We start from the raw sequence: 57,671 nt of genomic DNA, 5'->3' as shown, positions 1-57,671 counted from the left end.
TTTGGTTGATATGTTCTAGCGTGAATGAGCCCCCTCGCCCCCCGGAGTCTCCACCCATGCCCCTCGTTCGCGTCGACATCAAACAAAACACCGACCCCACCTTCGCCAAACGCATCGGTGAGCAGATCTATTGCGCCCTGCGCAGTTGTATCGATGTGCCGGAGCACGACAACTTCCAGATCCTCACCGAGCACGATAGCCAGCACTTCGTCTACGACCCGCAGTATCTGGGAATCCAGCGCAGCGATGACGTGGTGTTCATTCAGATCACCATCAGCGAAGGGCGCTCGGTAGAGAAAAAACAGTTGCTGTTCAAAACCATCGCCGAAAGCCTGCACACCCAACTGGCGGTGCGCCTGGAGGACGTCTTCATCAATCTGGTGGAGGTGAAAAAAGAGAACTGGTCATTCGGTAACGGCATTGCGCAATACGTCACTTGAGCGGGTAATTGACAGCCTGGCATCGGTGCCAGCATGATCGGCCCCATGAACCTTCGCGCGCTGCAACTCACCCGCACCACCACGACCGCCACCGGCGGGTCGTGGTGTTTGTGCGTGAGGTAAGCCCAGCGCAGCAAACCCAAGGCCCCGCCAGCAATGGACGGGGCCTTGTTGTTTCTCCCGTCCGTGCGGCATCTGCAGCACTCAAGGAGAAGCACCATGCCCGCAGCACTGTTGATCATCGATATGCAGGTCGGCCTGTTCCATGGCCCGGAAAAGGCCTGCGACGGCGAACGGATCCTCGCCAACATTCAACGCCTGATCGCACAGGCCCGGCAACAACAGGTACCGATCTTCGCAGTACGCCACACCGGCCCGGAAGGTTCACCGATTGCCGCTGGCAGCCCGTTCTGGCAATTGCTGCCAGCGCTTGAACTGGACGCTGAAATCGACACCCTGTTCAACAAATCCCGCCCCAATGCTTTCCACGGCACCGAACTGGCACACCAGCTCAAATCCAGAAAAATCGAGAATCTCTACATCGTCGGCATGAAGACTCAGTTCTGCATCGACAGCACTTGTCGCGCAGCTGTCGACCTGGGTTTCAAAGCGTTGCTGGTGGCCGACGCCCACACCTGCATGGACACTCCCGCACTGTCGGCTCAGGCGATCATCGAGCACCATAACGCGACCCTCGGCGGTGCCTTCGCAAGACTGATCGACAGCGCCGATATCAGCTTCTGACGAAGCGCCCATGCATGCCCCGCTTGAGCTCCTACACTGGCTGAAGCGGCGCCGCGACGAGCCTTGCCAAACCGCTCTGGAATCAGCACTCTGACACGACTTTCGCGACCGACACGCCATTGATCACAGGAGCCGCGCAATGCCCGCCACCGTTCTGGTACTGGTTGAAACCATCAATGATTATCTGCCGATTCTCGAGCATCAGGGCTTTCACCTGATCCTCGCACCGACGCCGGCCGAACGGGCACAAGCCATCGCCAGCCACGGCAGCCGTATCGATGCGGTGCTGACCCGCGGCCCGCTGGGCCTGACCGCCGACGAAATCGCCGCCCTGCCCGCGCTGAAAATCATTACCGTCATCGGCGCCGGCTACGAACAGGTCGACCTGCAAGCCGCCAGCGATCGCGGGATCATCGTGACCAACGGCGCCGGGGTCAATGCCTCGTCAGTGGCCGACCATGCGATGGCCATGTTGTTGGCATTGGTGCGCGATATTCCACGCTGTGACGCGGCGGTACGCCGTGGCGAATGGCCAAAGATCATGCGCCCTTCGCTGGCCGGCAAACGCTTGGGCATTCTCGGCCTCGGCGCGGTGGGCATGGCGATTGCCAAACGGGCGAACCTCGGTTTCGATATGCAGATCAGCTATCACAGCCGCCAGTTGCGCACTGATGTGCCCTACGCGTTCTGCTCGACACCGACCGATCTGGCACGGGCCTCAGACTTTCTGATCGTCGCCACGCCCGGCGGCATCGGTACACAGCATCTGGTCACGCGCGCGGTGCTCGATGCGCTCGGGCCGAAAGGTTTTATCGTCAATATTGCGCGCGCCAGTGTGATCGCGACGGCAGATCTGATCACGGCGCTGGAACAACGGCGCATTGCCGGCGCCGCACTGGACGTGTTCGACCACGAACCGCAAGTGCCCGATGCCCTGAAGACGCTGAGCAACGTGCTGCTCACCCCGCACGTTGCCGGTCTGTCACCGGAAGCGACTCAAGGCACGGTCGAGTTGGTGGGGAAAAATCTCGTGGCGTTTTTCTCCGGGCAACCGGTGCTGACGCCCATCGCGTTGCCGCCCAAACGCAACAACCAGCGCGTGCACTAAAGCACGCCGAGCAACGTCCACAACCGTCGCGACTCGGCATCGGCCGAGATCAACTCACCGAGCAATTCACTCAACGGCTTGTTACCCCACTCGACCCCGCGCCGGATCAGGTACGGCACCGGGCTGTGCGGTTCGGTGCGGGCCAGGTATTCGGCGATCAGCAATAACTGCCGATAGGCTTCTTCACGGCTGGCCGGTTCGCGAAACACCTGCGCGACCGGCGCCGGTTGCTCAGCCGGCGCCACGGCGACAGCGGCTTCGACCACGGGCGCAGGCGGCGCCGGTTGTTGTGGGTGCATGGCAATGAACTCCTGAACCAGTGTCAGCAGCGCTTGAAGGGTGTCCTGCAATGGCCGCAATCCCGGGCCCTGATCGCCCAGATAGGCCTCGCTCCAGCGGTCGAGTCGTTGCAGGTGTTGCAGGCTCAACAGCAGATTGCCTTGGTTGCGCAGCCAGAATGCCAACGGCGTGGCGCGGATCTGATCGTTGAGTTTCTTCTGTTCGTTGCGCGCGGTTTCCGCCGAGGTCTTGGCGTTCTTGCTGTCGTTGGCCTGCACCTGTTGAATCTGCAGGCGGCGCCAGACTTCCAGCGTATAAGCCTCGAAATCACTGTTGCGCGTGCCGAACAGCGGCACCCGCGTGAGCAATATTTCACTGTAGCGCCGCACCAGCCATTCCAGTGGAATCACCCGCCATGACTGATCGCCCTCCTCGGCTTGCGGGTGCAAGTGCTCGGGAAAGCGCTCACACAAACCGGCAATCAGCGCCAGACTGCCGGGCAAGCCATCCAGCGCCTGCAAGTGCAACCAGGCCTCGCCGAGCCAGGCACTGAGCATCAAGTCCTTGCTGCGCTCCAGCAGTAACGTGGTGGTGAGTTTCTCCACGTCCGGCCAGTTCGCCCGCTTCAGCGTCGACTGCCAGACCCCGGTCGGCAGGCTCGCATCGTCTTCGCGGCGCAGGTCGCGCAATTGGTCGAACTCGCGCTCATAACGCAGATCGACGCCACACGGCGCGTCCGCGCTGATGGGCTCGAGCAATTGATCAATCAGATCTGCTAACGGGATCGATGGCAGGCTCACAGATTCTCCTTCGGCGATTCAATGGCGGCCGTGGCAGCGGTGGACTGAAACGGTGAGCGCGGCGCGCGAGTCGGCAACGGGGTAATCGACAGCGGCAACTTCGAGCCCTGGCTCATCAGCGACACGCGCACGAACATCCGCGTGAATTCGCTGGTGACGCTGTCGGTCGCTGCGGTGACCGGCAAACGCAAGGTCAGCGGAAAATCGGTGTAATCCATGCTCGGCTGGCGCTGCACCGAGAAATGCGCGCGCATCATCCGCAGCAATGACCACGGCCCGCCGTACTCCCAACCGGCTTCGAGATCGCGCACCACCAGGTTCGGTTGCTGCGGATCATTGACCGGGCGTTCCTTGCCATTGCGCGCCCAGCGCAAGGTCAGCCGTATTGGCTGACCGACCATCCAGCGCAGGTTCGGTTGCTCGGCTGCCGGGTAGTTGATTTGTTGATTGCCGGCGAGCAAGCCCCAGGCAATCACTTGATCGGCGCCTTTCTCGTCATCGCGATCGGTGCGCCAGCGCACGTCCAGCTCGACGCCGAGGATGCCACTCTTGTCGCGCACGAACAGTGGCGTCAGCCATGTGCTGGCCTGCTTCAAGCGGTTGAGGAAATCCGCCGCGGCCAAGCGTTCCGGGGTCTGGTTTGTGGCGAGGCCGGCCTGCGCGACCGGCAGTTTTTTGTCGATCAGTTGTAGAAAATATTCAACCCGCGCCGGATCGGCATCCTGCATCTGCACGCCGTTGGCGAACGGAAAGCGATCCGCCAGATATTGATTGAAGTAGTTGGCCAGCTCATTCCACGCCGCTGCCGCCTGCTGCACTTGCAGCATCTGGCAACGCTGCGTGGCCTCCTGCTGCAACTCGATCGCGCGCATCGCCAAGGTGCCACGGCCGCCAGCGACGTTGGCGGTCTGCAACATTTGCAGGCAGGAATTGACGTCCATTTCGACGAAGTCGCGGCTGACCAATTGCTCGATCTGTGCCGGTGAACTGGCCGGGTTGGCCTCCTTGTATTTGCGCAACTCGTCGTTAAGCGCGCTGAACTGCGTCACGCGTTCGTAATCCAGTGCCGAAAGATTGGCTTGCTGCGTCGTCAACCACTGCAAGGAGGACGTGCGCCGTTCCGTGATGCCGAGCATGGTGTTGAACTGCTGCTTGAGGCTCAGTTTCAGGTCCTGCACGTCGCTGGCGCCGAACAATTGCAGACCGAGGTTTTTCCCGCCGTCCCACTGGCTTATTTCAGCACGGCCGCCGAACAGCGGTTGTGCGGTGATCTCATCCAGCCCGCCGGTAATCTGCGCCATGGCGCGGCGGTTGAGCGCTGTTTGCAGGCGCGTGGCGAGGTCCGCGCGGTGTACCTCGACAAAAGCTTTTTGCAGGGCCATGGCTTGCTCGGCCTGTACGTTGAACACGGCGTAAGGCTGCGCCTGGTCATTGTGATCCTTGAGGCTTAACCACATCGCCTGGGCGGCCGCGCGCTCGGCGGTTTTCAGCAGTGCCACGCGATAGTCGGGCGGAATCCGTGGCAGCTCTTCAGCGATGTAGCTGTTGTAGTCGGCGAAATACTTCAACGATTCATTGAGGTCATCACCGTCCACCGTCTGACCTTGCATATTGATGTTGTCTTCGCTAGCCCGCAGGGCGACCGACACGAAGTCATGTTTGAACAGCGCCTGTATCGCGTTATCCAGCTTGACCACTTGCTCCTGCAAGGCCAGTTGCCCGCTGACCTGCTGCACCAGCAAGTTGTCCCGCGAACCGATCTGGGCGATCCATTGATCGCGAAAACTCTGCTGCAGCCGGGACGCTTGTGTATCGAGATCTTGTTGGACCTGCGTGCCCAGCAACGTACTCTTGCCCACCTTGCCGAGAAAGTCGCGATAACCCGGCACCAGTTCCTGGCCCTTGCCACGGCCCCATGTCGAATTGGTCAGGGCAATCGCCGCTTGCAGATCGTCGACCAGTGCTGTCAGGTCTTCGAGCTCCCGCAGGCTGTTGCCATTGCCCGATTGCAGTTGATCCAGGTGCAGTTTGAGATAGCCAGCCTTGCTGACAAAGTTGTCGGCGAGAAAATACTGATCCAGCCAGCGCTGCATCAATCCGGAAAAGTTGCTCACGATCAGCGGGCGGTCGACACTCAGATCAAGCGCCGGCAAGTTGCCGTCCTGCCCCGCGACGAGCAGTCGATTGTAAAACGCCGCGTAAGGCAAAGTGCCCGTGTTGAGGTTCAGCGACAGCGCGTTGTTGCCCAGTTGCACCAAGTCGTCCAGCGGTGCGCGCGGGTTGTTTTGCAGCTGATTGAACCACTGGTTCTGTTGCTCCAGACGCAATGCGCGCTCCACCAGATCATTCGCCTTCAGGTAGTTCTGCCACTGCGCCGGGTCATCACTTTCGACACTGCTGCGCCGATCAGTGCTGCGGATCGTCTTGAGCTGCGCCAGTTCGGCGCTCAGCAGGTCGTGCAACGGCACCACCATATGGCGCTCAGTGGACTGCAACACTTGCTGCTCCAGTTGATTGTCAAGCGAGGAAAACCACGACGTCGGGAACACCAGCGAGACATAGTTCCAGTGCGGGGCACGTTCCAGTACTCGCCAGAAGGTCTGCACGTTGCGCCGGGTCGAGTCGAGCCGCTGCGCCTCATCACTGATTGCCACGTAGCCCTTCTGCGCGCCCTGCATCTGCCGCGCCAGTTCATGGGCATCCTTGACCGACGCGTGCCAGACCCACAGCATCGCCACTGCCCAGACCACCCCCACGACCAGCGCGACGCCGGCGGTAAGACGTTGCCAACGCTGACGCAGACGCAACAGGCGCGGCACGCCGTGTGCCAGACCCCGCTCGCCGACCAGCCGCTGGCGCCACAACTGCCGGGCAAACGCGCTGCGCTGCAGGCCGCTGTCGTCCACGGAAAACCCGTCTTGCGCGTCTTCCCCGGCGACATTGGCAGTGAAATACACACCGCGAAAACACGGTGCTTCGCCTTGAGCATTGCCTTGAAACACCGGCTCCAGCACGTTCTGCAAACCGCGCCGCAACGTCTCCAGACGATCCGGCAAGGCATACAGATCGGCACTCAACTGCCCGGACAATGTGCCAATTTCGATCACCGCTTCAGCCACTGCCCGGTGCAGACGATCCACCGCCTGATCGCTCCACTGGCCTTGCCAGAGGGCATCGCGCGGATAGGGCGATGACCAGCCTAGCGTGGCTTCGCGGGCCTCTTGCGGCAAGGCGCTGATCAGATCCTGAAAGCCCGGCAATTCTTCAAGTCCGCTGACCACCACATACACCGGGACGCTGAGCCCAAAGCGTTGCAGCAGGTCGATGAAGCGCCGGCGCGCGGCGACGCCCAACTGAGTCGCCTGTTCAAGATTGCTCAGGCGATTGACCGGCACGGTCCAGATCACCGCGTCCAGCGGCCGTTTGCTGCGCAGCCGCAGGATCAATCCCAGCAACCGCCACCAACTGCCGCGTTGCAAATGCATGCCGTCGTCCGGCAGAAACAGCGCTTGCGGCACGACCAGCACCGCGCCCTCGGGGTCCGACCACCAACGCCCGAACCACGCCGGTCTGTCGGTCGGTTGCAGGCGCCATTCCGTGACCAGTTGCGTGCCCTGGACTTCGTCGCCGAGCATCAGCAGCCAAGGCAACTGATAGCGACCGAGATTGCCCTGGTCGCGCTCCATGTGGCGCACGGAGGCATAGAAGCTGCGGATCGCCGCGCCACTCTGGGTGCGTAACCACCACACGGCCACAGCGATGATTGCCAGCAATAACAGCAGGGCAACGACCCACGCAACGATCGTCAGCGCGCTCATGAGTCTTGCTCCGGCGCACTCAATACGTCGCTGCTTTGCAGTACCGGCGCCAGCTCCTGGCCGATGTCCCGCCATAACCAATGCCCGAGCGCGGTCAGCAACAGCAACATTGCCAGAATACCCAGCGCCAGCCGAAAGCCATCCGGCAACGCCGTGCGCACCGGCAATTGCAGCGGCGTGGCCAGCGAGGGCTGCACCAGACGCTGGCTGACATCGGCGTAACTGGCCTCTTCCTGCCAGGCGAAATTGAACAGTGCCAACCGCCACTTGGCCAATTGCGCCTGACTGTGCTCGCCGCGCAAACGCCCGTGAAAACCAAGAATCAGGCACTGCAAATACACGTTGGCCAGATCGCGGGTGGTCGGTTGTTGCTCATCGAGCAGGGTTTGAATCGCCGCCGGCACTTGCTCACCAGCCTGACGACTGGAATACAGACGCGACTCCAGCGGCTTGCCCTGCCACGCTGCTTGCCCGGGCCACGGGGTAAACAGCAGGGTTTCATCGACCAGGGCGACGAACGCATAGACCAGCGCCTTGACCTGATCGGTCGCCGAATCACCGACCCGCGAATACGCCGTGCGCCACAATCGCTGCGACGCCTGGGTCGACAGTTCGACCACGGTCTCGACCAGCGCCGCTTCGTCCTCGCTTTCCTTGGGCAACTGCACCCAATCCTGCTGCCATTGTTGCCACGTCTGGCGGAACGCGCTGCTCAACGGTGCGTCCTGCAACCCAAGGCCTGCGGCACTTCCTTGCGACATACGGCGTTCCTTGTGTGATCAGGCACTTTCGCTGTTCTGGGCGACAAACAGCACCACTTGCCACGGGCTGCTGGTGAGCTTGGCGGCCGGCGCGGCAATCATCAGCGGCAGTTGCGCATCGAACCACGTCCCCTCGGCAGTCACCACAAACAGCCGCGTGTCCTCGCCGACGCTGTAGGCCACTTGCTCGCTGCGGCTCATGGCCTGATGGCTCAAGCCGCTCATGCGCTGCCGACTGAGCAAGGCGATATGCGGCGCCGAGGCGATGATCGCGCTGCGTAACCAGTCGATGGCCGCTTGTTCGCTGGCACCGTTGGGCATGCGCAGGCCGATGACCAGGCGCTGGCTCGGTTGTTCGTCCGGCAACTGAATCGAAAAGCTCTGCTCACCGCGTTCGAACGGCAGACTGCGGTAGCCGGCGCGAATCAGTTCGAGGGTGGTTTCCAGCCATTGCAGGACGGCGTCATAACCGCGCTGCAACTCGACAAAATCCAGCGGCGCGAACGCTGGTACACCGGCCAGCGGATCGAGCGCCGACCACGCACCGGCAAGTCCGAGCAAGTGCACATAGAGGGGTTGTGGCTGGGCGATGCGGCTGTTGAGCAAGCCCTCGACTTCCGGCAGGCGCAGCCACAGCGCGGTCAACTGGCGGCGAATTTCCAGTGCATCGTCCTGATTGCCGGCCTGTTGCGCCTGGCGCAAACGGCCACCGAGAAACAAACACTTCTCCCGCGCCCGTGCGCAGACTCCGGCAATCCGTCGACCCAATGGCGACTCTGGCAACAGGATTGGCGTCGGTGGCGTGTAGGCCAGCGGCAGAAAACCGCCGCCCTCCTTGCGAATCTTCAACAGTGGCAGGCAAATGGAATCGGCTTTGTTCAGTTGCGTGCACAACCGTGGGTTGGGCCGCCACACCGTGATCGATTCAGGGAATTCGCCGCTGGTGAGGTCTGGCAGCGCCTCGCCGACCACCGACTGCAAACGGCCCTTGAGCGGCAGCAGTTGCCCGGCGCGCCACATCGGACTGATCGCCAGGAACACGGTGACGGTGGCATCGTCGGTGGCATTGATCGCCGCGCTGACATCCAGCTCCAGTGCCGGGCCGATGCCGGCCTGCAGGTCCACCGGCAAACCGTCGGGCATCGTCCCTTGCAATGACAGCACCCGGATCACGCCGGCACTCAGCGCCGAGGGGTCGAACTCCATATTGCTGACGCCCCAGAACCACGGGTTGCACGCTTGCGCCAGATGCGCGCCGAGTGCTTCGGCCCGTAGCCCTTGCAACTGAAAATGCTGCGGCAGCAATTGCATGCCTTCGTGCCAGCAAACCGCGTCAGGTAGCAGACTCATACGACTCCCTTCGACCAAGCCGCGATCCGGCGGCAGCGGTGATATTTCAGTGCTCGGTGGGGTTGACCAGACTCATCTCGCGACTGTCGAATTTCAGCCACGCTTCGCTCTGATCATCGAGGCGCAATCGGTGCGCTCCGGGAGTGTTATAGCTGGCGAAGACTAAAAGTCCAGCGGCCTTCTTGCCTCCCAACGGGAAGGGTTGGCGGTCGATGAATTGCCCCGGCACCAGCTCCAGTCCCCACACGCTCATCAACTGACGATAGTCGCGCTGATACTGCTCGCGTCCGGCAAACCACTGGCTGGCACTGATGCCCGACAGTTGCTTGAGCAGATCGGGGTCGGCGACGGCAATGAAATCTACGGCGATCGGCGTGTCGTCATTGGCTTTGGGCGCGACATCGAGGGTCAGGCTGTCGAGGTCCACCTTCGGCCCGAAGAAGGAACAACCGGCCAGGAGCGCAAACACAATCGCTACAAAAAAACGTCCGCACAAAATGAATTTTCCTTTTCCCGAACCTGTCCAAAAATGTTTTTGCTTGCATTTTTATAGACCTGTTCTAGCGTCTTGGGTAGTTCGGTTCCTACAGCCGAATCAAGAAGGTTTGTCAAAGGAACGACAGGTCATCTGCTCCCCTTTCTAACCTACGGTCCAGTAAGGGAAAGCGATGAACGGGCCTCCCCGATGCATTGCGCCCGCCCATCGCATCGGAGTCCGCCGTCATGGCAGAAAGTACTCAGCACAAGCTCGACCGGGTGCGTCCGCCCCGTGTACAAATCACCTACGACGTCGAAATCGGCAATGCCATCGAGAAAAAAGAATTGCCACTGGTGGTCGGGATCCTCGCCGACCTCTCGGGCAAGCCGCTCGAACCATTGGCAAAACTGACTGAGCGGCGTTTCACCGAAATCGACCGCGACAATTTCAACGAGGTGCTCGCCTCGATCGCCCCACGCGCCACGCTGCAGGTCAACAACACCCTCAGCGGCGGCGACAGCAAGCTCAACATCGAACTCAATTTCAAGCACATCGACGACTTCGACCCGGTCAAGGTGGTGGAGCAAGTCACGCCGCTGCGGCGCCTGTTCGAGGCCCGCCAACGCCTGCGCGATCTGCTGACCAAACTCGACGGCAACGATGACCTGGACAAGCTGTTGCGCGATGTCATCGCCAACACCGAAGGCCTGCAGGAAATCAAATCGGCCTGCCCGGACACCGCTACCCCGGCAGCTGATGCCGAGGCGCCGGCCGAACCGCAAGCCTGATCGTCCACTTAATCGAGGGGAGAATTCGCCATGCCCGCTTCAGCTCAGAAACAAGCCAGCGACAGTACGACCGAGACACTTTCCCTGCTCGACCAGATCATTCTCGACGGCCGCATGGCCCACGATGACAGTCAGCAGGATTACGCCCGCGACATGCTCGCGGAATTCGCCACCCAGGTGCTCGACGAAGGCATGGCCATCGACAAGGACACCGTGGCGATGATCAACGACCGCATCAGCCAGATCGATGAACTGATCAGCGCCCAACTCAACGAGGTGCTGCACCACCCCGACCTGCAAAAACTCGAAGCCTCGTGGCGTGGTCTGCACATGCTGGTGCAGAACACCGAAACCAGCACCCGACTGAAACTGCGCCTGCTCAACGTCACGCAGAAAGAGCTGCAGAACGATCTGGAGAAAGCCGTCGAATTCGACCAGAGCGCGCTGTTCAAGAAAATCTACGAAGAGGAATACGGCACCTTCGGTGGTCACCCGTTCAGCCTGTTGGTCGGTGACTACACCTTCGGCCGTCACCCGCAGGACATTGGCTTGCTGGAAAAACTCTCGAACGTTGCCGCCGCTGCGCACGCGCCGTTCATTGCCGCCGCCAGCCCACGCCTGTTCGACATGAACAGCTTCACCGAGCTGGCCGTGCCGCGTGATTTGTCCAAGGTCTTCGAGAGCCAGGAACTGATCAAGTGGCGCTCGTTCCGCGAGAGTGAAGATTCGCGCTATGTGTCACTGGTGCTGCCGCATTTCCTTCTGCGCCTGCCCTATGGCCCGGACACTGCGCCGGTGGAAGGCATCAACTACGTCGAAGACGTCAACGGCACTGACCACAGCAAATACCTGTGGGGCAACGCGGCGTGGGCGCTGTCGCAACGCATCACCGAAGCGTTCGCCAAATACGGCTGGTGCGCGGCGATTCGTGGCGCTGAAGGCGGTGGCGCGGTCGAAGGTCTGCCAGCGCATACCTTCCGCACCAGTTCCGGCGACCTGTCGCTGAAATGCCCGACCGAAGTGGCAATCACCGACCGCCGCGAGAAGGAACTCAACGACCTCGGTTTCATCGCCCTGTGCCACAAGAAGAACAGCGACGTCGCGGTGTTCTTCGGCGGCCAGACCACCAACAAATCCAAGGTCTACAACACCAACGAAGCCAACGCCAACGCGCGGATCTCGGCAATGTTGCCGTACGTGCTCGCCGCCTCGCGTTTCGCGCATTACCTGAAGGTGATCATGCGCGACAAGGTCGGCAGTTTCATGACCCGCGACAACGTGCAGACCTACCTCAACAACTGGATCGCCGACTACGTGCTGATCAACGACAACGCACCGCAGGAAATCAAGGCGCAATACCCATTGCGTGAAGCGCGAGTGGACGTCACCGAAGTCGCCGGCAAACCGGGCGCCTACCGGGCGACGGTGTTCCTGCGGCCGCACTTCCAGCTTGAGGAACTGACGGCATCGATCCGCCTGGTGGCGACATTGCCGCCACCGGTTGCCGCCTGACGAAAACAACTTTTTGAACCAGTGAAGAAGCCTGTGGCGAGGGAGCAAGCTCCCTCGCCACAGGTTCAGGGTTCAGTTGAACAATTCATTTATCTAGCGCGACACCTTTCAGGAGTTTCAAGCGATGGATGCAATCATTCTCGACCTCGGCGGCGATATCAAAGGCGACAGCCTGCTCGAAGGTTATGCGGACAAGATCGAAGTCATGTCCTACAGCCACAACGTGGCGATGCAAGTCACCAACGACGTCAGCAACTCGGAACGGACTTCCGGTAAACCGCACGTTGGCGAATTCACCCTGACCAAGTTCGTCGACACCTCGACACCGTCTCTCAACGAATACTGCTGCGCCGGCAAACCCATTCCGGAAGCCAAGATCACCATTGGGCGCAACGCCGCCGAAGGCAGTGGTCAGCTCTTGCCGTTCATCATCTACACGCTGACCAACGTGGTGATTTCCAACGTCAGCGTCAGCGGCGGCACCGGCGGCAAACCGGTGGAAACCCTGTCGCTGAACTTCACCAAGATCAAATGGGAGCTCACCGCGCAGAAAGACGACGGCACCAAGGAAGGCACGGCCGCCTCGACCTGGGACATGGCCGCCAACAAGCTTGTCAGCTAAGCCGGCGTCGCGGCCATGGCAGGCACCGGCATGCTCCCCCCGCTGTTCGAACGCCTCGCTTCGAGCGAGGCCGACGGCGTACGCGCGTTCGATCGGCAGGACTTGCTCGACTCGGTGCATGCCGAGCTCGGGCGCCTGTTCAACACCCGGCGTGGCCCACGCACACTGACCAACCCACCCAGCGTGATCGACTACGGCATCGCCGACTGGAGCGCTTTGCAACAACAGCGCAGCGATGACCGTCGTCGCCTGGCGCGCGATATTCGCGAAGCCATCACCCATTTCGAACCGCGCCTGAAACTCGGCGACGTTCAGGTCAATCCTCTGCCCGAACAACCACAACGCATGAGCATTCGTCTGCTCGGCGAACTGCGCAGTGGCCACCAGCACTTTCCGGTGGCGTTTGTCATCGAGCCCGGCGGCCAAGGGCTGGAGGTGCGCCATGAGCGACTCGATTGACGCGCAACTGCTTGACTATTACCAACGCGAACTGACCTGGCTACGGCATGCCGGCAGCCAGTTTGCCGAGCGCTATCCGAAAGTGGCGCGGCGTCTGGAGCTGTCACCCGGCGAATGTCCCGATCCGCATGTCGAGCGTTTGCTGGAAGGTTTTGCGTTACTCGCGGCGCGCCTGCAACGACGCCTGGACGATGACTACGCCGAGTTCAGCGATGCGCTGCTCGAACAGCTTTACCCGCTGGCCATGCGGCCGTTGCCCTCCTGCGCCATCGTCCAGTTCGAACCGGACCCGAGCAAAGGCAACCTCGACGCTGGCTATCCCCTGCCCCGCGACACGCCGTTATTCGTTACCACCGACAAGGGCCAGAGCATTCACTTTCGCACCACGGCCGCCGTGCAGCTGTGGCCGATCGAGGTGACTGAAGCGCTGTTGCTGGGCAGTGATGAAGCGCAAGCGCTGACCGGCGTTGCGCAGTCTCGCTCGGCCCTGCGCTTGAGCCTGCGTTGCCTGGGGGAAAGCCAATGGGCAAACCTGGGCATCGAGCAATTGCGCATTCACCTGGCCGCCTCGCCGGTCATCAATGCCTGCCTCTACGACTTGCTTGGCGCCCACGCAGTGCAAGTGCTGGCAGGCTCGCCCGGCAGCGTGCCGCTGGCACTCAAAGGTCTGCCACAGATTGTCGGTTTCAGTGATGACGAAGCGCTGCTGCCCGACGAAGACGGCGTGCACCCGGGCATGCGCCTGCTGGCCGAGTACTTCGCCTTCCCGGACAAATTTCACTTTTTCGATCTGCCCATGCGCGGCGTGAGCAGTGACAGCCAGACGCTGTACCTGTACATCGTCTTCGACCGCGCCCCGGGCAATCGTCTGCACTTGCAGGCCAGCGACATCACCCTCGGCTGCGCGCCAGTCATCAACCTGTTCCCACGGACCTCCGAGCCGCTGCGCCCGGACGGCACCCGCAGCGAGTACCGCTTGATCGCCGACAGCCACCGCGAAAACAGCGTCGAAATCCACAGCATTCGCGGCATGCGCGCCAGTTCCAGCGCCGGCGTGCAACGCCTGCCGGCCTATTACGGCAATCAGCACAGCGGCGGCGATCAGCAGCGCTACTGGCATGCACGGCGCGTCAGCGGGATGACGCCGAACCGGCTCGGCAGCGACTTGCTGGTAAGCGTGGTCGACACCCGTTTCGAGCCGCAGACCGATCTGCCCGATTACAGCCTGACCGCCGAACTGCTGTGCACCAATCGTCATCTGGCGCAGAGCCTGCCGGCGGGCACACCGTTGGGTTTCGAACGCCCCGGCCCGGTCGCCTGGGCACGCCTGCGCAACCCGCCAAGTGCGCAGAGTCTGCCGCGCCTGGACGGCGATTCGCGCTGGCGGCTGGTCTCGCAACTGACCCTCAATCATCTGTCGCTGGTCGAGGGCCCGCAGGCGCTGGATGCATTGAAAGAGATTTTGCAGCTGCACAATCTGCGCGATGAAGCCAGTGCTCTGCGGCAGATCGACGGCCTGCTGAGCCTCAGTTGCGAACGCGTCATCGGCCATGTCGGCGCCGATGCCTGGCGCGGTTGGCGCAACGGGCTTGAGGTGCAATTGCAGCTTGATCCGCAGCACTTTGTCGGCAGCAGCGCGGTGCTGTTTTCGGCGGTGCTGGCGCAGTTCTTCTCCTTGTACGCCACGGCTAATCGCTTTGTGCGCACGGTCTTGATGCAGTCCGACAAGGAGGTCAAGGCATGGCAACCCCAAGCCGGCATGCCCCTGTCGCTTTGACGTTGAGCCAACGCTTGCGCCGCGATCCACAGGCGTTCGAGTTGTTGCAGGCGCTGTTGCTGTTGGAACGTGAACAGCCGCAAGCCGAGTCGCTGGGCAGCGGCACCTCACCGCAGGCCGAAGCGCTGAAGTTGCGTGGCCCATTGACGCCGATGTTCGCCGCCAGCCAGATCGAGGCGCTGCACGAACAACCGGGCGAGCCACTGACGATCGACACACCGGTTTTCGGCCTCGGCGGGCCCGACGGTCCCCTGCCCTACGCCTATCAGGAATGGCTGCAGCAACGGGCACGGGCGAAAGATCACGCGCCGGCCGAGTTCCTCGACCTGTTCCAGCATCGCCTGCTCAGCCTGCTCTACAAGGTGATGCGCAAACACCGCATCGCCCTGGGTTTCGTGACACCCGGCGCGTCACCGGTGCAAGCGCAACTGCGGGCGTTGACCGGGTTGTTGCCCAAGGCACTGCAGGAGCGCCAGGCCGTGCCGGATTGTGCGGTGCTGGCCAGTACCGCGTTGTTTGCCGACGGTCGTCGTTCACTGGCCGGGTTCGCGGCGATCGTACGCGCGCAGTTTGCCGTGCCGGTCGCGTTGAGCGCCTATGAGGGCGCCTGGCGCGAGATTCCTCCGGCCAGTCGCAGCCTGATGAAACCCGGCGGGCGCAATTTGCAGCTCGGGCGCAGCGCCGTCGCGGGTAAGCGGGTCTGGGATGAACACGCCGGTATTCGGTTGACCCTGGGGCCATTGCCTTCGGCGCAGGCCGCCCGGTTTCTGCCCGATGGCGAAACACACCCGGCGCTGGCCAGCCTCGCCGCGCTGTATTTCGGCCCGGACCTGGACGTCAAACTGGTGCTGTTGGTGCGCGGTGCCGGACCGATGAAACTCGGCCGCCAGGCGCCGTCACTGCTGAGCTGGAACGGTGGCTTGCAACGTCAGGCCAGCCTCGCGGTGCAAAGCATCGAAACCCGTCTTCGTCAGCTGGAGATCACCTGAACATGGAACTGGCCAGCCTGATCGGACGCCTCAACCCGGACAACCGCCGCGCCCTCGAACGCGCCGCACAACGCTGCTTGCAACGCGGCCATCACTTTGTCGAGATCGAACATTTATTGCTGGAACTGCTGGATATCGAGGGCGGCGACTTTGCCTTTCTGCTGCCGCGTTTCGGGCTTGAACGTGATGCGCTGACCGCCGAGATCAACAAGGCGCTGGACCTGTTCAAGGCCGGCAGTACACGCACACCGGCGCTGTCTTCGCACACGCTGGGGCTGCTCGAAGACGCAGTGGTGCAGGCCAGTGTGTTGGGACTCGAGAGCATTCGTTCCGGGCTGCTGTTATTGGCGTTGATTGACCGCGATGAGCGTCGCAGCCTGCTGCTCAACAGTGCCTCGTCGCTGCTGCGGATTCCCAAAGAAGCCCTGCGGGCGAATTGGCTGGAGTGGACTGAGAAATCGCGTGAGCATGTCGGCCCGCGCTCTGCTGCGTCCTCTGGAAATCCCGCGCCACGCCAGGACTCGGTGCTGGATCAATACACCCAGGACCTGACCGCCGACGCCCACGCCGGGCGCATCGACCCCATCGTCGGTCGCGATGGCGAGATTCGCCAGTGCATCGACATTCTTTTGCGGCGGCGACAGAACAACCCGATTCTGGTGGGCGCACCCGGCGTCGGTAAAACGGCAGTGGTCGAAGGTCTGGCCCTGCGCATCGCCGCCGGGGACGTGCCGCCGTCGTTGCAGGAAGTCAGTCTGCGCGTGCTCGATCTCGGCCTGTTGCAGGCCGGCGCCGGGGTCAAAGGCGAATTCGAACAGCGCCTCAAAGGCGTGATCGACGCCGTGCGCAGCGCCGACAAACCGATCATCCTGTTCATCGACGAAGCCCACACGCTGATCGGCGCCGGCGGTGCCGAGGGCGGCAGCGATGCCGCCAACCTGCTGAAACCGGCGCTGGCCCGGGGCGAACTGCGCACCCTCGCCGCGACCACGTGGATGGAATATAAAAAGTACTTCGAGAAAGACCCGGCCCTCGCCCGCCGCTTTCAACTGGTGCAGGTGGAAGAGCCTGACGAGATCACCGCGGTGGAAATGCTCCGTGGCGTGGCCGCCAAACTTGAACAGCACCACGGCGTGCAAGTGCTCGACGCGGCGATCCATGAGGCGGTGAAACTCTCGCACCGTTACATCTCCGGTCGCCAATTGCCGGACAAGGCCATCAGTGTCCTTGACACTGCCTGCGCCCGCGTCGCCCTCGGTCAGCACGACGTGCCACCGCCGCTGGAAAGCCTGCGCCACCGGCAAAACAGCCTCAAGGATGAGGTCGAACGCCTGCGCCGCGAACAAGCCACCGGCCTCGATCACCGTGAGCGCATCACCCTGCTGGAAGATGAATCGAAAACCAATGTACAAGCCATCCACGATCTGCAAACCCGCTGGGGTGAAGAACGCGTGGCGGTGCGCGAACTGCTCGAAACTCGCCGTGAATTGCTCGAATTGAGCGAACGCGCCGACGGCGACAAACCCGATGAAGCCACCGACAGTCGCATCGATCATTTGGCTGGCGAACTGCTGCGCCTTGAGGCGGGACTCGACGCGATCCGCCAGGACGATCCCTTGGTGCCCGAACAGGTCGACGCGAAAACCGTTGCCGCCGTCATCGCCGGCTGGACCGGCATCCCGGTCGGCAAAATGCTCGCTGACGAAGCCCACGCCGTGCGCACCCTCGGCACGCGCATGGGCCAACGGGTGATGGGCCAGAGCACCGCGCTCAACACCATCGCCCAACGCTTGCAGGCTTATCGCGCCGGCCTTACCGATCCGCAAAAACCGGTCGGCGTGTTCCTGCTGGTCGGCCCTACGGGCGTCGGCAAAACCGAAACCGCGTATGCGCTGGCCGATGCGTTGTATGGCGGCGAGCGCAACCTGATCAGCATCAACCTCTCCGAATATCAGGAAGCCCACACCGTCAGCCAACTCAAAGGCGCCCCGCCCGGTTATGTCGGTTACGGCAGCGGTGGCGTGCTGACTGAAGCGGTGCGGCGCAAACCGTATTCGGTGGTGCTACTGGATGAAATCGAGAAGGCCCATCCGGATGTGCTGGAGGCGTTCTACAACGTCTTCGACAAAGGCTTGATGGAGGACGGCACCGGGCTGGTGGTGGACTTCAAGAACACCGTGATGTTGGCCACCAGCAATGTCGGCGCTGAACTGTTGCTCGATACGCCCGTTGCGCAACTCGGCTCGGATGGCTTCAACGAAGCGCTGCACACAGTCCTCCTGCAAGCCTTCCGCCCGGCGTTTCTGGCACGCATGACCGTGGTTGCCTATCGGCCGCTGGATGAAGTGACGCTGGAAGGGATAGTGCTCGCCAAGCTAGAGAAGTTGCGTGGCCGTTACAAGGCGGCAACCGGCAAGCAGTTCGAGTTCGATTCGGGAATTGTCAAAGCGGTGCTCGCCAAGTGCAGCGCGGCGGGTGCACGGGATGTCGAGAATGTGTTGATGACCCAGGTGACCGGGAAATTGGCTGAGTGGGTGTTGGAGTAGAGAAACGCTATGAGCAAGCGCAACAGCACTACAGGCGCAGGTTTTTATTGATGACAGAGAGAAGGCGACACGCGCATGGAGCTTAGCAATCAATACGATCTGGCCAAGATCTCAATTATTCTGGGCTCGCTCGCCAGCGGGCAAAACTGGGTCACCCATGCTTACGAGCAATCCAGGGCTTTTGATATCCAGGAAGTGCAGTGCGCGTTCTTCCAGGGCGAAGAACGACTTTTTATCGCGGCAAACCCGCGCGAGCATGCAGGCGTGCTCAATATGCTCAATCGATGTGGCGTCACCAATCTCAGCAGCCTGATGCAGCTCTTGTATAAAGCGCACAAGATTTTCAGTGCGCCGAGCATGACTTTGAATTCGCTGGGTATGGAGTACTTTTACTCAGCCCAGGACCGGGAGGGTTACCGTGCCGTTCACACCGTCAATGCATCGTTCAACCCCGCCCCCCTGACCGAAGAACAATCGGAAAAGATCAAAAAAATCGTCGACATTCAAACCCGTCTGCCAAAAGACATCGAGGCTCCGCATGCGTGGCTGTATAAAAAACTGGCGGGCAAAACTATTGATCCGAAGAAAATAAACACCACCACCGGTGGTCTTCATCTCGTCACGTCGTTAGCCAGTATCGGTACGCAAACCGTCAACGTGATCGAAAACAATGAAGAGAACGTTCACGCTGAATTGGCACTGCTCAAATTTTTCACGAAGGGCATGGTGGAAGGTCATTTCTCAAAGAGCAAAATCTTCCTCGGTGGAAAAAAAGCCGCCTGTGAGAATTGCCAGAAATGGATTGATAACTACAAGAAAATTCTCGTCAACGGTGCCTCACTTCATACCCCGGAAGATGAGCGTCCATCGACCACGGCGACCGATTCCACCTGTCCTTCGCAGTTCATACCCGCCCTCGTGGCGCCTGAACTGTGCAAAGTCGACACCGCGAATCCTCGATTCAACTTGCTGTTCAGCGGCAGCAGAGTGGATGCAGTGACCTGGCCTGCGCCCGTTGTCGCCGTGCCCGTAGCCGTCCTGGTGTGACGAACGACGGACAGATTCATGGCGCTTCCCTTCCCGCTGTGCGCTGAGGGGTTGTTGTCTGATGTTCAATGAGTGCGAAGGAGTGCATATGTATCGGACCGTTCTATACCGCGGCACCACCGAACTATGGGAGCAGGTCGTCATCGAGGCCAGTCTGCCACCGATCAATGTTCCGATTGCCGTCGGCAGCTACCTGCAGAAGGTAAAGGTCATCAAACCCAATCTGGAAAACGAAATACGCACCCGGATCGCGCAAAAACCTTGTTCGACGTTGCGCAGCGGCAAGGAAATCATCCTCGGCAATGTTCCTGTTCCATTAAGTCAATTGAACGCCCAGCAAATCAATCAAGAGATCGTTGCCCGGGTGGGTGTGGAAACGGCTTTCGGTACGCCCAATTACTTCAGTCACTTTGTCCCGTGCGGGACCTACTCCGGTATTTCCGAGAATTTCGGCCACGGTGGTTACTACCGGTTCGAAATTCAGGGAAAAATTTACGGCCCCACCCCGCAGGACATCGAAGAATACGTCGCCGAACGCCATACGCTGCCTTCCTACGTCATCCCGCTGTTCAGGGGCGGCAGTAACGAAGTACTTGCCTATACCGGAAGCCTGATTACTTCGGTGGTATTGATGCGCGGCAGCGATGTATACCGAACGGTTTTGAACTCACTCGATTAGTCAAAAAGCGGCTGCACAAGGAGCGTTGCATGTACTCGATCATGATCTGGAATACGCAACACTTCGATAACCAGCGGGCCAAACTCTCGAGTGCGTATTCGGATAAAAAGCAGTTTTTGGACTACTTCATCCAGCAAAAGAAGCCAGACATCATTGCGCTGTTTGAAGTGGGAAAAACCGGATCTATCAATGAAAGCCTGGTCAGCGACTTGATGGGCAGCTACACCCTCGCCTCCGTGCTCGCGCAGGAAGGCGGCAAGAAGAAACACACCACGCTCGGCTCCATGGTGCTGATTCGCGATGCCATTGCCAAAGAGTTCGACGATGTCACGGAGCGTTACATCCTCTCGCACACCGAACAACGGGCACCGTTGATCATTCGGCACAAAGCTTCGAGTTATGGCTTTGCGTTCTATCACGCCAACGCGTCATACATGGCACCCGGCAATATTCTCGACACTATTGGTTTCATCGAAAGCAACGCCGAAAACCTGGGCATCAAGCAATTGCTGTTTTTCGGCGGCGATCTGAACGTGAATGCCGTGGAAGGGCCCGAGACCATGCTCGGCATGAGCCGATTGCTCCCCAAAGGCGCCGGCTATACCCATCTGAGCGTGCGTAATGTCACCTTGCAGCGGGCGACCAACGAACTTCGCCTGCGCCAGGGGTACGGGGAGGACACGCAACATACGCCGCAATCCTATCTCGAACACTACATGAACATGGAGGCCATCGAGCGTTGCGAAATACTGCCCATCCTGTTGATGCTCGACTATGCCTATGTGCATGCCCCACACGCTTGGGAAGCCAGCTGCGACGGTAGCGTTCAAATCAATAGCGACATGGATGGAAACACCGTCAGCATCTCGCCGCGCTGTCTGGGACAGGCTATTCGCAGCGACCATTTCCCGGTGCTGTTCACGCTCAAGGCCACACTCGAATAACTCTGCACAAAGGTCGCTAAATGCCCCGTGCCACCGACAGCAACACCACGCTCTCCCTCACCGCCGCCTCGCTGTCGGCGCTTTATCCTGAATCCCTGTCCGGCGACGAAGCCCTCAATTCGCTCGGTTCGCAAATCCTCAACGGCCTCAACGACGGCACCTCACTCACCCTGACCAGTGCCGTCGCCACACACGTCACCACGACGTTTCACAACGATGCGCAACTGCGCCCGTTCGACGCGCTGGTCGCCGAGATCCGCCAACTGCCCGCCGATGCCACCGCCGAACGCTATCAGCTTCTGCTCAGGCCATGGCTCTGGTGGCTGACGCTTGCGAGCAACAACCGCGTATTCCAGAACCTTGTCACTTCCGACATCGTCACGACGATTTTCAAGGCCCATGGCTTCAGCGATTTCAAACTCTCGCTGACCGGCAGCTACACGCCGCGCGACTACTGCGTGCAGTACGGCGAGAGCGATTTCGCCTTCGTCTCACGGCTGCTGGAGGAAGAAGGCATCTTCTGGTTTTTCACCCACGACGACGGCCAGCACACGCTGGTGCTCGGCGACAGCAACGATGCTTTCGTGCCGATCCCCAACGGGCCGAAAGTCAGTTATCTGGGCCAAGGATCAGGCGAACGTGAACTGCACGGTATCCGCTCCGGCCAAGTCTGTTTGCAGGCTGTCGCCGGGGTTTATCGGGCGACGGATTATGAGTTCACCACGCCGACCACTTCCCTTTACGGCCAGGCCGAAGCGGTCGCCGGGCCGCGTTCCATTTATGAGCATCCCGGCGGTTACAACGCCAAGGCACGCGGCGATACGTTGACCAAGCAACGCGTCGACGGTTTGCGCAGTGAGGAAAAACGCTTTGTCGGCGAGAGCGACTGCCGCTGGCTGATCCCCGGGCACTGGTTCACCCTCGCCGGCCATGACGATGCGAGTCTGAACGTCGATTGGGTCGTCACGCGGGTCACCCATGACGTCAGCCACGAAAGCTATCGCAACCGCTTCGAAGCGATCCCCAAAGCCACACCGTTTCGCCCCCAACGTGTCACGCCAAAACCACGCATGCACCCGCAGACTGCAATCGTCGTCGGCAAGTCCGGTGAGGAAATCTGGACCGACGAATACGGCCGGATCAAGTTGCAGTTCCCGTGGGATCGCGACGGCAAGAACGATGAAACCAGCTCCTGCTGGGTGCGCGTGGCGTTGCCTTGGAGCGGCAAAGGCTTCGGCATGCAGTTCATCCCGCGCATCGGCCAGGAAGTCATCGTCACGTTTATCGACGGTGATCCGGACCGGCCACTGGTCACCGGTTGCGTGTACAACGGCGACAACGCCCTGCCCTATGCCCTCCCGGCCAATCAGACGCAATCGGGGATCAAGACCCAGTCGTCCAAGGGTGGCGGTGGTTTCAACGAGCTGCGCTTCGAGGACAAGAAGGACGCTGAAGAGGTGTTTTTGCAGGCGCAGAAGGATTTCAACATAAACGTGCTCAACGACACCACTGCCACCGTCGGCCACGACGAAACACTCACGGTGCAAAATGCGCGCACCCGCACAGTGAAGGACGGCGACGAGACGGTGACGCTGGAAAAAGGCAAACGCAGCGTGACCATTCAGACCGGCAGCGACAGCCTCGATGTCAAGGACAGCCGCACGGTGAAGGTCGGCGCCGACCAGAACCACAGCACCGGCGGCAACTTCACCGACAAGGTCACCGGCGATTACAGCCTGACGGTGGACGGTAACCTGACGATCAAGGTCAGCGGCACCCTAACCCTGCAAAGCGGCGGTAGTTTCACGATCAAGAGCGGCGCTGATCTGGCGACGTCGGCCAGCACTTCAATCACGCACAAGGCCGGCACCGCGCTGACCAATCAGGCCGGAACCTCACTGGACAACAAGGCCGGGACGACGCTGACCAACGACGCTGGCATCAGCCTGACCAACAAGGGTGCAGCCTCGCAGACCGTGGATGGCGGCGGCATGCTGACCATCAAGGGCGGCCTGGTGCAGGTCAACTGACAAGGAGCAGCCATGTCGATTACACCGCTGGATCTGCAGCAGGACGACAAGCAAATCAAGGGGCGCTTGCAGGACGGTCAGCTAGAGGGGCCGTTGAACATCAAGGATGACGGGCGCAAACAGGCGGATCTGAATTACAGCCAGGGCGAGTTACAGGGCACGTCGCTGCTCTATCACCCCAACGGCAAGGTCTCGGCGCAGATGCCATTTGTGCGCGACAAGCTGCAGGGCGTGGCGAGTTTTTATGCGCCTGAGGGGTTTTTACAGCGTAAGGCGACGTATCGGCGCGGCTTGCTGCATGGCGAAGCATTCAATTACTTCCCGGATGGGCAAGTGGCGGAGGCGGAGTTTAATCGCGATGGTGTCCGGGAGGGGCGTTATCAGCGATTTCATCCCAATGGCAAACCGGCGTTGGAGGCGCGCTATGTGAACGGACAATTGCTGGAGCCGGAGCAAGGTTTTGCCGAGGACGGGCGGCCGCTGGGCGCGGATGGCAAGCCGATTTCGCGGGTGCGTTGGTGGTATCGGCAGTGGGCGGATCCGCAGCAGGTCTGAGAACCTTGAAGAGCCCCTCACCCTAGCCCTCTCCCAGAGGGAGAGGGAACTGATCGCGGGATATTGAAGAGGTTCACCGACGTGAAAGATATGCAGTGAATCCAAAATCAACTCGGTTCGGTGCGCAGTGCTAATAATCGACTCGGTTGTTCAGGTCGATGTATCTCGATAGACACCTCGGTCGGCTCCCTCTCCCTCCGGGAGAGGGCTGGGGTGAGGGTTAAGCGGCTCAGCGACTCAGGGAATCAGCATCTGCATCTGCCCCGGCATCGCAATCTTGATCACCCCCGCCCAATTACACATCAACGTCGAATTGGCATCGATCGCCGGCATCCCGCCCAACAACAACGTCGGTGCCCCGCCCGGGATCCACGGCGTGGCCGTCGCCGGAATGCACGGCATCGGCGTCAACACCCCCAATGCGGCCGCCGTCGCAGCCGCCACCATCGGGTTGGCCATGCTCATGCACACCCCGAACGGCAGAATGTTGACCAGCGGAATGTGATCCATGATGTTCGCCGCCGGCATCCCGCCGGTCAGCGTGCGGTTGACCGGCAGCACATTGAGCATCGACGGCGCGGCGCCGAAGCTGCATTGCAACGTGGCCGTGGCACAGACTTGCGGACAGCCCATTTCAACGCTCCTTTTTGCCCATGGCATACCCGCTAAACCTTAGTCTGTGGCGGCCCTTCGCGCACATTCTCAAAGGTGATTATCGGGCAACACGCTAACCTATAAGACCGCACCGCGCTTGTGAGCAATCGGGCGCGCCATTAGATTAGCCAATGATGTCTGGCCTCCAAAATAAGCAGAAGGGATAAGCATGGCGCTTACTGACCAGTCCACCCGTATCCGCTCTGGCGAAGAACTCGATGCCAGCCTGATCGATCCGTACCTCAAGGCGCACATTCCGGGCCTCAGCGGCACACCTGCGATCAGCCAGTTCCCCGGCGGTGCGTCGAACCTGACCTACCTGCTGGAATACCCGGAACAGGAGTTCGTCCTGCGCCGTCCGCCGTTCGGCCACAAGGCCAAATCCGCCCACGACATGGGCCGCGAATTCCGCATTCTCAATCAATTGCGCGACGGCTTCCCCTATTGCCCGAAAGCCTACGTGCACTGCACCGACGAATCGGTGATCGGCGCCGAGTTCTACGTGATGGAACGGGTCAAGGGCATCATCCTGCGCTCGGAACTGCCGCCGGAACTGGGCCTCGATTCGGCAAAAACCGAAGCGCTGTGCAAGAGCTTCATCGACCGTTTCGTCGAGCTGCACCGCGTCGACTACAACGCCTGCGGCCTCGGCGATCTGGGCAAACCGCAAGGCTACGTTGCCCGCCAGATCAAAGGCTGGAGCGAGCGCTACGAAAAAGCCCTGACCCCCGATGCGCCACACTGGGAAAAGGTCAAAGCCTGGCTCAACGACAAAATGCCGGCCGACCACCCGACGTCGAGCATCGTCCACAACGACTATCGCTTCGACAATGTCATCCTCGACCCGCACAACCCGATGCAGATCATCGGCGTGCTCGACTGGGAACTGACCACCCTCGGCGATCCATTGATGGACCTGGGCAACACCCTCGCCTATTGGATTCAGGCCGACGACCCGGCGCCGGTGCAACTGATGCGCCGCCAGCCGAGCCACGCGCCAGGCATGCTCAGCCGCCGCGAGTTCGTCGATTATTACGCCGAGCGTTCAGGCATCCAGATCGACAATTTCGACTTCTACTACACCTACGGCCTGTTCCGTCTGGCCGGCATCGTGCAGCAGATCTACTACCGCTTCTATCACGGCCAGACCCAGGACAAACGCTTCGCGCAGTTCATTCACATGAACAAACTGCTGGAGCAGATGAGCTTGCAGGTCATTGCGAAATCGAGCCTCTGACGGCCCACACCAAGGAACCCCTATGTCCAAGACTCAGTTGTTCGACCTCGACGGCAAAATCGCTTTCGTTTCCGGCGCCAGCCGTGGCATCGGCGAAGCCATCGCCAAACTGCTGGCCCAGCAAGGCGCCCACGTCATCGTCTCGAGCCGCAAACTCGACGGCTGCCAGCACGTCGCCGACGCGATCATCGCCGCCGGCGGCAAGGCAACAGCCGTGGCCTGCCACATTGGTGAGATGGAGCAGATTGCCCAGGTATTCGCCGGGATCAAGGAACAGTTCGGCCGCCTCGACATTCTTGTCAACAACGCCGCGACCAACCCACAGTTCTGCAACGTGCTGGACACCGATCTGAGCGCGTTCCAGAAGACCGTCGACGTGAACATTCGCGGTTACTTCTTCATGTCGGTCGAAGCCGGCAAGCTGATGCGCGAAAACGGTGGCGGCAGCATCATCAACGTCGCGTCGATCAACGGTATATCGCCGGGGATCTTCCAAGGCATCTACTCGGTGACCAAAGCGGCGGTGATCAACATGACCAAAGTCTTCGCCAAGGAATGCGCGCAATTCGGCATTCGCTGCAACGCCCTGCTGCCGGGCCTGACCGACACCAAGTTCGCCTCGGCGCTGGTGAAGAACGATGCGATCCTCAAGCAAGCACTGACGCAGATCCCGCTCAAGCGTGTGGCGGATCCGAGTGAGATGGCCGGTGCGGTGTTGTACCTGGCGAGCGATGCGTCGAGCTACACCACCGGCGTTGCGCTGAATGTGGACGGTGGTTTCCTGTCCTGATTTTTCAAGGCAAATGATTACCCTGCGGGAGCGAGCTTGCTCGCGAAGGCGTCGTGTCAGTTGATATTCATTTAAATGACACACCGCATTCGCGAGCAAGCTCGCTCCCACAGGGGATGTTTGTCAGGCAATGACTTTCGGTAGTTGCCAGCCGAAATGCACCGAGAGCAAACGCAGGATCAAACACGCGGCCCCGGCCAACAGCGCTGCCGCCACCGGCGAAACACCCAGCCTGCGCGCGATGATCAACACCGCCGCACCGACAAAAGCCGAACTAGCATACAAATCCGCCTGCAACACCAGTGGTATCCGCGCCAGCACAATGTCGCGAATCACCCCGCCGCCAACACCCGTGATCGTGCCCATCAACATCGCCACAAATGGCGTGATGCCGAAATTCAACGCCTTCTGCGCACCCGCCACGGCGAACAACGCCAACCCCGCCGCATCCAGCACAATCAACGTCGAACCGGACCAGCCCAGCACTTGCTCATGGCAGACAAACGCCAGCCCGCCCATGAAAAACGCCAACGCCGGATAGCGCCAATCCGCCACCGCATTAGGCGGCGTGGCTCCGATCAACAGGTCACGGGTCACCCCGCCGCCGAGCGCGACGATAAACGCAATCACCATCACCCCGAGCAAGTCGAGCTGACTGCGCATCGCCGCAATCGCACCCTCGACAGCAAACACCGCCGTGCCGGCCAGGTCGGCCACCAGCACAATCCGCTCAACCCGGGACTGACGCCCCGCCGGCGCTATTGCGTGACGCAACGGGTGGTCGTGATGTGGCGAGTGACCTGCCCGTCGACGTACACATCACCGGCGACTTCAGTATTTTCAAGCACCTGACACGTGCGCTCCGGCGGTGGCGGCGGCGCTACCGGCGGAGGGGGTGGAGGACTGGCGCAGCCAGCCAGCAACACGGCAAAAACAGCCAACGGCAACACGCGTTTCCCAAGATTGTTCATAGGACGACCCGCGACAAATGGAAGAGCCACTCCCGCGACCGAACCGACCACGGAAGACCTGACCACTCATTCTTTATAGACGAGTGCCCTGCAAGCGCCAGTGAATTGGCCGGATCGAAGGGTGATAGCTGTCGATTTTGCGTTGCCAGTCAGGCCGCCATCGCTGGCAAGCCAGCTCCCACAGGGTTTGAGTCCCTCTGGCAGAGATGGGTCGGCTGTCAGGCCGCCTTCGCGAGCAAGCTCGCTCCCACAGAAAAGCAAAAGCAAACCGCATCCGCTTCTCACCACTCAACAGGATGAGCGTTAGCTCGGCTGCAGCTCTTGATCTTAAAGCCCGTCGGCAGGCTTCGTTCCGGGATTGATCCGGGGGTGGGAGCGCAGCGACCGTTTGGCGCAGCCAAACACAGCGAGAGGAGGTGCAGCGAAGCAAACCGTAGGCGCTGCGCCCGGATCAATCCCGGAGCGAAGGAACCCGAGCCACAGCGAGGGCCGAACGTCAGGGCAAAGCCTTTTTGGTTACTTTTTCGGCGTCTGGAAAAAGTGACCCGCCGTAAGGGCGGAACCGTAATCCGCAACACCCTAAAAACGGATATACACCCAACCCCAAACCCAAACACTAAACCAAATCCGGATCCCGAGAAGAACGCAAAGAATTGCTCTCAAGCTCATACCGCAACTCGTCAATCAACGCCTCAACCGACTCCGCCGTACGCAACGCATCCAGCTTCAGCCCACTGATCACCAGATCCACCTGCCCCGACCCCGGGTGATAAAGCTTCACTGTCAGCGAATGATCACCATCCACCAGACACTCACACGCCAGCGGCGAAAAACTACGCTCAAGCTGCGCGCGCAACTGCGCAAGATTCATCATTGCGGCTGTTCCTTTAACAACTTCGAAGGGACGCGACCACAAACCTCAAAAGGCTCGCACCGCACCCCACCAGACTAAGAACAGTCACCCGGCATCAACACATCAAATTGCACCATACGCACTAGTGCATTTGCACCCCTATCGCTGCCCCTTGCCCTCGGCGCCACCGGAAAACAAACCGCGCTCCCGCGCCCAGACAATCGCCTCACTGCGGCTGTGCACATCAAGCTTGGAATACACCGTCGCGACATGATTACGCACCGTGTTCGGCGCCAGTTTCAGCCGCGCCGCGATCTCCTTGTCCGCCAGCCCTTCGCAGATCAACCCCAGCACATCACGCTCGCGCGCCGTCAGATCGGTGAACGACACGCTGGGCAATTGCGGCGAATTGACCTTCTTCACATTGGCCAGTTTCTCGATCAGCGTGCGACTGAACCAGGAAGCATCCTTCATCACCTCTTCAATCGCCGCCACCAGCTCAAGCTCAGTGCGCTTGCGCTCGGTGATGTCCATCAACACCAGCAAATAACACGGCATGTCCTGAATATTCACGGTGTCGGCGGACAATGCGCACTCCAGCACATCGCCGTCCTTCCTGCGCATCTGCACGTCAACCCGATCAACCCGCCCGCTGTGTTCCAGGGCCGTCAGTAACCGTGCACGTGCCCCTTTGTCACTGACGAAGTCCAGCTGCGTCACGGTCTTGCCGAGCACGTCTTCGCTGTCATAGGCCAGGGTTTCGAGGAACGCCTGATTGACGTCAATCACCTGCTGTTCGTCGGCACTGCAAATCAGGATCGGCACCGGCGTCAGGCGGAACGCCTTGGCGAAACGCTCCTCACTCTGGCGCAACGCCACCTCGGCCTTGTGCCGCAGCTCCATGTCGACGAAGGAAAACAGCATGCAATCCTCGTCGTTGAGCGTCAGCGGCTGGCCGGCGACGATCACTTGCTTGCTACTGCCATCGGGCAGGCGCAATTCGGCCTGCATCTGCGGGATGGTCGCCACGTCGCGCAGGCGCTGAATCGCCAGATCGCGGTGTTCGGCCTGCTCGAAAATGTCGATTTCATAAGAGGACGTGCCAATCACTTGCTCACGGGTGTACCCGGTCATGTCCAGAAACCCCGAATTGACCTTGATATAACGCAGATCACTGAGCCGGCAGATCACCGCCGGTGCCGGGTTGGCGTTGAACGTCCTTTCGAAACGCTGCTCAGCGTTGGCCCAGTCGGTGACGTCGCTCATGATCAGCACCAACGACTCGGGCTGCCCTTCGCGATCGGTGAGAATCATGCTGCGCACGCTGTGCACCCAGATGCGCTCGGGGTCGTCGCTCGGCGACACTTCAATCAGCACGTCATTGAAACTCTCACAACGCGCTACCCGGCTGATCGGGTAGTTTTCGGCGCTGATCGAGTGATTGTTGCGATAGCGCAGGTTGAATTTCCTGGCGTATTCGTCGGCATTGTGGCCCAGATCGGTGATCCGCTTGACACCGTGCATGGCCATAGCGGCTTCGTTGGCCCAGAGAATGCTCTGATCCAGCTCCAGCAAAATCACCCCGTCGGACAGCCCGGCGATGATCTGCTGCAACTGGCGGCGGTTGGTTTCGGTGGTCAGGACTTCCTGGCTCATTGGATCTCCACAAGTGATACGCCCATGTGAAGAGTACGACCTCACGCGCTTGCGATCGTGCCAGCGTTAAATTCTTGCAACAACCTAAATCCCCTGTGGGAGCGAGCTTGCTCGCGAATGCGCTACTTCATTCAAATCATTTTTCGACTGTCACTATGCCTTCGCGAGCAAGCTCGCTCCCACAGGATTCAGTGTTGGCTTGGGTGCTCGATAAGTTCACGCAGGGTGTCGAGAAACAGCTTGAGCACTGGCGAAGCATCATCCGCCCGATAAGTGGCATACAACGGCACTTCCGGCAGCGCCGGAGTCAGGCGGCGGAACACCAACCCCGCCGGCGCCAATTGCTCGATGGACGCCGGCAACAGCGCCACGCCAAACCCGGCCCGCACCAGACTCAGCAAGGTCTGCACTTCAATCACTTGCTGGCGAATCTGCGGGGTGAACCCGGCCTGAATGCAGCACTGATAAAGAAAATTGGCGAACCGCGACTGCTTCAACTCCAGCGCCACAAACGGCTCCTGCGCCAGATCCGCCGGGGCCAGCACCGCACGGCCAGCCAATGGATGATCCGCCGGCATCACCACGTGTATCGGTTCGTAGATCAGCAGTTCATTGCGCAACAACGGATCGTCATAACCCACGCGAAACACGCAGGCATCAATACGCTTCTCCTTTAACGCCTTGACCTGTGCCGCCGGGGTCATCTCATGCAAGCGCCAATTGACTTGCGGATAACGCTCGCGAAACAGGTGCAAGGCCTTGGGAAGCACACCGACCATCACCGAACTGATCATGCCGATTTCCAGCTCACCCAACTGACCGCGCCCGGTCTGCCGCGTCAGGTCCAGCGCCCGCTCGAGTTGCTCGAACACCAGCGGTGCCTGCTCCTTGAGCATCTGCCCCGCTGCAGTCAGCTCAACCCGATGATGGCTGCGCTCGAACAGCGGCGTGCCCAGTTCCTCCTCCAGCAAACGAATCTGCTGGCTCAGCGGTGGCTGGCAGATGTGCAGGCGTTCGGCAGCGCGACCGAAATGCAACTCATCGGCCAACGCCATGAAGTAGCGGAGCAGACGCAAGTCCATGGCGGCTTACCCCAGACTCAGCGGTGTCGAACGCTGGCGCAGACCGGTCAGCGCGAACAGCGCGTTGGCGATGGCCGGCACCACCGACGGGCTGCCCAATTCGCCGACGCCACCGGGTTTGCTCGGCTCACCGTCGAGCACGAGGATGTCGGTGGCCGGCATGTCGGACATGCGCGTGACGCGATAGTCGTGGAAATTGCTCTGCACCACCCGCCCCTGTTTGATGTCGAGGCGGTCGAACAAGGCGTGACCGAAGCCCCACATCAAGCCGCCGTAAATCTGCTCTTCAACACCCCCCGGCGACACCGCCAAACCGCAATCGACCACACAGGTGAGCTTCTCGACTGTCGGCTTGCCGTCGACCGTCGTCACGCGCGCGACCACGGCGATGAAACTGGTGTAACCCTGATTGGTCGCGATCCCCAGTGCCGTGCCCGGTGGTAACGGCTGACCCCATCCGGCGCGCTCGGCAGCCTTTTTGAGCACGGCTACATGGCGTGGCCGCTCCTGCATATTGGCGAGTCGGAACGCCAATGGATCTGCACCGGCCGCATGCGCCAGTTCATCCATGAAGCTCTCGACGGCAAACACGTTGGGAATAAAACTCACCGAACGATACCAACCGCTCGGCACGTTGCTTTCGTGCCTGACCCAGTTGAGTTCCAGATGCGGCGGACGGTAGGCGAAGTCCCACGCGGTGATCGCTTCGGTGGTGCTGTAATCCATCTTGTCCGGGCGTTCGAAATAGCCCGGCTCCCACTGTTCCGGCGAGGCCGGCGACACCGCGTGCAGTTGCAGCGCGCTGAGATTGCCTTGGGCATCCAGCGCGCCTTTGACCCGGTGCAAGGTCGCCGGGTGATTGAACAGCGCGTGCATTTCATCTTCGCGGCTGTTGAGCAATTTCACCGGCACGCCGGTTTTCTGCGCCAGATACGCGACCTCGAACAACCAGTATTTGGCCTCCCGCGCACCGAAACTGCCGCCCGACACCAACTCATGAATGGTCACGTTGGCCTTGTCGATGCCGCACACGGTTTGCGCCGCTTCCAGCGCCGAGGACGGCACCTGCACGCCGCCCCAATAAGTGATTGCCTTGTCCTTGACCTGCGCGGTGATGCAGATCGGTTCCAGCGGGTTTTGCACTTTGTAGGGCATGGTGTAATCGGCTTCGATCAGCTTCGCCGCGCCCGCCCATTGCCCGGCGACATCACCTTGGGTCATGGCTTTGACGGTTTGTGCTTTTGGATCGCCGATGGCTCTGGCTTGAGCGCTGAATAACTGCTCGCTGTCGAACCCGGCCAGCGCTGAATCGCTCCATTTGATCTCCAGCACCTTGCGGCCCTGCTGCGCTGCCCAGAACGTATCCGCCAGCACTGCAACGCCTTCCAGATTGCCGCCGAGCACATCGGGACGTCCCGGAATCGCCAGCACTTTGCGCACCCCCGGCACCTGTAAAGCCGCCGCCGAATCGACACTGAGCACTTTCGCTCCCACCATCGGCGCACGCTGAATCACCGCCACCAGCATGTCCGGCAATTGCACGTCGATGCTGTACTTGAAGCGCCCACACACCTTGGCCGCCGCATCACGTTTGTGGCGCAGTTTGCCGATGTATTTGAATTGCGCCTGGTCCTTCAGCGTGACGTTGGTCGGCGCTGGCAGATTCGCCGCGACGCCGACCAGTTCGCCATAGCCGAGGCTGCGTTTGCTGGCGCTGTGAACCACTCGACCTTCCTCGGTGGTGCAACTGTCGGGACTGACTTTCCACTGCTTCGCCGCTGCCGTGATCAACAGCGCCCGCGCTGTGGCACCGGCCATGCGCAAGCGGTCGTATTCGAGGGAAACGCTGGTGCTGCCGCCAGTGGAAAACACCTTCCAGACCGGGTGAATGTAGGTCTCGAAAAACGGATCTTCCGGGGTGATGACCTGCACGGTCATCGGGTTGACGTCCAACTCCTCCGCCACGCACGCGGCCAGTGCGGTTTGTGTGCCGGTGCCGGAGTCGTGCTTGTGCACCACCAGTTTCACCGTGCCGTCGGGGAAGATCCGCACCCAGGCATTCGGTTCGAACTCGTTGGCCGGCACCGGGGCTTTTGGATCAGCCGCCAGGCCGCCCGGCAGATACAGGGCAATCGCCAGGCCTGAAGCTACCGTCGCTGCCTGCTTGAGAAAAACCCGGCGCGGCAGTTCGAGGCGGGTATCGTCGATAAGGCTCATCAGGCCTCCTTCGGCGCATTCGCCGCACGTTTGATCGCTTTGTTGATGCGTCCGTAAGTGCCGCAGCGGCAGATATTCCCGGACATGGCATTGCGGATCGAATCGTCGGTCACTGCCGCGCCGGTGTTGAGCAACGCGGCGGCGGACATGATCTGCCCGGATTGACAGTAGCCGCATTGCGGCACATCTTCGGCGACCCAGGCCAGTTGCAGCGGATGGTTTTGCGTTGGCGACAAGCCTTCGATGGTGGTGATGCTGTGGCCCGCGACGGCGGCCGCCGGCAATTGGCAGGAACGCACCGCGACGCCATCCAGGTGCACGGTGCAGGCACCGCACAGGCCCATGCCGCAACCGAACTTGGTGCCGGTGAGTTTCAGTTGATCACGCAGTACCCATAACAAGGGCATGGAGGAGGACGCTTCATCCAGCTCGCGTCGTTCGCCGTTAACCGTGAATGCAATCATTGTCAGGCTCCAAAAGAGCGGCCCGTCTTTGTGCGGGCCTGGTGACAGATTATTGGAACCCTGAGCAACACGCGGCCAGCGACGATTTCTGCCAACCGCTGTAAGCAGGACTAACAACATGTACAAGCGATACCCGTCAGTGCAGTCCATGAGCGCGTTTATCCACGCGGCGCGCAGCGGCAGTTTCTCCAGTGCCGCGCGCAAACTTGATCTGACCCACAGTGCGATCAGCCAGCAGATCCGCGCGCTGGAAGATTTCATCGGCCAGCCACTGTTCGTGCGTGAAGGCGGCGGCAGCAACCTGACCGATGCCGGGCAGTTGTTTGCCAGCGTGTTGTCGGATGGTCTGGCGCAGATCGATCGGGCGATCTCCTCGGTGAAAAACCGCAGCGTGGCGCAACGCCTGACGCTGGATGTCGACAGCGAACTGGCACAGAGCTGGCTCAATCCGCGCTTGCCGCAGTTGCTCGATGGGCTGCCGGATTACGAGGTGACATTGCTGTCGATGCCACGCAGTGATCGCAGCACATTCGAGCGGGTCGATCTGGCATTGCGTTATGGCTATGGCGATTGGGATGACTGCGAGATGACGCAGATTTGTGGCGATCGGGTGTTGGCCGTGGCTGCGCCTGAACTGCTGGCGCGGCACGGATTGCAGGTGCCGTTGAGCCCGGCGCAGATTCTGCAATTGCCGTTGTTGGGGTATACGCGGCGGTCGTGGATTCCGTGGCTGGATGCGGCCGGAATGACGCCGACCGAACCGCCGGCGCGGGTAATTTTTGATAATGCGGCGAATTTGATTGCTGCCGCCGAGGCCGGCGTTGGCGCGGGGTTGGTGCGTGGATTACTGGCGGCTGATGCGTTGCGCAGTGGGCGGTTGGTGGTGTTGAACGAGGCGCAGATTGCCGCGCATTACAACCTGTATGCGGTGTGGCCGCATGGGCAGGCTGAGCGTGTGGCGCCGGTGGTTGAAATCATCAGGCAGTTGGCTTTGTGTACGCTTGAAATCCAGCCCTCACCCTAACCCTCTCCCAGAGGTAGAGGGGACCGATCGGGGAATATTGAAGAGTTACACCGACTTGAGAGATCAGCTGCGAATCCATAATCGACTCGGTTTCTCAGGTCGATATCTCATACAAGACACCTCCGTAGGCCCCCTCTCCCTTCGGGAGAGGGCTGGGGTGAGGGGCTCTTGATCCTGCACCCACATGTCAACCACAGTCCATATCGAACAAGTATCACCACCGCGCCCAATTAATATTGTACGAACCCAACCCCGCCTTCCAATACTCGCCCTCAGCAACCACCCACCCGGGCCGGATGCGAACAGGCGAGGGAATGCGCGTGTCTTGCGCATAGAAACGGCCGATTGCCCGGGACGTGGATGCCGAGAGCCGCAAGGCTCCCTTCCCCGCTATCAGGAGATCGACTGCAATGATCATCGATATCAGCTGCTATCCCACGGATCTCGTGGACCTCGCCTGGAGGCATGACGGTGACCCGTTCACCGGCGAGCGTCTGCTGGAGATGATGGATGGCCCGTACATGGTCAACGGCAAGCCTCGCCGCATTGACAAAGCCTTCATCCAGCCGCCGCAGGGCAACACGATTTACACCTGGACCGACGGCGATCTGAGCGGCCGCGAATCCATCGACGCCTACATGGCCTACACCCTGAAAATGGTCCAGACCTACCCGGATCGCTTCATCGGCTGCTTCGTCTACAACCCGCGCTGCGGCGTGGAAAACGGCGTCGAGGCGATCGAGCGCTACGTCAAGGAACACGGTTTCGGCATGGTGCAGATGCAGGCCAACATGCACGCCTACCGTCCTGACCGTGCACTCGACTGGGTGCGCCCATGCTTCGAGAAATGCGCCGAACTGGGCATCCCGGTCAAGCTGCACACCGGCGACGGGCCGTACAGCATCCCGTCGGAATGGGTGCCGATGATCAAGGAATTCCCCAACGTCAATTTCATCATGGCCCACTTCGGCGTGCAGACCGGCGGCGTCTATGTGTTCGAACCGATGCAATGGGCGATGGAATTGCCCAACGTCTACTGCGAATCCGGCTGGTGCCTGCAATCGCGCATCGTCGAGTTCGCCAAGGTCTTGCCGACGCACAAGATCCTCTTCGGCACCGACACGCCGCCGAACGAACCGGGCATGTGGCTGCGCCTGCTTGAGGTGCTCTGCCACGAGCCGCCACAAGGCCTGAACCTCGACGAGGACACGCTCGAAGACTATTTGGGCAACAACACCGCGCGGATGATCGGCCTCGAACCGACCCCGCCACCCCGTTCCGTTTCCGAAGCAGAGGCGCAACTCAAGCGCCCCGTCACCACTCAACTGGCCAGGAGCTGAACCGATGATCATCGACACCCATCTGCACCCAACAAATCTGGTCGACGAGGCCTGGCGCCACACCGGCGAACCGTTCACCGGCGAGCGCATGCTCAAGTTGATGGACGGCCCGTACATGATCAACGGCAAACCACGCCGCATCGACATGGGTTTCATCCAGCCGCCACCGGGCAACACCGGCTATCGCGACGGCAACCGCCGGGGCCGCGAAGGCGTGCGCGACTACATGTCGTACATTGCCGAACTGTGCATGAAGTACCCGGATCGCTTCATCGGCAACTTCAACTTCAACCCGCGCTGGGGACCGGAAAACGGTGCGGCGGAGCTGGAATTCCACATCAAGGAATACGGCTTCAAGATGCTCAAGCTGCACGCCAACATGCACGGCTATCGCCCGGATCGCGCACTCGACTGGCTACGCCCGGCGATGAAGGTCTGCGCCAAGTACAACATCGTCGTGCTGATCCACACCGGCGACGGCCCGTACACGATTCCGACGATGTTCTACCCGATCATCCGCGAGTTTCCGATGGTCAATTTCATCATCGGTCACTTCGGTATCCAGACCGGTGGCAACTACTCGTTCGAAGCGTTCTGGATGGCGATGGACACGCCGAATGTGTACTGCGAATCGGGCTGGTGCTTCCAGTCGCGGATCGTCGAATTCGCCAAGGAGCTGCCGCGCAACAAGATCGTGTTCGGCACGGATTCGCCGCCGAATGAACCGGGGATGTGGTTGAGGGAACTGGAGGTGTTGTGCTCACCGGCACCGCAGGGCCTGGGGATTGATGAGGATCATCTCGAGGATTACCTGGGCAACAACATCGCCCGGTTGTGCGGGATCGAACCGACGCCACCGCCGAAAGATCTGGTCGAGGCCGACATTCGCCTGACCACTACGTACCTGTAGCCATACACATAACCTGTGGGAGCGAGCTTGCTCGCGAATGCGGTGTGTCATTCAACAACGATGGTGACTGAATCAATGCCTTCGCGAGCAAGCTCGCTCCCACAGGGTTCGTTGCCAGGATTTAAAAGCACAGCGACTTTACAGGCACGAAGATGACCCGGCGTTCGCTCGTCCGGCAGGCCAACGGCTGGCCGTTTGAACGCCCTCTCACCCCTGCGTGCCTGCTTTTTACGAGGTGACACCATGACCCGTTCGACGCTCGGCGATTCTCAGGATTTTCACGTGTTCATCGACGCCTATCGCCGTGAGTATCCGGACGATGTGCTGACCGTCACCCACCCGATTTCTGCCGATCAGGACGTCACCGCGCTGGTCGATGCCCTCGCCGCCCAGGGCCGCGATCCGCTGCTGATCTGCGAAAACGTCGGCAACCTCGGCGTGCCGGTGGCGACCAATCTGTTCGCCTCCCGCACCCGCATCGCCCGGCTGTTCGGCGTAACGCCGGCGCAGCTGCACGAAACCTTTCAAACCCGCGCCAACCAGCCCATCGCCCCGCGCTATGTAGAAAGCGGTCCGATCCTCGATGAAGTCTTCGAAGGCGAAGCGCTGGATCTGGCGCTGCTGCCAATGCTCAAGCATTTCGACAGCGATCGCGGCCCGTACATCACCAACGCGATCATCGTTGCCGAAGACCCGCTGACCGGCATTGCCAACATGAGCTATCACCGCTCGATGCGCCACGCCCGTCAGGCCCTCGCCACCAGCCTGCATTCACGCGGGCATCTGTGGCGGATGCTGCAAACCGCCCGCGAGCGTGGCGAAGAACTGCGCGTGGCAATGGTCGTCGGTGCGCATCCGTTGTTCATGCTCGCCGCCGCTGCACGTTTGCCCTACGGCAGCGATGAACGCGCCGTCGCTGGCGGACTGTTCGGCGCGCCGCTGGAACTGGTGAAAACCCCACGCTACGGCATCGGTGTGCCGGCCTACGCCGAGTTTGTTCTGGAAGGTGCGATTGACCCGGCGGCCTATGCCGAGGAAGGTCCGTTCGGCGAATTCAGCGGTTATTCCTCGGATCGTTCGACCAACAACGTGCTGCGGGTCGACACCCTGCTAAAACGCAAAGACGCCTGGTTGGTCGACGTCATGGGCGGTCGCTACGCCGAACACCTGACCCTCGCCCGTCTGCCGCGTGAAGCGGAGATGAGCGAGAAACTGAAAGCGCGTTTCCCCGCCGTCACCGCTGTGCACTACCCCAATTCCGGCACGCATTTTCACTGCTACGTCGCGCTGGACCAAAGCCGCGACGGCGAGGCGCGGCAAATCATGCTGGCGCTGCTCGGCTGGGATCCGTACCTGAAAACCGTGATCGCAGTGGACAGCGATATCGACATCAGCGATGACAGCCAGGTGTTGTGGGCACTGGCCACGCACTTTCAGCCGCACCTGGATATTTTCACCATTGATGGCTTGCCGGGCAGTCCGCTCGATCCTTCATCGTCGGTCAACGGCACCACGTCGCGGATGGGCCTGGATGCGACACGCGGTTCGGGTTTTGACGGGATCAAGGCGCAGCTCGATCAGGAAGTTCTGGAGCGCGCGCGGGTTTTGCTCAAAGGTCTGCAATCGTGAACCGGCAACGGCTGGTGGTCGGCATCAGCGGCGCGTCCGGGTTTATCTATGGCGTGCGTTTGCTGCAATTGCTCGCCGAACTGGACATCGAAAGCCACCTGATCATCAGCCGCGCCGCGCTGCTGACCATGGCCCACGAGACCGACTACAAACTCGCCGACGTGACTGCTCTGGCCAGTCATTACCACCGCGCCGATGACGTCGCCGCCGGGATCGCCAGCGGTTCGTTTCGTTGTCTCGGCATGGTGGTTGCGCCGTGTTCGATGAGGACGCTGGCGGAGATTGCCACCGGCACGTCCTCGGGGCTGATCGGCCGTGCAGCTGACGTCACGCTGAAGGAGCGCCGCACGCTGGTGTTGATGGCCCGGGAAACCCCGCTGACCCTCGCCCACCTGCGCAACATGACCGCCGTCACCGAGATGGGCGGAATCATCGCCCCGCCGGTGCCGGCGTTTTACGCGCGCCCGGAAAATCTGGCGCAAATGGTCGACCACAGCCTCGGCCGCGTGCTCGACCTGTTCGGCCTCGATGCCGGCGTCGCCACCCGCTGGCGAGAACACCAAAAACCCTGTGGGAGCGAGCTTGCTCCGGGCGGCGTTCCGACGAATGCGGTGGATCAGTCGCCATCACTGCTAAATGACACACCGCCTTCGCGAGCAAGCTCGCTCCCACAATGAAGCAGCATCACCCGAATTCAGTGTGCACCGGTCAATCAAAGGAGCCTCATCATGAACACCCCCTTCAACGCCCCAACCCGCAACACCAAAATCCCCGTGACCATCCTCACCGGTTTCCTCGGTGCCGGTAAAACCACCCTGCTCAACTACATCCTCAAGGAAAACCACGGCCGCAAGATCGCCGTGATCGAAAACGAGTTCGGCGAGGTCGGCATCGACGGCGACCTCGTCCTCAGCTCCGAGACCGAAGAAATCTACGAGATGGTCAACGGCTGCGTGTGCTGCACCGCCGAGGTTCGCGAGGATCTGGTGCGCATCGTCCGTGAGTTGGTGGCGCGGCCGGTACGCCTCGATCACATCCTTATCGAGACCAGTGGCCTCGCTGACCCGTACCCGGTGGCGCAGAGCTTTTTCATCAATGACCCGATTGCCGAGGAAGTGGAACTCGACGCGATCGTGACCATGGTCGACGCCAAGCACATCGCCCAGCATCTGGAGGATCTGCAACTCGACGGCGTCGACAATCAGGCGGTGGATCAGATTGTTTGCGCCGACCGGATCGTCATCAACAAGGTCGATCTGGTCAGCACTGAGGAAGTGGAAACCCTGCGCGGCAAGATCCGTGGCTTGAATGCCACAGCGGATCTGGTGACCTCGACTCACGCGCAGATCGATCTGACGAAAATCCTCGGCATCGGCGCGTTTGAATGCACACAGAAGCTCATGGAAATCGGCGCGGAACAGCACGATCACCACGACCATGAGCATCACCCTGAGCACTCTATTGAAGCGCAGGATCACCAACACGACCCAAGCGTGTCGTCGGTGGGCATCGCCGTGGACGGCGCGGTCAACCTGATGGCATTCCACCGCTGGATCAGCGAACTGCGCTCCTCCCAGGCCGACAACCTGTACCGCATGAAAGGCGTGCTCGCGGTGGCCAACGAAGACCAGCGCTACGTGCTGCAAGGCGTGCACAGCCTGGTCGAATTTCGCGCCTCAACCGCGTGGGGCACGGAGCCCCGCTCAAGCAAGATCGTATTCATCGGCCGCGACCTGGATCGCGCGGCGCTGAACCAGGGCTTTGCCGCCTGCCTGGCAGGCTGAAACAAGGCATCGGAGCCGGTGGATGGCGGCTTCGGGCACATGTGTACGAATGACTGATGCCAGTTTTTTACACAACACAAAACTTGTGGGAGCTGGCTTGCCAGCGATAGCGGACTGTCAGTTTATAAAAATGATGACTGCTAAATCGCCATCGCTGGCAAGCCAGCTCCCACAGGGTTCCACTGTGTTCTTGAGCTGATCGGCATCAGACGAATACCCCTCTCTACCGCATAAAAACAGCCAGAGGTGTTTCCCCATGTCGTCAGCCACATCCCCATCAAAAACCGCATCCACCGTGCACCCCGTCGACCGCATTCTGCCGGTACGACAGATGCTCACCCTCGGCCTGCAGCACATGGCCGTCTCGTACATCGGCGCCATCGCCGTGCCGTTGATTGTCGCCAGTGCCCTGAAAATGTCTCACGCCGATACGGTGGTGCTGATCAGCACCACGCTGTTCTGTTCCGGCATCGCCACCCTCCTGCAAACCGTCGGCTTCTGGAAATTCGGCGTGCGCCTGCCGATTCTGCAGGGCGTCGCGTTCAGCAGCGTTGGCCCGGTGATCGCCATCGGCAGCAACCCGGACGTGGGGTTCGCCGGGGTCTGCGGGGCCGTCATCGGTGCGGGGATTTTCACCATGTTGATGGCGCCGTTCGTGGGCCGATTGCGGCGATTCTTCCCGCCCGTGGTCACCGGTTGCATCGTCACCGTGATTGGTCTGCAACTGTTCCCGATTGCTTATGAATGGGTCGGCGGCGGGCGCAACGCGAGCAACTTCGGCGCGCCGGCGTTTCTCGGTGTAGCGGTGGTGGTGTTGCTGACGATTCTGTTGGTCAACCGTTATGGCAGCCCACTGCTGCGCAACATGGCGGTATTGATCGGCATGTTGATCGGCGCCGGGCTGGCCTACGGTCTCGGGATGGGCAACTTTCATAGCGTCGAAGAAGCACCGTGGCTGACCGTGCCCTACCCGTTCTACTTCGGTTTGCCGACATTCAGCCTGATCCCCATCGCAACCATGATCGTGGTGATGATCGTGCAGATGGTCGAGTCGATGGGCTTGTTCGTGGCCATCGGCGACATCGTTGAAAAACCGGTCGAGGACAAACAAGTCATCAACGGCCTGCGCGCCAATGGTCTGGCCAGCACCATCGCCGGCATGTTCGCCGCGTTTCCGTTTATCGCCTTCATGGAAAACGTCGGGCTGGTAATCCTCACCGGCGTGCGCAGCCGTTGGGTGGTCGCGGTCAGCGGCTTGCTGATGTGCTCGATTGCCTTGGTGCCGAAAGCCGGCGCGATCATCGCCTCGATGCCGACCGCCGCCCTCGGTGGTGCCGGCATCGCGATGTTCGGCGTGGTCGCAGCGGCGGGCATTCAGACCCTCGCCAAGGTCGATTACGAGCGCAATCGCTACAACGTGCTGATCGTCGGTTTCACCATCGCCGCCGCGCTGGTGCCGGTGCTCGCGCCGACCTTGTTCAAACAACTCCCCGAGTGGTCGCAGCCGTTCCTGCACAGCAGCGTGGTCATCGCTTGCCTGGTGTCGGTGCTGCTCAACGCCGCGCTGAATGGCGTCAGCGTAGCGGAAACCACCGCCAGCAAATCCGCCTCGCACATCCTTTAGTTTGGAGCTGCCCATGACTCAACTTCAGAACATCCTGATCAAAAACCCGGTCGCGGTGATGACCGGCCTGCGCGGTCCTCAAGCGCGGGCCGGCGCTGTGGACATCCGTGTGGTCAACGGTCGCATCGCCGAAATGGCCGCGAACCTTGAGCCACAACCCGGCGAACGGGTGATCGACGCGCGCAACAGCGTGGTCTATCCGGGCTGGATCAACACTCACCACCACCTGTTCCAGAACCTGCTCAAAGCCGTGCCTGAAGGTTTGAATCAGGATCTGCAAGGCTGGCTGGCCAGCGTGCCCTACCCGCGCCTCAACCGCTTTACCCCGCAACTGGCGCGGATCGCCGCACGGCTGGGCATGGTCGAATTGCTGCTGTCCGGCGTCACCACCTGCGCCGATCACCATTATCTCTACCACGCCCACGGCAGCACCGAGACCGGCGACCTGCTGTTCGACATGGCCGATGAATTCGGCCTGCGCTTCGTGCTGTGCCGTGGCGGCGCCCTGGAGTCGGCGAGCGCGCATCCGGGCTTCTCGAAAACCGCGCTGCAACCGGAAAGCCTCGAGCAGATGGTTGGCGATATCGAGCGGCTGAAATCGCTGTATCACCAGGACACCCCGGACGCAATGCGCCGCGTCGTCGTCGCCCCGACCACGCCGACGTTCTCCCTGCCGCCGACGCTGCTGCGCGAACTCGCCCACACCGCCCGAGGCCTTGGATTGCGCCTGCACACGCACCTGTCGGAAACGCAGAACTACGTGAATTTCTGCCGAGAAAAATACAATTGCCTGCCGGTGGAATTCGTCGCCGAACACGAATGGCTCGGCCCCGACGTCTGGTTCGCCCACGCCGTGCACTTGCAACCGGGCGAAATCCGCATGCTTGCGCAGACTGGAACGGGTATCTCGCATTGCCCGGTGAGCAACGCCCGACTGGGCAGCGGCGTCGCGCCGGTGCCGCAGATGTACGAGGCGGGCGTGCCGATTTCCCTTGGCGTCGATGGCGTGGCGTCGAACGAATCCGGGAGCATGGTCGGCGAAGCCAACACCGCATGGCTGATCCACCGGGCGGAACAAGGCGCGTCGGCGACCACCGCTGAAGATGTCATCCACTGGGGCACAGCGGGTGGCGCACAGGTGCTCGGCCTCGGCGCGGTCGGCACGCTCGAAGTCGGGCAAGCGGCGGACCTGGTGATCTACAGCCTCGACCATCCGCGCTTCTACGGCTTCCACGACCGCGCCGTGGCACCGGTGGTGGCGGGTGAACCGATCACGGTGAAATACAGCCTGGTCGGCGGCCGTGTGGTCGTCGATAACGGCGTGATTCCGGGGCTGGACATTGAACGCATGCGCGCCGAGGCGTGGGAAGGTGTGCAGCAACTGATGGACGTCGACGACTAACCAAACCCAACGCAAAACCCCTGTAGGCCTTCGCTTGCTCGCGATGGCGGTCTGTCATTCACATCAGCTCCGACTGATACAACGCTATCGCGAGCAGGAGAAGGCCTACAGGGGATTGCGGTGCATTCGCATACCGGTAGTTTCTCGACTAACGTTAGTACCTCATCGGATTGAGCCCCTGCCTGCTACACCGGGCTCTTGATCAAGGAGAGACTGATGACGTCGCGTCGCAACATCGAACAGACCTACCGCACCTGGTCCAGCCCGATTCTGCTGGAGCTGAAAAAACGTGAACACCAAATGGCGCCGGTCGAGCGTCAGGCCCTTGAGAATGTCCTGGTGGAAAGAAGGTTGCTGGACATCGGCGGCCCGGAGGGTATTGAACGTCGTCGAAACAGCGGTGCCTGACGCTGCGCTTTCGCGAGCAGGCTCGCCCCCACAAAGGAACGCATTGCAGCTGGAGGAATGCGGTCTGACTGTGGGAGCGAGCCTGCTCGCGAAGAGGCCAGCTCAGACACCTTGATCATTGAGGCCGACGCACCGCCCTCACCCGTCCACTGTCGCCGCCGCCACAATAAAAGCGATCCGCACCGTCCGCTTCCAGCCCGGAAACACCTTGCCCCGCCGGCATCTTCAGCGACTCAAGGACCTTGCCGTCCTGCGCATCGATCCGCCGCAGCTCACTCTCATCGGCCTCCCAAGTGCCATGCCACAACGCACCCTCCACCCAGGTCACGCCGGTGACAAAGCGGTTCGACTCCAGCGTGCGAAGGATCTCGCCGGTCTGCGGATCAATCTGATGAATCTTGCGCTCGCGATACTGCCCCACCCATAACGAGCCATCCGCCCAGGCCATGCCTGAGTCACCGCCATCGCCCGGTGCCTTGATGGTATGGAGTACATCACCCGTGGCCGGATCGATTTTGTGGATGTGACGGTCGGCAATCTGGTACAGGTGCTTGCCGTCAAAAGCGGTGCCGCCGTCGGCGCCGACCTTGAGCGTGCGCACGGTTTCGCCAGTGGCCGGGTCCAGCGCGCTGAGCTGGCCGTCGCTGGCGAACCAGACCTGCTGACCATCGAACGTCACGCCGTGAATGCCGCTGATGCCATCAAACGGGCCGTACTCGCGAAGGACGTCTGCGTTTGCGTGTTTCATGGGGGCTTCCTCGTGGATGTGTGGGTCCAGCCTAGCCATTGCCCAGCGACACCGGGAGTAACAAGATCGTCGCGAAACCCGGCATCGGCGGCGTCAACCAGCGTCGCGCCCGGCCGACGCCAAACGCCTGCACTTTGTCTGCCTGCGCCAATGCCTCCAACGTCCGTTGCACCTGGCGCTGACTGTTGCCCAACGCCAGTGCCAACGCTGAACTCGACCAGGCCTCGCCGTCGGCGAGCAAGGCCAGCAACGGCGCGTATCTGTCTTCGACCGGCAGTGTCAGCAACGCCACATTCTCGGCCACCAGCGCAAAGCCGTCTGGCGTCGCGCTGATGTTCGCCAGCGCTGCCAGCGCCGCACGCAAGCGGCCGATCTCGACCCGCAGGCGAGCGCGGTGTGATTCATCCGTGAGGGGCAAACCAAAGGCTGTGGCGAACAGCGTTTCGCGCGCAACATCGCCCGGCCAGGCTTGCGCGAGTAACCGCGCCAGCCGGAACAGCACCGGCCGCGTGGCCAGCGCCACCGTCATGCCGGCCCCGCGCACGCTATAGCGGCAGGCATCGACGATGAGTGTCGACGAGGTGAATAGCGCTTCAACCTGCGCCAGATTCACCGATTGCGCCTGACCGGCAACGATCAATCGTGCTGCCGGCGCAGCGAGCATATGACTGGCGTGATCGACTTCGGCGCTCAGTGCGCCGATCCCGGCCTGTTGCGCCGCCGTCTGTGCGCGTGCCAACGCCGCGCTGGCCTTGTGCGCCTGGACCCGACGCACAGCGATCCCGGCGGCGATCAGCTCATGAGCGGTACGCAGCGCGGGCGGCAACGGCGCCGGGTCAGTTCCACCCAGCAGCGCTTCGGCCTCCTCCAGTTCGCCGATCAACAGCAACCGGCGAATCTGCAAATAGCGTGCGTGCGCCGCATTTACGCCGTCACCGTGATCGTGCAACACCCGCCGCGCCGCCTCCAGCGCCTTCACCGGCCAGCCCAGATCCCGCGCCGCCAGCGCCACCTCGGCCTCGGCGACCACACAGCGTGCCCGCGACAGCGGCTCATTGTTGCCGAACGCCTTCACCGCACGCTGCAACAACGCCTTGGCCCGGGGCAGATCACCGAGCTGAGCCATGGCAATTGCGCGCAGGGCCAGCGCCGGCGGGTCCTCACGCAGAGCGACGTAGTTCAACGCGCCGAGCGGGTCGCCGGCGGACAGTGCTCTGCCAGCGGCGTTGATCAGCGAATCCATGGCTCATTCATCCCCGACGACTCAAGTGTCAGGTGAGTCTAATACCTGGAATGACGGTCGAAGCTTACAAACACGATTCGCGCGCAACACTCCGGACATCATGCGGCGCAATCTCAGACCGGAGAAATCGTCGCGAGCAAGCCAATCAGAATGGTCAGTGTCAGAAAGCCACCCAGGAAAATCGCCATTTTGTTCATGTTGCTCTCCTCAATGCCGGGTTTGCGGTGCACTGAACGCTTCGGAATGAAGAACTGTCGAGAGTGACCGCACTGCCGGGGCATTTTGAGCGTTTGGCTGCGCTGGTAACAGCGTCAGATAAGACGAAAAAATACGGATCAGATGCGCATCTGATCTGCACCGGCCACGCTCCGATATTCAGCTCGACGCACAATGGTTACCTTTCGCCGAGATTGATCTAGAGTCATTGCCGACGCCAGAAGACCCACAACATCGCGGAGTGAGCATGACTGACCTGAACCTGCAAGCCAACGTCGCCGAATCCTTGAAGCAATGGCACGAAATGATCCGCACCGGCAACTTGAGCGGGCTGCCCGAACTGCTTGATCCGCAAGCCGTGTTCCGCTCGCCGATGGCGCACACGCCTTATCCAGGCGCACCAGTGGTGTCGATGATCCTCAATACCGTGTTCGAGGTGTTTGAAGACTTCACCTACCACCGTGAGCTGGCGACTGCCGATGGCTTGAATGTGATCCTGGAGTTCAGCGCCAAGATCGGGACGAAAGAGCTGAAAGGCATCGACATGATTCGCTTCGATGAGCGCGGCAAGATTGTCGAGTTCGAGGTGATGGTTCGGCCGCTGAGCGGATTGCAGGCGTTGGGTGAGGAGATGGGACGGCGACTGGGTGCTTATCTGGCATCGGCCAAAGCCTGATTCAGGCACAAAAAAGCCCACTGACCGTCGCCGGTTCAGTGGGCTTTGTGTGTCAGGCGTTTAGTTACAGCGCCATGTCACGTGCAGCGTTTTCCTTCGGAGCTTCAGCCTTTTCAGCTGCAGGTGCGGCCGGAGCAGCCACCTGACCGATCACCGGTGGTGTCGGCAGTTCGAGGATCTTGGCGGTGTAGGCCCATTCTGCAGCCACTTTGGCCGGATCGCTGTTCAGCTGAGTGCCGTAGCTCGGCACGATCTGGTGCAGCTTGGATTGCCACTCAGGCGTTGCGACCTTGTCTTTGAAGACTTTCTGCAGCACGCTCAGCATGATCGGTGCAGCGGTCGACGCGCCTGGCGATGCGCCCAGCAGGCCGGCGATGGAGCCGTCTTGTGCGGCAACGATTTCGGTGCCCAGTTTCAGCACGCCGCCAGCGGCTTCATCACGCTTGATGATTTGCACGCGTTGGCCGGCTTGCCACAGGCGCCAGTCTTCAGCTTTGGCGTTCGGGAAGTATTCCTTCAGCGCGTTCATGCGGTCTTCATCCGACAGCATCAGTTGGCCAGCCAGGTACTCGACCAGCGGGTATTCCTTGATGCCGACCTTGGTCATCGGCCAGATGTTGTGGGTGGTGGTGCTGGTCAGCAGGTCCAGGTACGAGCCTTCTTTGAGGAACTTGGTGCTGAAGGTCGCGAATGGGCCAAACAGGATGACGCGCTTGCCGTCCAGAACACGGGTGTCCAGGTGCGGAACGGACATCGGAGGTGCGCCAACCGAGGCTTTACCGTAGGCCTTGGCCAGGTGCTGTTCAGCGATGGCCGGGTTATCGGTCACCAGGAACGAGCCGCCTACCGGGAAGCCAGCGTATTCCTTGGCTTCAGGAATGCCCGACTTCTGCAGCAGGTGCAGTGCACCGCCGCCCGCGCCGATGAACACGAACTTGGCGTCGGTTTCGGTTTTAGTGCCGTCTTTCAGGTTTTTGTAGCTGACGCGCCAAGTGCCGTCGGCATTCTTGGTGATGTCCTGCACTTCGCTCGACAGTTTCAGATCGAAGTTAGGCTTGGTCTGCAGGTACGTGGCGAACTGGCGGGTGATTTCGCCGAAGTTCATGTCGGTACCCAGCGGGCTCCAGGTGGCCGCGATTTTCTGGTTCGGGTCACGCCCTTCCATCATCAGCGGAACCCACTTCTTGATCACAGCCGGGTCTTCGGAGTACTGCATGCCGGCGAACAGCGGGCTCGCTTGCAGGGCTTCGTAGCGCTTTTTCAGGAACTTGATGTTGTCATCGCCCCACACGAAGCTCATGTGCGGCGTGGTGTTGATGAACGAGCGAGGGTTCTTCAGAACGCCTTGCTGAACCTGCCAGGCCCAGAACTGACGGGAGACCTGGAACGCTTCGTTGATCTCGACAGCTTTCGGGATCGTCACGTTGCCTTTGTCGTCTTCCGGGGTGTAGTTCAGCTCGGCAAGTGCCGAGTGACCGGTACCGGCGTTGTTCCAGCCGTTGGAGCTTTCCAGGGCGACGCCGTCGAGGCGCTCGACCATTTCCATCGACCAGCTTGGCTCCAGCTCATTGATCCACACACCGAGGGTGGTGCTCATGATGCCGCCGCCGATCAGCAGTACGTCGACTTTCTTTGCTTCGTCAGCATTGGCTGATGTCATCCCCATCGCCAAAGCCAGACCCAGCAGGGCTGTGTTCACTTTCTTAAACATCTGTTGCACCTATGATAAAACGCCTTCCGCCCGCCTCTTTTATCTGTGTGCGCTCCGCTTTGATGACGCTCAGGCTAGCGTCGCAGATTGCGGCACACTTCAATTTTGACGGGTGGGCACACAAGGCCGACATGCTGCATCGACCTCAGTTAATGTCCCTTCTGAACTGACTTTTTATCATTATTGGCTTCAGCTACTTGAGCGACAGGGATTCCGTCAGCCCGCCCGAAGGCAAGCAAACTGAATGAGGTCAAACCAAGTTGGCGCGAAGAATATCACGTCAGGGCAAACCCGCGCGTCTGTTCCCGACTTGAGAGTCTTTTTGCGCTCTGGAAAGTATCGGCCGGTGAAGGCTGAACATGACCCTTGAGATTGAACAACTGAGGGGAGTGCCTAATTCCAGGAGAACCTGCTACGTTGTACGATGACTGACAAATACAAACCTCAGTCATCACCCATAAAAACAAGGAAACGACCTCCATGACCAAAAACCAACTCCTGATCGGATTTCTCTGTGCCTTCAACGGCTACGCCATGGCCGCCCCTGCCCCGGCAGAAACAGCAGTCGCCCAAGCGGTGGATCATCTGACCCAGGCCATGCTGCACAAAGACATCGCCGAACTGAACGCACTCACCGCACCGAACCTGACTTACGGTCATTCCAGCGGCAAGATTCAGGACAAGAAGGCATTCATTGCCGATATCGAAACCGGCAAGAGCGCGTTCAAAACATTAGAGATGCAGAATCAGACCATCACGCTGTCCGGCGATACTGCACTGGTGCGCCACCACTTTTCCGCGCAGGCGTTGAAAGGAACCGAGGTGATACCGACCGAGATCGAGAACTTTCAGATCTGGCAGAAGCAGCACGGCAAGTGGTTGCTGGTGGGGCGGCAGGCATTCAAGTTCTGATTTAGTAGACCCATTCAAAGTTGATGTTGGCTGACCTGGCCTCATCGCTGGCAAGCCACCTCCCACAGTGGGCATCGTTGCAAACACGATTGCATTCACAACATCGAAACCTGTGGGAGCTGGCTTGCCAGCGATGAGGCCAGTTCAGACAGCACAAATGCAATTGCCCCACCGCTATCACAACCGAAACCGATCCACCGACTGCGCCAACTGCCCTGCCAGACTCGATAACTCGTCGGTGGTGTTCGCCGTCTGCCCGATCACCCGGCTATTGCCCTCGGACATTCCCGCGATCATTTCAACCTGGTGCGCGATCTCGTTGCTGGCCTGACTCTGCTCACCAATCGTGCGGGTGATGTCGTTGACCAGTTGTGTCGTGCTCAACGTCGCTTCGAGGATTTCGCGGATGGCCCGTTCAACATCCGCCGTGACCGCCATGCCCTTGTCGACCTGCGCCACCCCCGCCTCCATGCTGCTGACCGCCTCACGCGTGCTGTGCTGAATGCGCGCGACCATCGCGGCGATTTCCTGCGTCGATGCACTGGTGCGCGCCGCCAGACTGCGCACTTCATCGGCGACCACCGCAAAACCCCGACCCTGTTCGCCAGCGCGGGCGGCTTCAATCGCCGCGTTGAGCGCCAGCAGGTTGGTCTGGTCGGCGATGCTCTTGATCACCTGGATAATGTTGAAGATGCCTTCAGACTCCTGATCCAGCGTGCGAATCACCTGCGCCGACTGTTGCGCCGAGCGGGCGATGTCGTCCATGTCGCTGACCACTTGATGGATCACCTGGCCGCCATTCTTTGCCAGGGACTCGGCCTGATTGGCCATGCCCAGTGCGCGTTCGGCGTGACGGGTGATGTCCTCGATGCTCGCGGTCATCTGGCTGGCGGCGGCGGCCATGGTCCCGGCCGCGACACTTTGTTGCTGACTGCTGTCGGCGACTTGATGGCAGCCATGGCTGAGCTGTGCGCTCATGCCACTGACACCGTGAGCGTTACGGCGCACCACGTCGATCATGTTGCGCAAATCCCGCTGCATGGTCGCCAGCGTGCGGATCAGTACGCTGGCTTCGTCTTTGCCGGAAGGCTCGGCGATCAGTTCGCTGAGGTTGCCGTGGGCAATGCTTTCGGCGATTCGGCTGGCGGACTTCAGCGGCCCCATGATGCTCAGGATGACCCAACGCCCCTGCGCCAACAGCAGCAACAGGCTGGCGAGCAACACCACGCCGAGGGCGATATTGGCATTGCGGATCGCCGCTTCGGTACCGGCGCTGGTTTGCCGGGTATTGGTTTCGATCAGCTCGCTGAGGGCTGCCATCTGTTCTTCAAGCTGACTGAAAGCCGCGTTGAAGGTGCCAAGTTCCCGCTGCGCGGTGTCCGGGTTATCCAGCGCCAGGCCGACAATCCGTTCGCCCGCGTTGATGTAGGTATCGAGGCTCGGTTTGATCTGCTCCAGAGCCGTGCGTAACGCAGGATTGATCGGCAGCTTGAGGTTCTCCTCGAGCACTTCGCGAAAATGCCCGGCGTGCTCGTCAATCGACGCGCGTACCTCTGCCGGCGTACTGGTGCTTTTGCCCAACCCCACCAGCATCGCCGAGTAAACATCGGCGCGCAGGGCGTCGTGCATCATGTCGGCTTCCATGTGGTTGCGCAGCGCGCTCATGCTGACCGCGTTATCACTGACCGCCGAGGCCATTCGCAGATTGCCGACATAGCTGACCAGACTGACGATCAACGCTGTCAGCAGGCTTGTCCCAATCAGCAACACTAAACGCAGTTTGATCGACACCGTGATTTTCTCCTTGGCCACGCCCGCAAGCGCCTGTCAGAGCTTCAGTTAAGCCTATTTGCACAGGTCTGCCGCGCCAGAGCGTGTCAGCAGGTGTCCGTTCAAGCGGTCACAGCGGTAAAACTTGCGCTTTGAGAGGCCAGTCTCATTTTTCAACGCGCGCGGCCAGCGCCTTCACCGCCGGTGACCGCATGGCCTGTGGCGTGATCTGATCACGCCTGCCTGAAGACCGGGCAAGCCGCAACGGCATGCCCGCGTACGCTGCGCAATTGCGCAGACTTTTTCGCCGCACGGAACTCCCACTCACGGCGCACCTCTCACATTATGTAGTACTTCCCTTTTGCTTCGCGCTTGTGGAGGAATACCGTCATGCGCAAGTTAGTGCTCGTTTCTTCTTTACTCTTATGCCTGCCAGTCGGTTCGGCGCTGGCCCGCGTCGATGCGGGTGATGTTGCGACCTCGGCCGGTGTCTCCGCGTCGCTGTACTCGACCTTCAAGGATCACAAAATGGTGATTCCGGCCCGTGACGACTTGTCTGCATTCGTCGCCAGTGGCGGGGCCATCCGTGGGGTTTATCTTGAGTCGGTGCTGCAACAGGTTCGCCAGGACAATCCAGGCATCAACGCCAGTGATGAAGACCTCGCCAACGCGATTCTGGTGCATTACGAAGGCCTGAATCAGTAGCGGTCGGGGAACCGGCAGCCGATGGACGGCCGCTGATCGCTCATAGGCAAAACTGTCCGACGGCCTCTATGATGGAGGCCATGACGACGCCTGCGCCAATGCGCTCCCCCTGCCCGCCCGGCGCCTGCAATTGCGGGCGCGACCCGTTGCTGGAGACGCCCGGCGCGGACCTGCGCATCCTGCGCCTGACCCGCGAGGAGGAAAAACGCCTGCTCGCGCGCCTGGAAATGCTCAAGGATCTGGACGACCTCAAACGCCTGCAACTGCGCATGTTTGAGCAACTGGGCATTCGCGTCGATGTCGCCCCCGGCTTCAACGAAGTACGGACCATGCGCGGCATTGCCATTCAGATCGACGAATTGCCCGGACTCTGCCGCAAGACCCGTGCGGCGATCCCCGCAGCGATTCGTCGGGGCCTGGAAAATCACCCGCAAATCGCCTTCGAATTGCTCAACGCGCACGACTTGCTGCGCGACACCTGATCACTTCTTCATGCCGACGCGTTTACGCATCTCGGCGGTGATGCTCTGGCGGGTTTTCTTCATATCCGCCCATGGCTCATCGCCGACCTCTGCCAAGCGCTCGTGCACATTGTGGATGTTCCATTGATTGCCGCCCTTGAGGTCGGCGACTTCCTCACGAAACAACGGCACCGAAACCGGCAACCCCTCACGGGTGCGCGCCGCATAGGCACAAATGGTGGTGGCGCCCAGGCCGTTGCGCAGGTAATCGATAAAGATCCGGCCGACGCGGTTTTTCGGCCCGGACACCGCTGAAAAACGATCCGGTAACAGCTTGGCCATATGACTGACGATCGCATGGCTGAAGTCTTTGACTTCATCCCAGCCGAGTTTGCGCGTCAGTGGCACCACCAGGTGAATGCCCTTGCCGCCGCTGGTTTTCAGAAACGCTTTGAGCCCCAGTTCATCGAGCACCGTGAGGGTCAACGCGGTGGCTTCGACCATGCTTTTCCATGGCAGCGCCGGATCCGGGTCGAGATCGAGGACGAAGCGATCGGGCTTGTCCAGATCCACGGTGGTGGCGTTCCAGGTGTGCAGTTCGACGGTGCTCATCTGTACCGCGCCGATCAGCGCTTCAGCGTTATTGATGAGCATCACAGGTTGCCCCGTGACGTCCTTGTCCAGCGTGCTGATGCCGGGGATCGCCAGGCGTTCGGCGTTCTTCTGGAAGAACAACTCACCGGCGATGCCATCCGGTGCGCGAACCAGTGCCACCGGGCGATCCTTGAGTTGCGGCAGGATCCATTCGGCAACGCTGGCGTAATACTCGGCCAGTTGCATCTTGGTGGTGCCACTCACCGCGTCGATCACTCGATCGGGGTGAGTGATGCGCACTTTGTCGTTGCCGAGACCGAGTTGCGACGGTGCAGTTTCGGCCTTGCTCACGGGGGCTTTTTTCAGCGGTTTCTTTTCAGTGGCGTTCTTTTCACTGGCTTTCTTTTCAGTGGCTTTCTTCGCAGGGATTTTCTTCTCGGAAGTCTTCACGGGCTGCGCTCGCTCCTCAGTGATGTGCGTGGCCGGTTTGTCATCGCGCAAGCCATGGAACACGGCGTGGCGCACCGAGCCATCCTTGGTCATTTCAGCGAAAGCCACTTCCGCCAGCAGTTTCGGTTTCAACCAATGCACGCCTTTGGCTTCGAAGCCACTCGGCGGATTGACCACCGCGGCCTGCTTCACCTGCAAGGGTTTGAGTTGCGCCAGAATGCTTTTCAAGGTGCTTTCATTGAACCCGGTGCCGACCTTGCCGGCGTAACGCAACTCGCCACTGTCACGATCATGCAAGCCCAGCAACAATGCCCCGAAGGCACTGCGCGAGCCTTTCGGGTCGGTGTAACCGACGATCACGAACTCCTGACGATGTTTGCACTTGAGCTTGATCCAGTCGCCGCTGCGACGCGACACATAAGGCGAACCGAGACGTTTGCCGATCAGACCCTCCATCTGCATCTGGCAGGCGCTGTTGAGCAATGCGTCCGGCGTTTCGTCGAACGCGTCAGAGAAGCGCAGCAACGGCTGCTCATGCGCACCGAGCACGGTGGCCAGCGCCGCACGTCGCTCTTCGACCGGCACTTCGCGCAGATCAACGCCGTTGAGATACGGCAGATCGAACAGGTAATAAAGGATGTTGCCACTGCGTCCGGCCTCAAAGGCATTTTGCAACGCCTGAAAATCCGGCACGCCTTGCTCGTTGGCGACCACCATTTCGCCGTCCAGCCAGGCTGATTCAAGGCCCAACGCCGCCAGTGCCTCGGCTTGTTGCGGCAGTTTGTGCGTCCAGTCATGGCCATTGCGGGTGAACAGTTGCACCTGGTCGCCATCGATCCGCGCCATGATGCGGTAACCGTCGAACTTGATCTCGTAGCTCCACTGCCCTTGCGGTGCGCTGTCGACCAGGGTCGCCAGTTGCGGTTTGAGCTGTGCGGGCAGTTTCGCCTTGTGTGCGCCGGTGAGTTGGCCGCTGACCGCCTTGCGCGGTTTGGCCGCTGCCCTCTGCGGTTTGCTCTGTTCAGCCGCCAGTTTGGGTTTGCCGACAATCGTGCGCTCGCTCAACACACTGTCCGGTTCGGCGACCAGCACGTCGTAATCATCCTGCGGGCGCGCGGCGCTGTCCTGGTGTTTGATCAGAAACCATTGTTCCTTCTTGCCCGGCATGTGCGTGCGCACCAGATTCCAGATCCCGCCGAGCTTTTCGCCTTGCAGCTCAAACTTGAGCTTGCCTTTGGCGTAAGCCTTTTGCGGATCCTCCAGCGGAATCCAGACGCCGCGATCCCAGACAATCACATCGCCGGCACCGTAATGCCCTTCGGGAATGCTGCCTTCGAACGTCGCGTAATAGAGCGGATGATCTTCGACATGCACCGCCAGGCGCTTGACCTTGGGGTCGAGCGACGGCCCTTTGGGCACCGCCCAGCTCTTCAGCGCGCCGTCGAGTTCCAGGCGAAAGTCATAATGCAGGTGCGAAGCGTCGTGCTTCTGGATACAGAACTGCAAGGCATGATCGCTGGCGGTTTTGCGGCCAGGGCGCTTGACCGCGGCCGGTTCCGCTGTCGCCGAAAAGTCGCGCATGCGGTTGTAATCGTCGAGGTTCCTGTTCATCACGCACCTGCCTTGTGTCAGCCTGTTCGGGTCACGGTCAGCGCAACCACGGCAATCCGGTCGACCCGTTGATAGCCGGGGTTGAGCAACTCTTCGCCGAAGACATCGGGGTCGAGTTCGCGGTAGGTCCAGCCGAAGCGTTTTTCATCCAGCCGTGGCAGTACGGTGGCGAGAAACGGATCGTGGCCATCGACCATCGCCACGCCGGTGTAGAGCAACAGCGAGCCGCCGGGGGTCAGCCGGTTGAGCGCCTGTTCGACAATGCGCAGCGACAGCCCGGCGCCCAACGTGCCGCCGCCATTGCGGTAGGCCCGCGCGGCCGGATCGGCCATGTACGGCGGGTTGGCGACGATCAGGTCGAACTCGCCGTCGACGCCTTGCAACAGGTCGCTGGCGCACACATCGACGTTGGCCACTTCGGCCAACGCGGCATTGATCGTGGTCAGGCGCAGCGCCGCCGGATTGATGTCCAGCGCCAACACTTGCGCCTCGCGGCGTGCGCGGCCGATCAGGATCGCCCCGACGCCAGCGCCACAACCAATGTCAACGGCGCGGTGGATGGGCGCAAAATTCTGCTGCAAGTGGGCATGGATCAGTTGGGCGAAGCGGTAGGTGTCGGGGCCGAAAAACACTGCATCGGCGGCGTCGGTGGGAAAGGCCGAATGCACGAACAGCAAATCATCCAGGCTCGACCAACGCACCCGGCTTTTGAAGCGGCCGTCGTACGCCTCGACAACCTGAGCGTCCTGCAATTGCCGCAACTCATCGGCGGACAGTAAACCAGCCTCAAACGGTCGCGACCAACCGAAAACATCACGCAGGCAATCGACAGCCTGGCCTTCGTCACGCTGGTTGACCCGTTGATGGGTCAGCGGCGTTGGCGTGACGAAGCGGTAACCGTCAGCCTGCAAACGCCGGCCCAGTTGCAGCAGTGCGAGGTCATGGGTGCACAGTTGCTCTTCCTGATTCATCGGGCAGCTCCTTAAGGCAGGCGGGACTTGAGTTCAATGAACCGGCGGGTAGCGAGCAATCCGGCCGGATGCGCATGCCGCGCCGGCGCCAGCCAGGGCAGCAGAGTCGCCATGTGTTCGACCGGGTCCTGACCTTGCAGCGTCGCCAACAATTGCTGCACATCGGGATCCTGATCGGGGACCACGGCGGCCGCTGACGTCTGGCTGTGGCGTCGAATCGGTCTGGCGGCGTGAGGCGCCGTCCAGCTACCGGCAATCCAGTCGTGCACCAGTTGTTTTTCGTAGGCACTGAACACGCCGAACATCGCCGCGCCATCGCCAGCGATCAGTTGCCAGAAGCGGCTGGCCTGCGGGTCTTCATGGCGCTTGATCCAGCCTTTGTTTTGCATGGCTTGAAGAAAGCCGGGTAACTGCTCCGGCGAGGCCAGCCATTGATTGACGGTCTGTCCTTCGAAGCGGCAGTAGTCGGAATGCATGTGTTGGCCAAACGGGCGCTTGCGTTCGAGCATCGCCAACAACTCATGTTCAAGGTTGAAACCTTCAATGATCGCGCGGCTGCCCTGCCCCAAATCATTCAGCCGATAGCCCAGCGACACCCGCCGCAGAAATTCGCCGCGATCGGCCGTCAGTGGCAGCAGATCCAGCGCCGCCTGCACGGCTTTCTGCGCATGGCCGGTACTGGCGTTATCGATGGTCACGTGCAGAGTGAAATAGTACGGGTCGATGCCCAGCTCGCTGAGTTCGTAACTGCTGATCAACAGATGCAACGGCAGTTGTTCGTAGCCGAGGTTGTAACCGATCACCTCGGGCAAATACTCGGTGCCGGCGAGGCCAAGCGCCAGTTGCAACGCGCCCTGCAGGTAGCGCTCATCAGCGATGGCGCTGCTGTCCTGCAAATCGTGGTCGGCGAGCAGTTTGCGGTAAATCACCACATGGTTTTGCGCTGGGTTGCCCTCACCGAGTTCTTCCAGATAAGTGCTGATCAAGCCGGCAAAACGCGGATCCTGCCACTGCGTCAGCAAGCCCGAGAGCCAGGCGCCGTCAACCAGTTTGGTCGGCGCCACTGCCTGCAGAAAGTACAGCGCCTGGGCCTTGCTGCTGAAGAACTGTCGAGGGCCGCCGGCCTTGCGTTGTTGCAGATAATCGGCGTACTGGCGGGCGACGTCGGTGCAATGCGCGGCGACCCATGCGTGCCAGGTCGTCGGGTCTTGCGGCAGGGTTTCACTGATGTCGGCGGCGTGCTGTAACTGTTCCTGCAAAAACGCCAGGGCGAGATCGCGGGGATTTTCTTCAGTTAACAACGCTTGATAAATCTGCCGAACATTGCCGACAGGATCGATCGCTTGTGGATGTGCCGGCACCGAGTGCAGGCGTGTCAGGACAGTCATGGCAAATTTCCCGGTCGGTTGGCAGGACGCTGATGCATACGCCTCTACAGCAGCAGAGAGGCTGCGCCCGGGAAAAATTCAATCGACGTGAAAAATGCCCGGACGGACGGTGGACTTCTGCCCCAGCGCGCTAGGCCCCACTGATTCACCTGCCTCGTTGCACCTCTGCAAAGATCTCGGTGATCGGCCGATGCGGCTGGCGCTTTTGCATCTGCCGTACCTGTTCGCTCATCCGCAGCAGCTCTTCACTGGGTTTGGCCCATTGCTCTTGTGGCAGCGGTTCTGACCATTCACGCATAGTTTCGGGCAGCGTTTGCTTGCCGATTCTTTCGAGGCGGCGCACTTCCCATTCGACGAGGTGGTTGGGGATCGTCCACAACGTCATGACGTGGTAGAGGTACCAGAAAAACCCGGACAGCCGAGTGCGTGTGCCTTCGCGGATCT

General features: G+C 60.8%; 49 protein-coding genes and 3 pseudogenes. 30 read left to right on the top strand and 22 right to left on the bottom strand.

The window, feature by feature from the left end:
- Positions 1–56: 56 nt before the first annotated feature.
- From WA225_RS08025 to WA225_RS08015, 3 genes are all read left to right on the top strand, one after another.
- The gene (locus WA225_RS08025) at positions 57–440 is read left to right on the top strand and encodes a tautomerase family protein (protein ID WP_422607525.1); all 384 of its coding nucleotides are present in this window, start codon (positions 57–59) and stop codon (positions 438–440) included.
- 219 nt (positions 441–659) lie between these two features.
- Positions 660–1,184 (top strand): cysteine hydrolase family protein, encoded by a 525-nt coding sequence (locus WA225_RS08020; protein WP_422607524.1) that lies wholly within the window; start codon positions 660–662, stop codon positions 1,182–1,184.
- Positions 1,185–1,323: 139 nt separating this feature from the next.
- Complete coding sequence (locus tag WA225_RS08015) at positions 1,324–2,292, top strand: 2-hydroxyacid dehydrogenase (protein ID WP_422607523.1); 969 nt, start codon at positions 1,324–1,326, stop codon at positions 2,290–2,292.
- On the opposite strand, the gene tssA is transcribed toward WA225_RS08015, so the two are convergent.
- From tssA to WA225_RS07990, 5 genes are read right to left on the bottom strand one after another with little or no spacing between them, the layout of a single operon-like run.
- Positions 2,289–3,371, bottom strand: a complete 1,083-nt coding sequence (gene tssA, locus WA225_RS08010) for a type VI secretion system protein TssA (protein ID WP_422607522.1) — start codon at positions 3,369–3,371, stop codon at positions 2,289–2,291. The two genes, WA225_RS08015 and tssA, sit on opposite strands and share 4 nt — an antisense overlap.
- On the bottom strand, positions 3,368–7,189 hold the full coding sequence (locus WA225_RS08005; RefSeq protein ID WP_422607521.1) for a type VI secretion system protein: 3,822 nt from the start codon (positions 7,187–7,189) through the stop codon (positions 3,368–3,370). Before WA225_RS08005 ends, tssA begins: the two co-directional genes overlap by 4 nt.
- Entirely contained in the window at positions 7,186–7,950 is a 765-nt protein-coding gene (locus WA225_RS08000; RefSeq protein ID WP_422607520.1) for a DotU/TssL family secretion system protein, read from the bottom strand. Before WA225_RS08000 ends, WA225_RS08005 begins: the two co-directional genes overlap by 4 nt.
- Positions 7,951–7,968: 18 nt before the next feature.
- Positions 7,969–9,300, bottom strand: coding sequence for a type VI secretion system baseplate subunit TssK (tssK, locus tag WA225_RS07995; protein ID WP_422607519.1), 1,332 nt, complete (start codon positions 9,298–9,300; stop codon positions 7,969–7,971).
- A gap of 46 nt (positions 9,301–9,346) precedes the next feature.
- Positions 9,347–9,796: a type VI secretion protein gene (locus WA225_RS07990; RefSeq protein ID WP_422607518.1), complete on the bottom strand. Its 450-nt coding sequence runs from the start codon at positions 9,794–9,796 to the stop codon at positions 9,347–9,349.
- A gap of 227 nt (positions 9,797–10,023) precedes the next feature.
- On the opposite strand from WA225_RS07990, the gene tssB reads away from it, so the two are divergent.
- The 12 genes from tssB to WA225_RS07930 all read left to right on the top strand — a co-directional run bounded on the left by tssB (position 10,024) and on the right by WA225_RS07930 (position 23,726).
- Positions 10,024–10,566: a type VI secretion system contractile sheath small subunit gene (gene tssB / locus WA225_RS07985; RefSeq protein ID WP_422607517.1), complete on the top strand. Its 543-nt coding sequence runs from the start codon at positions 10,024–10,026 to the stop codon at positions 10,564–10,566.
- Positions 10,567–10,596: 30 nt separating this feature from the next.
- Positions 10,597–12,078, top strand: a complete 1,482-nt coding sequence (gene tssC, locus WA225_RS07980; protein WP_064117634.1) for a type VI secretion system contractile sheath large subunit — start codon at positions 10,597–10,599, stop codon at positions 12,076–12,078.
- Between the two features lie 124 nt (positions 12,079–12,202).
- Complete coding sequence (locus WA225_RS07975) at positions 12,203–12,700, top strand: Hcp family type VI secretion system effector (protein WP_007958866.1); 498 nt, start codon at positions 12,203–12,205, stop codon at positions 12,698–12,700.
- 15 nt (positions 12,701–12,715) lie between these two features.
- Positions 12,716–13,159 (top strand): type VI secretion system baseplate subunit TssE, encoded by a 444-nt coding sequence (gene tssE, locus WA225_RS07970; protein WP_422607516.1) that lies wholly within the window; start codon positions 12,716–12,718, stop codon positions 13,157–13,159.
- Positions 13,143–14,936: a type VI secretion system baseplate subunit TssF gene (tssF, locus tag WA225_RS07965; RefSeq protein ID WP_422607515.1), complete on the top strand. Its 1,794-nt coding sequence runs from the start codon at positions 13,143–13,145 to the stop codon at positions 14,934–14,936. Before tssE ends, tssF begins: the two co-directional genes overlap by 17 nt.
- The gene (gene tssG / locus WA225_RS07960) at positions 14,900–15,925 is read left to right on the top strand and encodes a type VI secretion system baseplate subunit TssG (protein ID WP_422607514.1); all 1,026 of its coding nucleotides are present in this window, start codon (positions 14,900–14,902) and stop codon (positions 15,923–15,925) included. Before tssF ends, tssG begins: the two co-directional genes overlap by 37 nt.
- Positions 15,926–15,927: 2 nt before the next feature.
- Positions 15,928–18,471, top strand: coding sequence for a type VI secretion system ATPase TssH (gene tssH, locus WA225_RS07955; protein ID WP_422607513.1), 2,544 nt, complete (start codon positions 15,928–15,930; stop codon positions 18,469–18,471).
- 75 nt (positions 18,472–18,546) lie between these two features.
- Positions 18,547–19,518, top strand: a complete 972-nt coding sequence (locus WA225_RS07950; RefSeq protein ID WP_422607512.1) for a hypothetical protein — start codon at positions 18,547–18,549, stop codon at positions 19,516–19,518.
- Between the two features lie 88 nt (positions 19,519–19,606).
- A complete protein-coding gene (locus WA225_RS07945) occupies positions 19,607–20,197 on the top strand; it encodes a hypothetical protein (RefSeq protein WP_422607511.1) in 591 nt (196 codons plus the stop codon).
- Positions 20,198–20,226: 29 nt separating this feature from the next.
- A complete protein-coding gene (locus WA225_RS07940) occupies positions 20,227–21,141 on the top strand; it encodes an endonuclease/exonuclease/phosphatase family protein (protein WP_422607510.1) in 915 nt (304 codons plus the stop codon).
- A 20-nt stretch (positions 21,142–21,161) separates the two neighbouring features.
- Positions 21,162–23,171, top strand: a complete 2,010-nt coding sequence (gene tssI / locus WA225_RS07935; RefSeq protein WP_422607509.1) for a type VI secretion system tip protein TssI/VgrG — start codon at positions 21,162–21,164, stop codon at positions 23,169–23,171.
- A gap of 12 nt (positions 23,172–23,183) precedes the next feature.
- A complete protein-coding gene (locus WA225_RS07930) occupies positions 23,184–23,726 on the top strand; it encodes a toxin-antitoxin system YwqK family antitoxin (protein WP_422607508.1) in 543 nt (180 codons plus the stop codon).
- Positions 23,727–23,963: 237 nt separating this feature from the next.
- Here WA225_RS07930 and WA225_RS07925 read toward each other — a convergent pair whose 3' ends face one another.
- Positions 23,964–24,359 carry a DUF4280 domain-containing protein gene (locus WA225_RS07925; RefSeq protein WP_008083980.1) on the bottom strand — a complete coding sequence of 132 codons (396 nt, stop codon included), beginning with the start codon at positions 24,357–24,359 and terminating at the stop codon, positions 23,964–23,966.
- A 190-nt stretch (positions 24,360–24,549) separates the two neighbouring features.
- On the opposite strand from WA225_RS07925, the gene WA225_RS07920 reads away from it, so the two are divergent.
- Both WA225_RS07920 and WA225_RS07915 read left to right on the top strand, forming a co-directional pair.
- Positions 24,550–25,617, top strand: coding sequence for a phosphotransferase family protein (locus tag WA225_RS07920; RefSeq protein ID WP_422607507.1), 1,068 nt, complete (start codon positions 24,550–24,552; stop codon positions 25,615–25,617).
- Positions 25,618–25,639: 22 nt separating this feature from the next.
- Positions 25,640–26,407 (top strand): SDR family oxidoreductase, encoded by a 768-nt coding sequence (locus WA225_RS07915; RefSeq protein ID WP_016985259.1) that lies wholly within the window; start codon positions 25,640–25,642, stop codon positions 26,405–26,407.
- Positions 26,408–26,530: 123 nt separating this feature from the next.
- Here the strand turns inward: WA225_RS07915 and WA225_RS07910 are convergent, their stop codons facing one another.
- The 6 genes from WA225_RS07910 to WA225_RS07885 all read right to left on the bottom strand — a co-directional run bounded on the left by WA225_RS07910 (position 26,531) and on the right by WA225_RS07885 (position 33,650).
- Entirely contained in the window at positions 26,531–27,181 is a 651-nt protein-coding gene (locus WA225_RS07910; protein WP_422607506.1) for a trimeric intracellular cation channel family protein, read from the bottom strand.
- A gap of 813 nt (positions 27,182–27,994) precedes the next feature.
- Positions 27,995–28,252, bottom strand: coding sequence for a DUF1652 domain-containing protein (locus tag WA225_RS07905; protein ID WP_422607505.1), 258 nt, complete (start codon positions 28,250–28,252; stop codon positions 27,995–27,997).
- A 138-nt stretch (positions 28,253–28,390) separates the two neighbouring features.
- The gene (locus WA225_RS07900; RefSeq protein WP_422607504.1) at positions 28,391–29,887 is read right to left on the bottom strand and encodes a helix-turn-helix transcriptional regulator; all 1,497 of its coding nucleotides are present in this window, start codon (positions 29,885–29,887) and stop codon (positions 28,391–28,393) included.
- A 188-nt stretch (positions 29,888–30,075) separates the two neighbouring features.
- Positions 30,076–30,969, bottom strand: coding sequence for a LysR substrate-binding domain-containing protein (locus tag WA225_RS07895; RefSeq protein WP_422607503.1), 894 nt, complete (start codon positions 30,967–30,969; stop codon positions 30,076–30,078).
- 6 nt (positions 30,970–30,975) lie between these two features.
- On the bottom strand, positions 30,976–33,186 hold the full coding sequence (locus WA225_RS07890; protein ID WP_422607502.1) for a molybdopterin cofactor-binding domain-containing protein: 2,211 nt from the start codon (positions 33,184–33,186) through the stop codon (positions 30,976–30,978).
- The gene (locus tag WA225_RS07885; RefSeq protein ID WP_064119992.1) at positions 33,186–33,650 is read right to left on the bottom strand and encodes a (2Fe-2S)-binding protein; all 465 of its coding nucleotides are present in this window, start codon (positions 33,648–33,650) and stop codon (positions 33,186–33,188) included. Before WA225_RS07885 ends, WA225_RS07890 begins: the two co-directional genes overlap by 1 nt.
- A 118-nt stretch (positions 33,651–33,768) precedes the next feature.
- Here WA225_RS07885 and WA225_RS07880 point away from each other — a divergent pair, with 118 nt between their 5' ends.
- From WA225_RS07880 to WA225_RS07870, 3 genes are all read left to right on the top strand, one after another.
- Positions 33,769–34,674 carry a LysR substrate-binding domain-containing protein gene (locus WA225_RS07880; RefSeq protein WP_422607501.1) on the top strand — a complete coding sequence of 302 codons (906 nt, stop codon included), beginning with the start codon at positions 33,769–33,771 and terminating at the stop codon, positions 34,672–34,674.
- A gap of 410 nt (positions 34,675–35,084) precedes the next feature.
- Positions 35,085–36,014 carry an amidohydrolase family protein gene (locus tag WA225_RS07875; protein WP_116031241.1) on the top strand — a complete coding sequence of 310 codons (930 nt, stop codon included), beginning with the start codon at positions 35,085–35,087 and terminating at the stop codon, positions 36,012–36,014.
- 4 nt (positions 36,015–36,018) lie between these two features.
- Positions 36,019–36,924 (top strand): amidohydrolase family protein, encoded by a 906-nt coding sequence (locus tag WA225_RS07870; RefSeq protein WP_034152486.1) that lies wholly within the window; start codon positions 36,019–36,021, stop codon positions 36,922–36,924.
- A gap of 10 nt (positions 36,925–36,934) precedes the next feature.
- On the opposite strand, the pseudogene WA225_RS07865 reads toward WA225_RS07870, so the two are convergent.
- Positions 36,935–37,045: pseudogene (locus WA225_RS07865) on the bottom strand (metal ABC transporter ATP-binding protein); the annotation flags it as partial.
- A gap of 122 nt (positions 37,046–37,167) precedes the next feature.
- On the opposite strand from WA225_RS07865, the gene WA225_RS07860 reads away from it, so the two are divergent.
- From WA225_RS07860 to WA225_RS07835, 6 genes are all read left to right on the top strand, one after another.
- Positions 37,168–38,553: a UbiD family decarboxylase gene (locus WA225_RS07860; RefSeq protein ID WP_422607500.1), complete on the top strand. Its 1,386-nt coding sequence runs from the start codon at positions 37,168–37,170 to the stop codon at positions 38,551–38,553.
- Positions 38,550–39,230: a UbiX family flavin prenyltransferase gene (locus WA225_RS07855; RefSeq protein WP_422607499.1), complete on the top strand. Its 681-nt coding sequence runs from the start codon at positions 38,550–38,552 to the stop codon at positions 39,228–39,230. Before WA225_RS07860 ends, WA225_RS07855 begins: the two co-directional genes overlap by 4 nt.
- Positions 39,231–39,281: 51 nt before the next feature.
- Positions 39,282–40,337 carry a CobW family GTP-binding protein gene (locus WA225_RS07850; protein ID WP_422607498.1) on the top strand — a complete coding sequence of 352 codons (1,056 nt, stop codon included), beginning with the start codon at positions 39,282–39,284 and terminating at the stop codon, positions 40,335–40,337.
- Between the two features lie 256 nt (positions 40,338–40,593).
- A complete protein-coding gene (locus WA225_RS07845; protein WP_422607497.1) occupies positions 40,594–41,961 on the top strand; it encodes a nucleobase:cation symporter-2 family protein in 1,368 nt (455 codons plus the stop codon).
- A gap of 13 nt (positions 41,962–41,974) precedes the next feature.
- Complete coding sequence (locus WA225_RS07840; RefSeq protein WP_422607496.1) at positions 41,975–43,363, top strand: amidohydrolase family protein; 1,389 nt, start codon at positions 41,975–41,977, stop codon at positions 43,361–43,363.
- Between the two features lie 216 nt (positions 43,364–43,579).
- The gene (locus tag WA225_RS07835; protein WP_099758657.1) at positions 43,580–43,771 is read left to right on the top strand and encodes a hypothetical protein; all 192 of its coding nucleotides are present in this window, start codon (positions 43,580–43,582) and stop codon (positions 43,769–43,771) included.
- Positions 43,772–43,886: 115 nt separating this feature from the next.
- Here the strand turns inward: WA225_RS07835 and WA225_RS07830 are convergent, their stop codons facing one another.
- Positions 43,887–44,519 (bottom strand): PQQ-binding-like beta-propeller repeat protein, encoded by a 633-nt coding sequence (locus tag WA225_RS07830; RefSeq protein WP_422607495.1) that lies wholly within the window; start codon positions 44,517–44,519, stop codon positions 43,887–43,889.
- A gap of 31 nt (positions 44,520–44,550) precedes the next feature.
- Positions 44,551–45,762, bottom strand: coding sequence for a helix-turn-helix domain-containing protein (locus WA225_RS07825; RefSeq protein ID WP_422607494.1), 1,212 nt, complete (start codon positions 45,760–45,762; stop codon positions 44,551–44,553).
- Between the two features lie 463 nt (positions 45,763–46,225).
- Between WA225_RS07825 and WA225_RS07820 the strand changes: the two genes are divergently transcribed.
- Entirely contained in the window at positions 46,226–46,654 is a 429-nt protein-coding gene (locus WA225_RS07820; RefSeq protein ID WP_422607493.1) for a nuclear transport factor 2 family protein, read from the top strand.
- Between the two features lie 64 nt (positions 46,655–46,718).
- On the opposite strand, the gene mqo is transcribed toward WA225_RS07820, so the two are convergent.
- A complete protein-coding gene (gene mqo / locus WA225_RS07815) occupies positions 46,719–48,365 on the bottom strand; it encodes a malate dehydrogenase (quinone) (RefSeq protein WP_242206495.1) in 1,647 nt (548 codons plus the stop codon).
- A gap of 480 nt (positions 48,366–48,845) precedes the next feature.
- Between mqo and WA225_RS07810 the strand changes: the two genes are divergently transcribed.
- On the top strand, positions 48,846–49,277 hold the full coding sequence (locus tag WA225_RS07810; RefSeq protein WP_422607492.1) for a nuclear transport factor 2 family protein: 432 nt from the start codon (positions 48,846–48,848) through the stop codon (positions 49,275–49,277).
- A gap of 177 nt (positions 49,278–49,454) precedes the next feature.
- Here WA225_RS07810 and WA225_RS07805 read toward each other — a convergent pair whose 3' ends face one another.
- Both WA225_RS07805 and WA225_RS07800 read right to left on the bottom strand, forming a co-directional pair.
- Entirely contained in the window at positions 49,455–50,180 is a 726-nt protein-coding gene (locus tag WA225_RS07805; RefSeq protein WP_422607627.1) for a methyl-accepting chemotaxis protein, read from the bottom strand.
- A gap of 132 nt (positions 50,181–50,312) precedes the next feature.
- Positions 50,313–51,068: pseudogene (locus WA225_RS07800) on the bottom strand (MCP four helix bundle domain-containing protein); the annotation flags it as partial.
- 369 nt (positions 51,069–51,437) lie between these two features.
- Here WA225_RS07800 and WA225_RS07795 point away from each other — a divergent pair.
- On the top strand, positions 51,438–51,752 hold the full coding sequence (locus tag WA225_RS07795) for a DUF2388 domain-containing protein (protein WP_016983279.1): 315 nt from the start codon (positions 51,438–51,440) through the stop codon (positions 51,750–51,752).
- Between the two features lie 80 nt (positions 51,753–51,832).
- On the top strand, positions 51,833–52,234 hold the full coding sequence (locus tag WA225_RS07790) for a hypothetical protein (RefSeq protein WP_422607491.1): 402 nt from the start codon (positions 51,833–51,835) through the stop codon (positions 52,232–52,234).
- Here WA225_RS07790 and ligD read toward each other — a convergent pair whose 3' ends face one another.
- From ligD to WA225_RS07770, 4 genes and pseudogenes are all read right to left on the bottom strand, one after another.
- Positions 52,235–54,868 carry a DNA ligase D gene (gene ligD / locus WA225_RS07785; protein ID WP_422607490.1) on the bottom strand — a complete coding sequence of 878 codons (2,634 nt, stop codon included), beginning with the start codon at positions 54,866–54,868 and terminating at the stop codon, positions 52,235–52,237.
- A gap of 17 nt (positions 54,869–54,885) precedes the next feature.
- A complete protein-coding gene (locus tag WA225_RS07780; RefSeq protein ID WP_422607489.1) occupies positions 54,886–55,839 on the bottom strand; it encodes a methyltransferase in 954 nt (317 codons plus the stop codon).
- A gap of 11 nt (positions 55,840–55,850) precedes the next feature.
- Positions 55,851–57,227: an iron-containing redox enzyme family protein gene (locus WA225_RS07775; RefSeq protein ID WP_422607488.1), complete on the bottom strand. Its 1,377-nt coding sequence runs from the start codon at positions 57,225–57,227 to the stop codon at positions 55,851–55,853.
- A 145-nt stretch (positions 57,228–57,372) separates the two neighbouring features.
- Positions 57,373–57,671: pseudogene (locus WA225_RS07770) on the bottom strand (hypothetical protein); the annotation flags it as partial.

Origin of the sequence: Pseudomonas sp., assembly GCF_049300855.1 — a bacterium.
Classification (GTDB): Bacteria; Pseudomonadota; Gammaproteobacteria; order Pseudomonadales; family Pseudomonadaceae; genus Aquipseudomonas.
This window is presented reverse-complemented; position numbering and strand designations above follow the sequence as displayed.

Coding starts and splice junctions, on each gene's coding strand:
- WA225_RS08025 (WP_422607525.1), top strand. CDS start 57: ATGCCCCTCGTTCGCGTCGACATCAAACAAAACACCGACCCCACCTTC.
- WA225_RS08020 (WP_422607524.1), top strand. CDS start 660: ATGCCCGCAGCACTGTTGATCATCGATATGCAGGTCGGCCTGTTCCAT.
- WA225_RS08015 (WP_422607523.1), top strand. CDS start 1,324: ATGCCCGCCACCGTTCTGGTACTGGTTGAAACCATCAATGATTATCTG.
- WA225_RS08005 (WP_422607521.1), bottom strand. CDS start 7,189: ATGAGCGCGCTGACGATCGTTGCGTGGGTCGTTGCCCTGCTGTTATTG.
- WA225_RS08000 (WP_422607520.1), bottom strand. CDS start 7,950: ATGTCGCAAGGAAGTGCCGCAGGCCTTGGGTTGCAGGACGCACCGTTG.
- tssK (WP_422607519.1), bottom strand. CDS start 9,300: ATGAGTCTGCTACCTGACGCGGTTTGCTGGCACGAAGGCATGCAATTG.
- tssB (WP_422607517.1), top strand. CDS start 10,024: ATGGCAGAAAGTACTCAGCACAAGCTCGACCGGGTGCGTCCGCCCCGT.
- tssC (WP_064117634.1), top strand. CDS start 10,597: ATGCCCGCTTCAGCTCAGAAACAAGCCAGCGACAGTACGACCGAGACA.
- WA225_RS07975 (WP_007958866.1), top strand. CDS start 12,203: ATGGATGCAATCATTCTCGACCTCGGCGGCGATATCAAAGGCGACAGC.
- tssE (WP_422607516.1), top strand. CDS start 12,716: ATGGCAGGCACCGGCATGCTCCCCCCGCTGTTCGAACGCCTCGCTTCG.
- tssF (WP_422607515.1), top strand. CDS start 13,143: ATGAGCGACTCGATTGACGCGCAACTGCTTGACTATTACCAACGCGAA.
- tssG (WP_422607514.1), top strand. CDS start 14,900: ATGGCAACCCCAAGCCGGCATGCCCCTGTCGCTTTGACGTTGAGCCAA.
- tssH (WP_422607513.1), top strand. CDS start 15,928: ATGGAACTGGCCAGCCTGATCGGACGCCTCAACCCGGACAACCGCCGC.
- WA225_RS07950 (WP_422607512.1), top strand. CDS start 18,547: ATGGAGCTTAGCAATCAATACGATCTGGCCAAGATCTCAATTATTCTG.
- WA225_RS07945 (WP_422607511.1), top strand. CDS start 19,607: ATGTATCGGACCGTTCTATACCGCGGCACCACCGAACTATGGGAGCAG.
- WA225_RS07940 (WP_422607510.1), top strand. CDS start 20,227: ATGTACTCGATCATGATCTGGAATACGCAACACTTCGATAACCAGCGG.
- tssI (WP_422607509.1), top strand. CDS start 21,162: ATGCCCCGTGCCACCGACAGCAACACCACGCTCTCCCTCACCGCCGCC.
- WA225_RS07930 (WP_422607508.1), top strand. CDS start 23,184: ATGTCGATTACACCGCTGGATCTGCAGCAGGACGACAAGCAAATCAAG.
- WA225_RS07925 (WP_008083980.1), bottom strand. CDS start 24,359: ATGGGCTGTCCGCAAGTCTGTGCCACGGCCACGTTGCAATGCAGCTTC.
- WA225_RS07920 (WP_422607507.1), top strand. CDS start 24,550: ATGGCGCTTACTGACCAGTCCACCCGTATCCGCTCTGGCGAAGAACTC.
- WA225_RS07915 (WP_016985259.1), top strand. CDS start 25,640: ATGTCCAAGACTCAGTTGTTCGACCTCGACGGCAAAATCGCTTTCGTT.
- WA225_RS07905 (WP_422607505.1), bottom strand. CDS start 28,252: ATGATGAATCTTGCGCAGTTGCGCGCGCAGCTTGAGCGTAGTTTTTCG.
- WA225_RS07900 (WP_422607504.1), bottom strand. CDS start 29,887: ATGAGCCAGGAAGTCCTGACCACCGAAACCAACCGCCGCCAGTTGCAG.
- WA225_RS07895 (WP_422607503.1), bottom strand. CDS start 30,969: ATGGACTTGCGTCTGCTCCGCTACTTCATGGCGTTGGCCGATGAGTTG.
- WA225_RS07890 (WP_422607502.1), bottom strand. CDS start 33,186: ATGAGCCTTATCGACGATACCCGCCTCGAACTGCCGCGCCGGGTTTTT.
- WA225_RS07885 (WP_064119992.1), bottom strand. CDS start 33,650: ATGATTGCATTCACGGTTAACGGCGAACGACGCGAGCTGGATGAAGCG.
- WA225_RS07880 (WP_422607501.1), top strand. CDS start 33,769: ATGTACAAGCGATACCCGTCAGTGCAGTCCATGAGCGCGTTTATCCAC.
- WA225_RS07875 (WP_116031241.1), top strand. CDS start 35,085: ATGATCATCGATATCAGCTGCTATCCCACGGATCTCGTGGACCTCGCC.
- WA225_RS07870 (WP_034152486.1), top strand. CDS start 36,019: ATGATCATCGACACCCATCTGCACCCAACAAATCTGGTCGACGAGGCC.
- WA225_RS07860 (WP_422607500.1), top strand. CDS start 37,168: ATGACCCGTTCGACGCTCGGCGATTCTCAGGATTTTCACGTGTTCATC.
- WA225_RS07850 (WP_422607498.1), top strand. CDS start 39,282: ATGAACACCCCCTTCAACGCCCCAACCCGCAACACCAAAATCCCCGTG.
- WA225_RS07845 (WP_422607497.1), top strand. CDS start 40,594: ATGTCGTCAGCCACATCCCCATCAAAAACCGCATCCACCGTGCACCCC.
- WA225_RS07840 (WP_422607496.1), top strand. CDS start 41,975: ATGACTCAACTTCAGAACATCCTGATCAAAAACCCGGTCGCGGTGATG.
- WA225_RS07835 (WP_099758657.1), top strand. CDS start 43,580: ATGACGTCGCGTCGCAACATCGAACAGACCTACCGCACCTGGTCCAGC.
- WA225_RS07830 (WP_422607495.1), bottom strand. CDS start 44,519: ATGAAACACGCAAACGCAGACGTCCTTCGCGAGTACGGCCCGTTTGAT.
- WA225_RS07825 (WP_422607494.1), bottom strand. CDS start 45,762: ATGGATTCGCTGATCAACGCCGCTGGCAGAGCACTGTCCGCCGGCGAC.
- WA225_RS07820 (WP_422607493.1), top strand. CDS start 46,226: ATGACTGACCTGAACCTGCAAGCCAACGTCGCCGAATCCTTGAAGCAA.
- mqo (WP_242206495.1), bottom strand. CDS start 48,365: ATGTTTAAGAAAGTGAACACAGCCCTGCTGGGTCTGGCTTTGGCGATG.
- WA225_RS07810 (WP_422607492.1), top strand. CDS start 48,846: ATGACCAAAAACCAACTCCTGATCGGATTTCTCTGTGCCTTCAACGGC.
- WA225_RS07805 (WP_422607627.1), bottom strand. CDS start 50,180: ATGGCCGCCGCCGCCAGCCAGATGACCGCGAGCATCGAGGACATCACC.
- WA225_RS07795 (WP_016983279.1), top strand. CDS start 51,438: ATGCGCAAGTTAGTGCTCGTTTCTTCTTTACTCTTATGCCTGCCAGTC.
- WA225_RS07790 (WP_422607491.1), top strand. CDS start 51,833: ATGACGACGCCTGCGCCAATGCGCTCCCCCTGCCCGCCCGGCGCCTGC.
- ligD (WP_422607490.1), bottom strand. CDS start 54,868: ATGAACAGGAACCTCGACGATTACAACCGCATGCGCGACTTTTCGGCG.
- WA225_RS07780 (WP_422607489.1), bottom strand. CDS start 55,839: ATGAATCAGGAAGAGCAACTGTGCACCCATGACCTCGCACTGCTGCAA.
- WA225_RS07775 (WP_422607488.1), bottom strand. CDS start 57,227: ATGACTGTCCTGACACGCCTGCACTCGGTGCCGGCACATCCACAAGCG.